Annotated in this window: 65 protein-coding genes and 2 rRNA genes (2 of these 67 cut by a window edge); 4 read left to right on the top strand and 63 right to left on the bottom strand. The window is 33.8% G+C overall.

All coding sequences use genetic code 11. The annotated features are described in order from the left end of the window. The 16 genes from EHE19_RS04080 to EHE19_RS04005 form a co-directional block, all read right to left on the bottom strand. On the bottom strand, nucleotides 1–661 hold the 5' portion of the coding sequence (locus tag EHE19_RS04080; protein ID WP_137698016.1) for a thermonuclease family protein. 281 nt of this gene lie to the left of the window's left edge; only the first 661 of its 942 coding nucleotides appear in the window; its start codon is at nucleotides 659–661; its stop codon lies beyond the left edge, outside the window. A 659-nt stretch (nucleotides 662–1,320) separates the two neighbouring features. Next, nucleotides 1,321–3,033: an ATP-dependent protease LonB gene (lonB, locus tag EHE19_RS04075; RefSeq protein WP_425314298.1), complete on the bottom strand. Its 1,713-nt coding sequence runs from the start codon at nucleotides 3,031–3,033 to the stop codon at nucleotides 1,321–1,323. Between the two features lie 613 nt (nucleotides 3,034–3,646). Beyond that, nucleotides 3,647–4,942, bottom strand: coding sequence for an ATP-dependent Clp protease ATP-binding subunit ClpX (gene clpX / locus EHE19_RS04070; RefSeq protein WP_137698015.1), 1,296 nt, complete (start codon nucleotides 4,940–4,942; stop codon nucleotides 3,647–3,649). A gap of 13 nt (nucleotides 4,943–4,955) precedes the next feature. Further along, nucleotides 4,956–5,540: an ATP-dependent Clp endopeptidase proteolytic subunit ClpP gene (gene clpP, locus EHE19_RS04065; RefSeq protein ID WP_137698014.1), complete on the bottom strand. Its 585-nt coding sequence runs from the start codon at nucleotides 5,538–5,540 to the stop codon at nucleotides 4,956–4,958. Nucleotides 5,541–5,653: 113 nt separating this feature from the next. After that, the gene (gene tig, locus EHE19_RS04060; protein ID WP_137698013.1) at nucleotides 5,654–6,940 is read right to left on the bottom strand and encodes a trigger factor; all 1,287 of its coding nucleotides are present in this window, start codon (nucleotides 6,938–6,940) and stop codon (nucleotides 5,654–5,656) included. A 301-nt stretch (nucleotides 6,941–7,241) separates the two neighbouring features. Further along, the gene (locus tag EHE19_RS04055; protein ID WP_137698012.1) at nucleotides 7,242–7,949 is read right to left on the bottom strand and encodes a metallophosphoesterase; all 708 of its coding nucleotides are present in this window, start codon (nucleotides 7,947–7,949) and stop codon (nucleotides 7,242–7,244) included. A gap of 28 nt (nucleotides 7,950–7,977) precedes the next feature. Further along, nucleotides 7,978–9,825, bottom strand: coding sequence for an excinuclease ABC subunit UvrC (gene uvrC / locus EHE19_RS04050; protein WP_137698011.1), 1,848 nt, complete (start codon nucleotides 9,823–9,825; stop codon nucleotides 7,978–7,980). A gap of 143 nt (nucleotides 9,826–9,968) precedes the next feature. Continuing rightward, nucleotides 9,969–10,226, bottom strand: coding sequence for an HPr family phosphocarrier protein (locus EHE19_RS04045; RefSeq protein ID WP_137698010.1), 258 nt, complete (start codon nucleotides 10,224–10,226; stop codon nucleotides 9,969–9,971). Between the two features lie 408 nt (nucleotides 10,227–10,634). Beyond that, nucleotides 10,635–11,546, bottom strand: coding sequence for a hypothetical protein (locus EHE19_RS04040; protein ID WP_137698009.1), 912 nt, complete (start codon nucleotides 11,544–11,546; stop codon nucleotides 10,635–10,637). Next, nucleotides 11,543–12,106: an anti-sigma factor family protein gene (locus tag EHE19_RS04035; RefSeq protein ID WP_137698008.1), complete on the bottom strand. Its 564-nt coding sequence runs from the start codon at nucleotides 12,104–12,106 to the stop codon at nucleotides 11,543–11,545. The genes EHE19_RS04040 and EHE19_RS04035 overlap by 4 nt, the downstream gene beginning before the upstream one ends. Continuing rightward, nucleotides 12,103–12,657, bottom strand: coding sequence for an RNA polymerase sigma factor (locus EHE19_RS04030; protein WP_137698007.1), 555 nt, complete (start codon nucleotides 12,655–12,657; stop codon nucleotides 12,103–12,105). The genes EHE19_RS04035 and EHE19_RS04030 overlap by 4 nt, the downstream gene beginning before the upstream one ends. A 332-nt stretch (nucleotides 12,658–12,989) precedes the next feature. Beyond that, on the bottom strand, nucleotides 12,990–15,395 hold the full coding sequence (locus tag EHE19_RS04025; RefSeq protein WP_137698006.1) for a Lon protease family protein: 2,406 nt from the start codon (nucleotides 15,393–15,395) through the stop codon (nucleotides 12,990–12,992). A 389-nt stretch (nucleotides 15,396–15,784) separates the two neighbouring features. Next, nucleotides 15,785–16,237 (bottom strand): ribosomal protein S18-alanine N-acetyltransferase, encoded by a 453-nt coding sequence (gene rimI, locus EHE19_RS04020; protein WP_137698005.1) that lies wholly within the window; start codon nucleotides 16,235–16,237, stop codon nucleotides 15,785–15,787. Continuing rightward, nucleotides 16,230–16,949, bottom strand: a complete 720-nt coding sequence (tsaB, locus tag EHE19_RS04015; RefSeq protein ID WP_137698004.1) for a tRNA (adenosine(37)-N6)-threonylcarbamoyltransferase complex dimerization subunit type 1 TsaB — start codon at nucleotides 16,947–16,949, stop codon at nucleotides 16,230–16,232. The genes rimI and tsaB overlap by 8 nt, the downstream gene beginning before the upstream one ends. Nucleotides 16,950–17,125: 176 nt before the next feature. Continuing rightward, complete coding sequence (gene tsaE, locus EHE19_RS04010) at nucleotides 17,126–17,584, bottom strand: tRNA (adenosine(37)-N6)-threonylcarbamoyltransferase complex ATPase subunit type 1 TsaE (RefSeq protein WP_137698003.1); 459 nt, start codon at nucleotides 17,582–17,584, stop codon at nucleotides 17,126–17,128. Nucleotides 17,585–17,789: 205 nt separating this feature from the next. Beyond that, a complete protein-coding gene (locus EHE19_RS04005) occupies nucleotides 17,790–18,974 on the bottom strand; it encodes an amidohydrolase (RefSeq protein WP_137698002.1) in 1,185 nt (394 codons plus the stop codon). A gap of 543 nt (nucleotides 18,975–19,517) precedes the next feature. Here EHE19_RS04005 and EHE19_RS04000 point away from each other — a divergent pair. Further along, nucleotides 19,518–20,000: a metal-dependent transcriptional regulator gene (locus tag EHE19_RS04000; protein WP_137698088.1), complete on the top strand. Its 483-nt coding sequence runs from the start codon at nucleotides 19,518–19,520 to the stop codon at nucleotides 19,998–20,000. 307 nt (nucleotides 20,001–20,307) lie between these two features. Further along, complete coding sequence (locus EHE19_RS03995) at nucleotides 20,308–21,612, top strand: Nramp family divalent metal transporter (RefSeq protein ID WP_137698001.1); 1,305 nt, start codon at nucleotides 20,308–20,310, stop codon at nucleotides 21,610–21,612. A gap of 179 nt (nucleotides 21,613–21,791) precedes the next feature. On the opposite strand, the gene EHE19_RS03990 is transcribed toward EHE19_RS03995, so the two are convergent. Further along, nucleotides 21,792–23,003, bottom strand: coding sequence for a Fic family protein (locus EHE19_RS03990; protein WP_171003595.1), 1,212 nt, complete (start codon nucleotides 23,001–23,003; stop codon nucleotides 21,792–21,794). Nucleotides 23,004–23,401: 398 nt separating this feature from the next. On the opposite strand from EHE19_RS03990, the gene EHE19_RS03985 reads away from it, so the two are divergent. After that, a complete protein-coding gene (locus tag EHE19_RS03985) occupies nucleotides 23,402–24,091 on the top strand; it encodes a 4'-phosphopantetheinyl transferase family protein (RefSeq protein WP_137697999.1) in 690 nt (229 codons plus the stop codon). A gap of 166 nt (nucleotides 24,092–24,257) precedes the next feature. On the opposite strand, the gene EHE19_RS03980 is transcribed toward EHE19_RS03985, so the two are convergent. From EHE19_RS03980 to EHE19_RS03935, 11 genes are all read right to left on the bottom strand, one after another. Next, entirely contained in the window at nucleotides 24,258–24,983 is a 726-nt protein-coding gene (locus EHE19_RS03980) for a thioesterase II family protein (RefSeq protein ID WP_137697998.1), read from the bottom strand. Nucleotides 24,984–25,168: 185 nt separating this feature from the next. Then, nucleotides 25,169–25,633 (bottom strand): transcription elongation factor GreA, encoded by a 465-nt coding sequence (gene greA / locus EHE19_RS03975; RefSeq protein WP_137697997.1) that lies wholly within the window; start codon nucleotides 25,631–25,633, stop codon nucleotides 25,169–25,171. Between the two features lie 335 nt (nucleotides 25,634–25,968). Beyond that, nucleotides 25,969–26,319, bottom strand: a complete 351-nt coding sequence (locus EHE19_RS19545) for a hypothetical protein (protein WP_205314725.1) — start codon at nucleotides 26,317–26,319, stop codon at nucleotides 25,969–25,971. Nucleotides 26,320–26,327: 8 nt separating this feature from the next. Next, nucleotides 26,328–26,480: a hypothetical protein gene (locus EHE19_RS19540; RefSeq protein ID WP_205314724.1), complete on the bottom strand. Its 153-nt coding sequence runs from the start codon at nucleotides 26,478–26,480 to the stop codon at nucleotides 26,328–26,330. A gap of 12 nt (nucleotides 26,481–26,492) precedes the next feature. Then, complete coding sequence (locus EHE19_RS03965; RefSeq protein ID WP_137697996.1) at nucleotides 26,493–27,164, bottom strand: AAA family ATPase; 672 nt, start codon at nucleotides 27,162–27,164, stop codon at nucleotides 26,493–26,495. Nucleotides 27,165–27,399: 235 nt separating this feature from the next. Further along, entirely contained in the window at nucleotides 27,400–30,201 is a 2,802-nt protein-coding gene (locus EHE19_RS03960; protein ID WP_137697995.1) for a WG repeat-containing protein, read from the bottom strand. Nucleotides 30,202–30,578: 377 nt separating this feature from the next. Beyond that, nucleotides 30,579–30,971: a 30S ribosomal protein S9 gene (gene rpsI, locus EHE19_RS03955; protein ID WP_137697994.1), complete on the bottom strand. Its 393-nt coding sequence runs from the start codon at nucleotides 30,969–30,971 to the stop codon at nucleotides 30,579–30,581. A gap of 17 nt (nucleotides 30,972–30,988) precedes the next feature. Beyond that, the gene (rplM, locus tag EHE19_RS03950; RefSeq protein WP_137697993.1) at nucleotides 30,989–31,423 is read right to left on the bottom strand and encodes a 50S ribosomal protein L13; all 435 of its coding nucleotides are present in this window, start codon (nucleotides 31,421–31,423) and stop codon (nucleotides 30,989–30,991) included. Nucleotides 31,424–32,215: 792 nt separating this feature from the next. Further along, nucleotides 32,216–32,953 carry a tRNA pseudouridine(38-40) synthase TruA gene (gene truA, locus EHE19_RS03945; protein ID WP_137697992.1) on the bottom strand — a complete coding sequence of 246 codons (738 nt, stop codon included), beginning with the start codon at nucleotides 32,951–32,953 and terminating at the stop codon, nucleotides 32,216–32,218. 385 nt (nucleotides 32,954–33,338) lie between these two features. Then, a complete protein-coding gene (locus EHE19_RS03940) occupies nucleotides 33,339–34,139 on the bottom strand; it encodes an energy-coupling factor transporter transmembrane component T family protein (protein ID WP_137697991.1) in 801 nt (266 codons plus the stop codon). 157 nt (nucleotides 34,140–34,296) lie between these two features. After that, complete coding sequence (locus EHE19_RS03935) at nucleotides 34,297–35,142, bottom strand: energy-coupling factor transporter ATPase (RefSeq protein ID WP_137697990.1); 846 nt, start codon at nucleotides 35,140–35,142, stop codon at nucleotides 34,297–34,299. An 820-nt stretch (nucleotides 35,143–35,962) separates the two neighbouring features. Here EHE19_RS03935 and EHE19_RS03930 point away from each other — a divergent pair. Then, nucleotides 35,963–36,562: a class I SAM-dependent methyltransferase gene (locus EHE19_RS03930; RefSeq protein ID WP_137697989.1), complete on the top strand. Its 600-nt coding sequence runs from the start codon at nucleotides 35,963–35,965 to the stop codon at nucleotides 36,560–36,562. A 57-nt stretch (nucleotides 36,563–36,619) separates the two neighbouring features. Here EHE19_RS03930 and EHE19_RS03925 read toward each other — a convergent pair whose 3' ends face one another. The 35 genes from EHE19_RS03925 to EHE19_RS03755 form a co-directional block, all read right to left on the bottom strand. Continuing rightward, nucleotides 36,620–37,480, bottom strand: coding sequence for an energy-coupling factor transporter ATPase (locus EHE19_RS03925; protein WP_137697988.1), 861 nt, complete (start codon nucleotides 37,478–37,480; stop codon nucleotides 36,620–36,622). A 331-nt stretch (nucleotides 37,481–37,811) separates the two neighbouring features. Continuing rightward, the gene (locus tag EHE19_RS03920) at nucleotides 37,812–38,336 is read right to left on the bottom strand and encodes a bL17 family ribosomal protein (RefSeq protein WP_137697987.1); all 525 of its coding nucleotides are present in this window, start codon (nucleotides 38,334–38,336) and stop codon (nucleotides 37,812–37,814) included. A 100-nt stretch (nucleotides 38,337–38,436) separates the two neighbouring features. Beyond that, nucleotides 38,437–39,384, bottom strand: a complete 948-nt coding sequence (locus tag EHE19_RS03915) for a DNA-directed RNA polymerase subunit alpha (protein WP_137697986.1) — start codon at nucleotides 39,382–39,384, stop codon at nucleotides 38,437–38,439. A gap of 128 nt (nucleotides 39,385–39,512) precedes the next feature. Further along, complete coding sequence (gene rpsD / locus EHE19_RS03910; protein ID WP_137697985.1) at nucleotides 39,513–40,142, bottom strand: 30S ribosomal protein S4; 630 nt, start codon at nucleotides 40,140–40,142, stop codon at nucleotides 39,513–39,515. A 30-nt stretch (nucleotides 40,143–40,172) separates the two neighbouring features. Then, nucleotides 40,173–40,577: a 30S ribosomal protein S11 gene (gene rpsK, locus EHE19_RS03905; protein ID WP_004620814.1), complete on the bottom strand. Its 405-nt coding sequence runs from the start codon at nucleotides 40,575–40,577 to the stop codon at nucleotides 40,173–40,175. Nucleotides 40,578–40,598: 21 nt separating this feature from the next. Then, on the bottom strand, nucleotides 40,599–40,967 hold the full coding sequence (gene rpsM, locus EHE19_RS03900; protein ID WP_137697984.1) for a 30S ribosomal protein S13: 369 nt from the start codon (nucleotides 40,965–40,967) through the stop codon (nucleotides 40,599–40,601). 405 nt (nucleotides 40,968–41,372) lie between these two features. Beyond that, nucleotides 41,373–41,486: a 50S ribosomal protein L36 gene (gene rpmJ, locus EHE19_RS03895; protein WP_110463203.1), complete on the bottom strand. Its 114-nt coding sequence runs from the start codon at nucleotides 41,484–41,486 to the stop codon at nucleotides 41,373–41,375. 110 nt (nucleotides 41,487–41,596) lie between these two features. After that, entirely contained in the window at nucleotides 41,597–41,815 is a 219-nt protein-coding gene (infA, locus tag EHE19_RS03890) for a translation initiation factor IF-1 (RefSeq protein WP_110463202.1), read from the bottom strand. 59 nt (nucleotides 41,816–41,874) lie between these two features. Next, nucleotides 41,875–42,156, bottom strand: a complete 282-nt coding sequence (locus EHE19_RS03885; protein WP_137697983.1) for a KOW domain-containing RNA-binding protein — start codon at nucleotides 42,154–42,156, stop codon at nucleotides 41,875–41,877. Nucleotides 42,157–42,250: 94 nt separating this feature from the next. Continuing rightward, nucleotides 42,251–43,018, bottom strand: a complete 768-nt coding sequence (gene map, locus EHE19_RS03880) for a type I methionyl aminopeptidase (protein WP_137697982.1) — start codon at nucleotides 43,016–43,018, stop codon at nucleotides 42,251–42,253. Between the two features lie 3 nt (nucleotides 43,019–43,021). After that, nucleotides 43,022–43,666 (bottom strand): adenylate kinase, encoded by a 645-nt coding sequence (locus tag EHE19_RS03875; protein WP_137697981.1) that lies wholly within the window; start codon nucleotides 43,664–43,666, stop codon nucleotides 43,022–43,024. 195 nt (nucleotides 43,667–43,861) lie between these two features. Beyond that, a complete protein-coding gene (gene secY, locus EHE19_RS03870) occupies nucleotides 43,862–45,154 on the bottom strand; it encodes a preprotein translocase subunit SecY (protein WP_137697980.1) in 1,293 nt (430 codons plus the stop codon). 1 nt (nucleotide 45,155) lies between these two features. Continuing rightward, nucleotides 45,156–45,599 (bottom strand): 50S ribosomal protein L15, encoded by a 444-nt coding sequence (gene rplO / locus EHE19_RS03865; RefSeq protein ID WP_137697979.1) that lies wholly within the window; start codon nucleotides 45,597–45,599, stop codon nucleotides 45,156–45,158. A 14-nt stretch (nucleotides 45,600–45,613) separates the two neighbouring features. Further along, nucleotides 45,614–45,793, bottom strand: a complete 180-nt coding sequence (gene rpmD / locus EHE19_RS03860; protein WP_137697978.1) for a 50S ribosomal protein L30 — start codon at nucleotides 45,791–45,793, stop codon at nucleotides 45,614–45,616. A gap of 11 nt (nucleotides 45,794–45,804) precedes the next feature. Further along, complete coding sequence (rpsE, locus tag EHE19_RS03855) at nucleotides 45,805–46,308, bottom strand: 30S ribosomal protein S5 (RefSeq protein WP_137697977.1); 504 nt, start codon at nucleotides 46,306–46,308, stop codon at nucleotides 45,805–45,807. A gap of 18 nt (nucleotides 46,309–46,326) precedes the next feature. Beyond that, a complete protein-coding gene (gene rplR / locus EHE19_RS03850) occupies nucleotides 46,327–46,695 on the bottom strand; it encodes a 50S ribosomal protein L18 (protein WP_137697976.1) in 369 nt (122 codons plus the stop codon). A 17-nt stretch (nucleotides 46,696–46,712) separates the two neighbouring features. Next, the gene (gene rplF, locus EHE19_RS03845; RefSeq protein WP_137697975.1) at nucleotides 46,713–47,264 is read right to left on the bottom strand and encodes a 50S ribosomal protein L6; all 552 of its coding nucleotides are present in this window, start codon (nucleotides 47,262–47,264) and stop codon (nucleotides 46,713–46,715) included. Nucleotides 47,265–47,422: 158 nt separating this feature from the next. Next, a complete protein-coding gene (gene rpsH / locus EHE19_RS03840) occupies nucleotides 47,423–47,821 on the bottom strand; it encodes a 30S ribosomal protein S8 (RefSeq protein WP_137697974.1) in 399 nt (132 codons plus the stop codon). A gap of 25 nt (nucleotides 47,822–47,846) precedes the next feature. After that, the gene (locus EHE19_RS03835; RefSeq protein ID WP_137697973.1) at nucleotides 47,847–48,032 is read right to left on the bottom strand and encodes a type Z 30S ribosomal protein S14; all 186 of its coding nucleotides are present in this window, start codon (nucleotides 48,030–48,032) and stop codon (nucleotides 47,847–47,849) included. 15 nt (nucleotides 48,033–48,047) lie between these two features. Further along, on the bottom strand, nucleotides 48,048–48,590 hold the full coding sequence (rplE, locus tag EHE19_RS03830; RefSeq protein WP_137697972.1) for a 50S ribosomal protein L5: 543 nt from the start codon (nucleotides 48,588–48,590) through the stop codon (nucleotides 48,048–48,050). Nucleotides 48,591–48,617: 27 nt separating this feature from the next. Next, entirely contained in the window at nucleotides 48,618–48,965 is a 348-nt protein-coding gene (gene rplX, locus EHE19_RS03825; RefSeq protein ID WP_137697971.1) for a 50S ribosomal protein L24, read from the bottom strand. 17 nt (nucleotides 48,966–48,982) lie between these two features. Further along, nucleotides 48,983–49,351 (bottom strand): 50S ribosomal protein L14, encoded by a 369-nt coding sequence (gene rplN / locus EHE19_RS03820; protein ID WP_137697970.1) that lies wholly within the window; start codon nucleotides 49,349–49,351, stop codon nucleotides 48,983–48,985. Nucleotides 49,352–49,397: 46 nt separating this feature from the next. Beyond that, complete coding sequence (gene rpsQ / locus EHE19_RS03815; protein ID WP_137697969.1) at nucleotides 49,398–49,655, bottom strand: 30S ribosomal protein S17; 258 nt, start codon at nucleotides 49,653–49,655, stop codon at nucleotides 49,398–49,400. 79 nt (nucleotides 49,656–49,734) lie between these two features. Further along, complete coding sequence (gene rpmC / locus EHE19_RS03810) at nucleotides 49,735–49,938, bottom strand: 50S ribosomal protein L29 (RefSeq protein ID WP_137697968.1); 204 nt, start codon at nucleotides 49,936–49,938, stop codon at nucleotides 49,735–49,737. Next, complete coding sequence (gene rplP, locus EHE19_RS03805) at nucleotides 49,928–50,365, bottom strand: 50S ribosomal protein L16 (RefSeq protein ID WP_137697967.1); 438 nt, start codon at nucleotides 50,363–50,365, stop codon at nucleotides 49,928–49,930. The genes rpmC and rplP overlap by 11 nt, the downstream gene beginning before the upstream one ends. Further along, complete coding sequence (gene rpsC, locus EHE19_RS03800; RefSeq protein ID WP_137697966.1) at nucleotides 50,365–51,033, bottom strand: 30S ribosomal protein S3; 669 nt, start codon at nucleotides 51,031–51,033, stop codon at nucleotides 50,365–50,367. The genes rplP and rpsC overlap by 1 nt, the downstream gene beginning before the upstream one ends. A 19-nt stretch (nucleotides 51,034–51,052) precedes the next feature. Further along, entirely contained in the window at nucleotides 51,053–51,397 is a 345-nt protein-coding gene (gene rplV / locus EHE19_RS03795; RefSeq protein WP_483313998.1) for a 50S ribosomal protein L22, read from the bottom strand. Between the two features lie 198 nt (nucleotides 51,398–51,595). After that, a complete protein-coding gene (rpsS, locus tag EHE19_RS03790; protein ID WP_137697964.1) occupies nucleotides 51,596–51,877 on the bottom strand; it encodes a 30S ribosomal protein S19 in 282 nt (93 codons plus the stop codon). A 92-nt stretch (nucleotides 51,878–51,969) separates the two neighbouring features. Further along, complete coding sequence (gene rplB, locus EHE19_RS03785) at nucleotides 51,970–52,803, bottom strand: 50S ribosomal protein L2 (RefSeq protein ID WP_137697963.1); 834 nt, start codon at nucleotides 52,801–52,803, stop codon at nucleotides 51,970–51,972. 30 nt (nucleotides 52,804–52,833) lie between these two features. Next, entirely contained in the window at nucleotides 52,834–53,187 is a 354-nt protein-coding gene (gene rplW / locus EHE19_RS03780) for a 50S ribosomal protein L23 (protein ID WP_137697962.1), read from the bottom strand. Then, nucleotides 53,187–53,810, bottom strand: a complete 624-nt coding sequence (gene rplD, locus EHE19_RS03775; protein ID WP_137697961.1) for a 50S ribosomal protein L4 — start codon at nucleotides 53,808–53,810, stop codon at nucleotides 53,187–53,189. The genes rplW and rplD overlap by 1 nt, the downstream gene beginning before the upstream one ends. Before the next feature lie 25 nt (nucleotides 53,811–53,835). Further along, entirely contained in the window at nucleotides 53,836–54,474 is a 639-nt protein-coding gene (rplC, locus tag EHE19_RS03770) for a 50S ribosomal protein L3 (protein WP_137697960.1), read from the bottom strand. A gap of 98 nt (nucleotides 54,475–54,572) precedes the next feature. Further along, nucleotides 54,573–54,884: a 30S ribosomal protein S10 gene (gene rpsJ / locus EHE19_RS03765; RefSeq protein ID WP_080065600.1), complete on the bottom strand. Its 312-nt coding sequence runs from the start codon at nucleotides 54,882–54,884 to the stop codon at nucleotides 54,573–54,575. A 404-nt stretch (nucleotides 54,885–55,288) separates the two neighbouring features. Further along, nucleotides 55,289–55,405: ribosomal RNA gene (rrf, locus tag EHE19_RS03760) — 5S ribosomal RNA — on the bottom strand. Nucleotides 55,406–55,642: 237 nt separating this feature from the next. Next, nucleotides 55,643–57,671 (bottom strand): 23S ribosomal RNA (locus EHE19_RS03755); it runs 1,017 nt beyond the window's last position.

The following is a 57,671-nucleotide window of genomic DNA, read 5'->3' as shown; positions in this document are numbered from 1 at the left end:
AAACTAGTTTTATGTTTTGACCTGTTAAGTTATTTTTTGTTAACTCGCTAGCTTCTAATGAATAGGGCTGGGCTTCAACCCCTGATTTTATAGATTCAGGAGTGTCTATATCAAGCATTCTAACCTTGTAATCTTTATCACCATATTTTATGTGAAATGTATCTCCATCAACCACCTTTTTAACATATGCATTAATATAGCCAAAGGAATGTATACCTTCCTTTTGAATTTTAATAGTTGACTCCGGAAATTTCGTTTTTTCTAACTTTTCAAATTTATTTGCAGGGTCACTTTGTTTTTCATCACTTTTAGCCTTTGACTCTTTTGCAGAAATACCTTTTGAGTCTGTGACCTGTCCATCTTTATCTGGATTATTCTGTGATTTTGTGCTCTGTGCGCCCTTAACAGAACCATCCTGCAACTCTGCACTTTGTGTATCCTCAATAGAAGTATTTTGCGAATCTGTACTATTTGCGTCCTCAAAAGAACTACTATTAGGTTCCGTGTTCTGCTTGTTTTCCTTCAATGAACTGCTCTGGCTTTGTGTATTCTGTGAAACATTATCAAACTGTATCACATCGGTTTTATAGATATAACTGCCTATTAGAACTACTACTGCAGTAACTAGCGATGCTACTGCTTTTATATTCTTTTTCTTCATTTTATTACACCCTTTTATTTTTACTTGATACTTAAAAATTTATTTTCCCAAAAGATTGCAGGAGTTCATACTTGTCAATGATAGAGTTTTAGGATTTTACACATCAGTATAATTTGTAGGCTCAACTACCATCTATTATATTAACTGCCTCAGTATTTCTAATTTCATACTTTCTTATTATATCATATTTATTATTTATAGATTGTAACATGTATTTACATAGCGAAGATGAATATACATAACACAATTTCTAAAAAAAGACTCTCTAAATTGGGATTTAGAATAACTAATAAAATTACTGATTGCTCATCAAACTTCACAGTTAAATATACTTCTTAAACCTAATAAAATTAGGTGCGACTGCACTATCAAATGAAAAGAAATTTCATAATATAACCTAATTTACTGCATAACAAGCCATTGGTAATCTAAATCATTTCACTGGAGTACTATTTAAGCTGTTTACTGTTGATTATATTATTTCTTGTTTTACAGCATTATTATTTTGCAGCAGCATAACTTAATTGTGAATTACTGTGGTGTATACGAATGTTTTGTATACTAGCTGCAAAATAAAATACCACGCTTATTTTGATCTAAGTCGTGGTATTTATTCATTAAGTGTATTGGCCGATATCACTTAAGATTGTTATTTAAGTTTAAGTTGTCCCTTGAGCAGTTAGTATTGATATTGGAACGGTATTATTAATAACTGCGTCATCTTTTCTTTCATCAATAGAAGCATTGAATACTAATTTCATTACTTCTGCTATGGTTTCTACAGGTATTACTTCTATATCCATATCATCAAATAGTTCTTGATAATTATCTTTTGGAATAAATACTTTTTTTATACCTGCAGCTTTAGCAGCATCAACTTTTGCTACCACTCCACCTACAGGCTTTATATTTCCTTTAATAGATATTTCACCTGTCATAGCTATCTCTCCACTTAGTGGTATGTTTTTAATTGCAGAATATACAGCTGTAGCAATAGCAATACCAGCTGATGGTCCATCAATAGGAATACCTCCCGGAAAATTCAAGTGGATTTCATAGTCTTTAAAATCTATGTTCAAATATCGTTTAAGCACTGTTAAAACATTTTCTACAGAAGCCTTAGCTGAACTGCTTCTCTTTAGCTTATGACCTCTATTATCCATTTCTTCTTCTTCAACTATACCAGTTATCTTAATTCCACCATTCCCATGTCCAACTGGTATTGCTGAAACCTCTATATCAAGCACCATACCTGTACTATTCCCAAATACAGCCAATCCATTTATGCAGCCAATCTGCTGTTTTGCTGTTACTTTCTTTTCAATTCTTGGACTATAGTGCCCAAACTCAATTACCCATTCTATATCCTTTATTTCGATTTTACATCTATTTTCAACAGCTGCTACTCCTCCAGCTATTTGAATGATATTTACAGCATCTCTTCCATTTTGAGCATATCTAGCTACTACATCACTACATCCTTCTGCTAAATCATATCCACCCTTTTTAGCTGCATTCTCGCATATCTTGCTAATCTCATCAGCCCTTAGCGGTCTAAAATAAATTTCAACACATCTGGATCTAATTGCTGCTGGAATTTCATCCGGAGTTCTGGTAGTGGCTCCTACTAATCTAAAATCAGCTGGTAAACCCTTCTGAAATATATCATGTATATGAATTGGAATATTGGTATCTTCTGAACTATAATAGGCACTTTCTAGAAATACTTTTCTATCTTCAAGTACCTTCAAAAGCTTGTTCATTTGGATAGGATGAAGTTCTCCTATTTCATCGATAAACAATATACCACCATGAGCTTTTGTTACTGCTCCCTGCTTGGGTTGAGGCACACCAGCCATGCCATATGCACCAGCGCCCTGATAAATGGGATCATGAACTGAACCAATCAAAGGATCTGCAATGCCTCTTTCGTCAAACCTTAATGTTGTTGCATCAATTTCTATAAATTTCGCTTCTTTTTTAAATGGAGAACATGCATTGTTCTTTGCCTCTTCAAGAATAACTCTTGCTGCAGCAGTTTTTCCAACCCCTGGAGGCCCATAAATTAATACATGCTGTGGATTTGTGCCGCAAAGTGATGCCCTAAGCGCTTTAATTCCCTGTTCCTGTCCTACTATGTCCTTTAGAGTAGCAGGACGTGTCTTCTCTGATAATGGCTCAGATAAATGTATATCCCTTAATTTTCTCAATTTCTCAAGCTCTTTTTTAGATTCTTTCTCGATAGCATATTTATTGCCTTGTTGGTTCTTAAGTAATGAAAAAAAGTAAATACCGATAACAATAGAGAAAAAAAACTGTATAATCAACATTATAGTTGTCAAAATCTTAAACCTCCCTAGATTTTCATTCATACACAGCACTAATAAATACCTGTTCTTTTTTCGATGTATATGTTTGCAGTTTTCACTTAAAATATTATTTCTTCACTAAAATATTAAAGTACATATTTTAAGCAAAAATTAGTATAAACATATGCCAAAGTTCTCTGCGCTCTAGATAATTGGGTTCTACTCAGCCTTAGTTTTAACTATTTTGATTGAGATAACTAATAGCCTAAGAACTTGTTTTTACGTGTATAGTAATATTATTGGCAATGTTTAATATTTTATCCAATAAGTATAGACTTTATTATATTTTTTTCTCTATGAAAAATAATTTAAGAAATAAATAAAAAAATAATTTAGTATCTCGTTACTAATCAGTTACTAAATTAGATTATTAATTAAGTTGGTTGGTGTTCATACTATAAATGATATACCTTGCAAACTAACAAAGAGCCAATCGCCTGTTAAGCAATTGACTCTTCGAAATTTAATTTGCTGCACTCCATCATCTATTGCATAAAACCTTAAAAATTCTCTCGCTATTCTACCTCAACTATTGACATAAAAACAAAAAATAAAAACTGCTCCAACGAAAAATTCTTTCAAATTTAACATCAAAACAGTTTATTATTTTAAAAAATTATGAAACTGATTCCCTTTTGGATTTTGGCTTTTTAACGCCAGTTTTTTTTAAAGACTTGCGATTTTCATTAAAAATCAATTCAGGCTCTGCACCATTTTCCACTACATCCTTACTAATAATACACTTTTCTACATTATTCATAGATGGAATATCGTACATTACACCTAACATTAATTCTTCAAGTATTGCTCTTAAGCCTCTTGCACCAGTATTTCTAGATATAGCCTTCTGAGCAATTCCCAATAAAGCCTCTTGCTGTACTTCTAATATAACATCATCCATTTCAAATATCTTTTGATATTGTTTTATCAAAGCATTCTTTGGTTCTGTTAATATTTGCACAAGAGCATTTTGGTCTAAAGACTGGAGAGTAACTACAATCGGAAGTCTTCCAACAAATTCAGGTATTAATCCGAATTTTAATAAATCCTGTGGAAGTAAATCTTTAAGTAGTTCGCCTACATCCTTATCTTTATTACTTTCTATCTTAGCCCCAAATCCAAGAGATTTCTTGCCAATTCTATTTTGAATTATCTTTTCAATACCATCAAAAGCACCACCACATATAAATAATATGTTGGTAGTATCTATCTGGATAAATTCTTGGTGTGGATGCTTCCTTCCTCCCTGCGGCGGAACAGAAGCTAATGTACCTTCAAGAATCTTTAATAGAGCTTGTTGTACACCCTCACCACTAACGTCTCTAGTTATAGATGGATTTTCTGACTTACGGGCTATTTTATCAATTTCATCAATATAGATAATACCTTTTTCGGCTTTTTCAATATCGTAATCTGCAGCTTGAATCAGTCTGAGGAGTATATTTTCTACATCCTCTCCTACATAGCCTGCTTCAGTGAGAGAAGTAGCATCAGCAATAGCAAAAGGAACGTTCAGTATTTTTGCAAGTGTCTGTGCTAAAAAAGTCTTACCGCTACCAGTAGGTCCAAGTAAAAGTATATTACTCTTTTGAAGTTCTACTTCTGATGATTTAAAATCACTATTTATTCTCTTATAATGATTATAAACAGCTACAGAAAGAGACTTTTTAGCATACTCTTGACCTACTACATACTCATCAAGAATATCCTTTATCTCTCTTGGTTTCGGTATCTCGTTAACTTCTGCATCAATTTTTGTATCTTCAAATTCTTCTTCGATAATCTCTGAGCAAAGTTCAATACACTCATCGCAAATGTACACTCCGGGTCCTGCAACTAGCCTTTTTACCTGTTCTTGAGATTTACCGCAAAAAGAACACTTTAACTGCTTCTTCTCATCATATCTGGTCATAATTGCACCTCAACTATTTTCTTCTATCCATAATGTCATCAACTAATCCGTATGCCTTAGCTTCCTGTGCAGACATAAAGAAATCTCTATCTGTATCTTTTTCAATTTTTTCAAGAGGTTGCCCAGTTCTTTCACTTAAAATCTTATTTAATTTATCCTTAGTTTTTAGGATATTCTCTGCATGAATTTTTATATCAGTTGCCTGACCTTTCGCACCACCAAGAGGTTGATGTATCATAATTTCACTGTTTGGCAATGCAAATCTTTTTCCTTTTGCACCTGCCGCTAATAGGAAAGCACCCATGCTCGCAGCCATTCCCATACATATTGTTGATACATCACACTTAACATACTGCATAGTATCATATATTGCAAATCCTGAGTGTACTGCTCCTCCTGGACTGTTTATATAAAACTGTATGTCTTTGTCAGGATCCTGTGCTTCCAAATAAAGCATCTGCGCTACCACTAGGCTTGCAGTAACATCATTAACCTCATCACTTAATACAATGATCCTATCATTTAATAGTCTGGAAAAAATATCATAAGACCTCTCACCACGATTTGTCTGTTCAACAACCATAGGTACTAAACTCATGAACATACCTCCCTTATTAATATATGTTTGATTTTAATTCATGAACCACTTTGTGGTAAATAAAACCACATTAATATAATATTACCTATTTCCCCTTGATATATAATATTAAGTTATATAAACTTAGCATTATCAACCAATAATTTTATTGTTTTTCTGAAAGCTATATCCTTTTTAATATAATCCATATCTTCAGGTCTTAATGTTTTCTTGAGGTCTTCAGCTGATTGCTTATAAGCTTCAGCCATCTTTTGAATTTCTGCATCAGCATCTTCATCAGTAGCTTTAACATCTTCTACTTGGCATATTTTTTCAACAACTAATTGTACCTTAACTTCATTCTCAGCTCTTTGTGCAAATTGTCCTCTGAAGCCTTCATAATCCATGCCCATTATTTCCAAGTATTTTCTTAATTCTAAGCCCTGATAACGAAGTCTCATGTCAAAATCTTTAACCATAGCATCAATCTGATTTTGTACCATAACCTCTGGTATATCAACAGTTGCATTATCTGTAATCTGTTTTATAACATTATTCTCATCTTCGTGTTCAGCTTTATGTTTTGCATTTTCTTCTAATTTATTTCTCAAATCAGCTTTATATTCATCAAGAGTGTCAAACTCGCTTATATCCTTAACAAATTCATCATCTACAGTAGGCAATTCTTTGAATTTTATTTCCTTAATAGTTACCTTAAACAATGCAGGTTTACCACTAAGTTCTTCCTTGCCATAATCTTCTGGGAAACTAACATTGACATCAACTTCTTCGCCAACATTTTTTCCAATTAATTGGTCTTCAAATCCTGGAATAAAAGTTCCTGAGCCAATTACCAAATTATAATCTGTACCTTTTCCACCTTCAAAAGGAACACCATCAATAAAGCCTTCAAAATCAATTATTGCAGTATCTCCGTTTTGTACTGGTCTATCAGAAACAGAAATTAATCTAGAATTCTTCTCTACAACCTTTTGTAACTCTTTTTCAACATCTTCATCAGTTACAACAGCTTCTGCCTTCTTTACTTCTATTCCCATGTATGCACCTAGTTCAACCTCAGGTTTAACTGTTACTTTAGCAGTAAATATCAAGTTTTGTTTATTGCCTATTTGTATTATGTCTATTTCCGGTCTATCCACTGGATGTATATTTTTTTCATCAACGGCTTGGTCATATGCCTCGGAACATACTATGTTAATAGCATCATCGTACAATACCTGTTCCCCATAATAACGTTCAACAATATGTCTTGGAGCTTTACCTTTTCTAAAGCCAGGAACATTAAATTTTGAAGCATTTTTAGCAAAAGATTTTTGCATACCTTCTTCAAATTTAGCTGCATCAACTTCTATCTCAAGCTGAACAACATTCTTTTCGATATCTTCCATTTTTACGTTCATTTTGTAAACTTCCTCCCAGTATTTAGTTTTATTTATTAATTTTATCTCAGCAATATATATAACTCTAAATCGCTAGTTTCTAGCTGAATTTAATTTTTCTAACTATAAAATCAGAAAATATTATCAATTATAAAAAATTAACCATTCAATTATACCATATAAAAATGATATTTCAAGCCATTATATACTCTTATTATCGACAAAATAAATAGTTTGCATAACCTCTTTTTGCCATATATGCTAAACTCAATTACCATAATGTTATAATCAGTATTGCATTTATTATACATTATATATATTATTACTTTTCGTATATCATAACAGGCATAAAATCGAGATGATCCGCCGATACAAGCTTCAGTTTAATCCCATCATAATCACCCTCAATTGCTCCTTTTATTCCTTCGCCATGCAAGTGACCATAAAAGCAATCTGTGATACCATGTTGTTTCATTATATCAATAAAGCCCGAGGTTTGACTTTTTGTAGTCACTGGCGGATAATGCATAAAAACAAACTTTTTCTTATGATTAATTGCTTGAGCTGATTTTATTGACAATTCTAGCCTTGCAACCTCTCTTTTATATATTTTTTCATCATCTTTTTTAAAATCATCCTCGCCCGGGCATTTCCAGCCTCTAGTACCACATATAGCAATATCTTCAATACTAAATGCATTGTTATGCATAAAAGAAATAGTCATAAATTTGTTTTCTTCTAAATATTTGTTTAATTTTGAAGCTGTTGTCCACCAGTAATCGTGATTACCTTTGGAAATAATCTTCTTTCCAGGTAAAGTTTCAATATATTCAAAGTCTTCATAGGCATTTTCAATATAAGTAGCCCAAGAAATATCCCCCGGAATTATTACACTGTCCTCGTCCCTAACAACACTTATCCAGTTTTTTCTAAGCTTCTCCATATAATTTGACCATCTGCCGCCAAAAATGTCCATTGGTTTATCTATTCCCAATGCTAAGTGTAAGTCTGCTATTGCGAAAATTGACATAAAGTTTACGCACCTATTCCTTAACAAGTCATTTGTTTCTAAAATAATTATATATTTTTATTGCAACCTTTTCATTTATTCCCTGAACTTCCATAAGCTGAGCAATATCCGCTTTTTTTATTGCCGCCAAAGACTTAAAGTGCTTTAGTAGTGCCTTTTTTCTGGTTTCTCCTACCCCCTCTATTTCATCCAGTTCAGAATGAGTGTATCTTTTAGCCCTTAGCGTCCTATTATAATCAACAGCTACTCTGTGAGTTTCATCTTGTATTTCTGTAATTAATCTAAGCAAAGGCATATATGCTGACAATTCATACTCCTTACCGTTGTATACAAGGGATTTTGTGCGATGCCTGCTATCCTTTGCCATACCTGCTATTACAAGTCTATATTCAAACTCATCTGCTATTTGTTGAGCAGCACTGACATGTCCAAAGCCTCCATCTACTAAAATTAAGTCAGGTAAGTCAGAAAATTTAGGCTTTTCTATGTTTTCTTCCTTTTCTTTTTTAGCACGTGATAACCTTCTATATAATGTTTCCTGCATGCTGGCATAATCATTTTGCTGCTCAACTGATTTCATTTTGAACTTTCTGTACTCCTGTCTAGCTGGCTTTCCATCAATAAAAACAACCATTGAAGCAACTATTTCGGAAGAACCTGTATTTGATATGTCATATGCTTCAATTCTCCTTGGCCTCTGCTCTAATTCAAGAAGCTTCATTAATTGATTAATACCCTCTTCATTGACATTATCCACTCTTTTTAGTCTATCTTTAAAAAGCTTTAAGGAAACTTCCGCATTCTGTGATACCATTTTAACCAGTCTGACTAACTCTCCTCTTACAGGAACTCTTATGCTTACCTTGTGTCCCCTTTTTTCAGTAAGCCACTGTGATATTGTCTCACTATCTTCAATTTCATTTTGAATTACTATTTCTGATGGTATAAACTGAACATTATTATAAAACTGTTTTATAAAGGTTGAAAGGGAGTATCCTATTTCTTCATCACCTTCACCTTCAAAAATATAATGTTCCCTACCAATAACTCGTCCATTCCTTACAAAAAAAACCTGAATACATAAATCAGTAGCATCTCTTGAAAAACCAATTACATCTCTATCCTGCCCATCTGTAGAAAGAACTTTTTGTTTTTCTGACAGCTGAGTCATACTTGATATTTTATTTCTAATTTGCGCTGCCTTTTCAAACTCAAGCTGTTCAGCAGCCTCCTCCATTTGAGCTTTTAAATCATTGAGTATTTCATCATATTGACCACTCAAAAAGGAGCAAATCTTTCTCATCATTTCATGGTATTCATTTTTGTTAACTTCACCCTGACATGGCCCAAGACATTTTTTCAAGTGATAATTCAAACAGGGACGAAACTTACCAATGTCATTGGGCAATTTTCTATTACAGGTTTTTATCGGAAATAATTTTTTCAAAGTGTCTATTGCATCATTTACTGCAAAGCCACTTGAATATGGTCCAAAGTATTTAGCCCCATCCTTTTCAACTCGTCTTGTTTTAAGTATCCGAGGATATTCTTCGTTCATAGTAACTTTTATATAAGGATAATGCTTATCATCTTTTAATAAAATATTATATTTTGGTTTATACTTTTTTATTAAGTTACATTCAAGCATTAAAGCTTCAACTTCAGAGTCTGTAATAATATATTCAAATTCGCTAATTTTTGCTACCATTGCTTGAACCTTAGGAGGATGATTTGCAGATTGATGGAAATATTGCCTTACCCTGTTTTTTAGTACTACTGCCTTTCCAACATATATAACAATACCATTAGCATCCTTCATTATATATACGCCAGGCTTATCTGGTAATTTTTTTAGTTCTTCTTGGATATCAAACAAACAATTCACCTCATAAATTCAATAAAAGCTTTATTACTAGTCTAACTACAGCTTTACATTAAAAATCAGCCTATTTTAAAAGCGCTGTGATTTATAATAAACCACAGCTAATTTTAAGCCTATAATATAATTAATCTATTGGATTAGAAACCTGCCAAAAAATATTCTTCAATTTCTTTTGAGGCTTTTTCTTCATCTTCACCATCAACTATTATATTTATTGTTGCTTGTCTCTCAACCCCCAGTGAAAGTAATCCTAACAAGCTCTTTGCATTTGCTCTTCTTTCTCCCTTTTCCAACCAGATATTTGAACTAAACTTAGATACCTTTTGTACAAGCAAAGCCGCTGCTTTAGAATTCAATCCTGATGGACAGTTAATAACAACTTTATTTGAAATCATTTCTATGTTCCCCCAATTTCTATACTTGAGAATATATATTTTCTATTATACCAAAAATAGTCCATATAAATCAAATCCTGTGAATATTATAACACCTAGAGTCAAAATTTAACTCTTCATTAAATCTTCATTAACTCTTCAATCAAAGAAAAGCTTTATTACATGGACGGTGTAAATGAGGCAGGAAATATTCTCACTGCCGGTAAAATCAAATTGTTCTCAATACTTGTGTAAGTGAGGGACTCTTTTTCTCTTGTAATAATACCTAGATTCATAATAAGATTTTTAGATCACAGAAAATTTTATTACACCAGCGGTATGTATGCGAGGCAAGGAATTCCTCACCAACTAGAAGCCAAAGCGGTATACCTCGTTTATCTCAAGTATTGAACCTATCATCTCTAAATATTATTTGCTTTTTTGTACTGTCTTAATATTTTTACCGAAACCAGTATCTATTATTGTTCCTATTCCAAAAGACGCCATTACAAATTCAATTACTAACAATGCTATTCCATATATCATCAATGCAAAATATGAACCTTCGGGCAATAAAATCAGAGGTACTATTTTAAAAATGCTAGCTATAATGTGTCCTACAAAAAACTCTATAAATATTGTTGATTTTTCATTATTATTCTTAAATATTAATCTTCCAATATATATACCTACTACAATTTCAGCAAATATAACAAGTAAAACATAAGTTATTGGAACAATAATCAAAAATATTAGGAACACTAAGACTATAGTAGCACTAATAAAAAATAACAAACCCAATACTAATCTTCTAGCATTTCCGGATTTCATAGAGTACGCCATACTTCTATATCTTTTAGTAAATATACTAATTAAAATAAGCCCTATAGCTAACGAGAATAGTGCAAGCAAAATAAATGTATTAATAATAATACCATTTGATTTGAATAACGAAATAATATCAAAATCAATTGACAATTTTGTTCCTAATACTGAAATCAAATCACTTGCTTTCAGCTTACCTATTGAGACTAAATTACCCTTTATTATGGTATTGTCCAGAACATCCAATTCACCAAATAAAGAAATAACATCACCGCTGACATTTCCATTAATAGTTGCCTTTCCAAAAACAACTATTATACTTCCACTGACATTTGTGCGAATATCAGCATTGCCACTCACTACAGTCACATTTCCACTACTTATATTGTCTACTATCCTATCTTCAAATATGACAAGATTACCTGTAGTTATATCACTTTGTTTAGCTGAGACTATAAATGGTACAGATAACAAAAGAATGAGAGTAATTATTATAGCCTTTGATATTTTCCTCATTGTGACCCTCCATTACTCCGTCTAACCATTTTAAAAAACAATCCTTGCGTTATGAGTAATAGAAAACCTAGTGCAATGTATTCGAAAAAATAAGTCTTATATATTGATGCTGCAACACTCAATATAGCAATTACAATACCTCTAAACATACTTATAGCAGATAAAATTAAATCTTTAGAAGAATCAACAAATCTGTTCATGATTTGTATTAAATTAATAGGAGTTTTTAAAACCTCCCAAAGTGCTCCAGCAAAAAATATAACAAAAATCAGTGATACTGTAACTAATAGGATATTATACACAAATAGATTATTATCCATCGTCTTTTTGTAAATTTTCTCTTCTTTTGTTATACGGCTCATAACTTGAAATTCAAAATCTTCAGGAGGTTCAATGCCAGAATCTTGCTCAACTATATCAAATATTTCTTTTAAACTATTAAATTCTTCAGAACAATTCTTACAATTCTTTAGATGTTGTTTTAGTTGTGCCTCTTCAATATCATTTAGTTCTTTATCAAAAAATTTCATAATAAAATTTTGAGAATCAACGCATTTCATAATACCTCCTCCTTTCTTGCACTATCAAGTTTTCCCTTAAGCATAAGCCTTGCTCTATAAAGTCTGTTCTTTATTATTGACATTGGCTCATTAAGTACCTTTGTCATTTCTTCATACGACAAACCATTACTATGAAATAGTGTTATTAAAATTTTATATTTTTGTGGCAATTCATCAATTGCATTTTTTATTAGCTGCGTTCTTTGATCTTTTATCAACGCCTCTTCGGGTGTATCTATACTGCTTGAAACTCCAATAGCATCGTCTAGAGAAACGGTATCCTGCTTTTTCTTTCTAAGAGTATCTAAGCAAAGGTTAGTAGTTATTTTTACAATCCATGTTGACATTTTGTATTCTGGATTATATTTATCAAGAGATCTATAAATTCTGATAAAAACCTCTTGAGATACGTCATTCACTTCTTCTCTATCAGGTATCATTTTGTAAACTACACTGTATACTAACTTTTTATACCTACTGACAATTTCTTCAAAAGCACTAGTATCGCCATTCAAACATAGAGACACCAGTTCTTCATCTGTCTTGGTCAATGCTCGATACACCCCCTAACTCATAAACTGCTATTAGTTTAATTCTGCACAAGTATAATCAAGTTTAATTTCATAATGAGCAGAATACGCAAATTTTATAACAACTGGATATAACAAAATTCGCAGTTGTAGAAAAATTTTATTACATTATCGGTATTTCATCGAGGCAGGAAATATTCTCACCATCTGAAAACCAGAGCGGTTCCCTACACTTATAGAAGTAGGGGATCATTTTCTTGCCTCGTTATATATTTAAGTACGCTATAATTTATTATTTGTCTGATTAATAAATAACAATTAGCAGTTAGTAGTTTGAGTAGTGATAAAATATATTATTTTTTGTGGTTTCCAGAATTAAGTACTGCTAATGCAAATCGCTCCAATTTTTTGCTAACCAAATAATTTATTGTTCCTTCTTTATATTTGCCATCAGCGCCCTTAACTCCAGCCTCCATATCTGTCAGCAGTTCAATTCCTTCATCTATTGTTTTTACTGGATAAATATGAAACTGCTTTTTGCGAACAGCATTTACAACATCGTCATTTAATACAAGATTTTTAATATTTTGATATGGTATTATAACCCCCTGTTTACCATTTAACCCTCTAAGCTTGCACAGTTCAAAAAAGCCTTCGATTTTATGTGTTACTCCACCTACAGGCTGAATTTCTCCCTTTTGATTAACCGAACCTGTAACGGCGATATATTGTTTTAGTGGTACCTCTGAAAGACTTGATAATATAGCATATAACTCTGCACTTGAGGCACTATCTCCGTCAATACCCCCATATAATTGTTCAAAACACAGGCTTGCTGATAATGACAGCGGAAAATCCTGTGCATATTTTTGACCAATATAGCCATTTAATATCAAAACGCCCTTACTGTGAGATGTTCCGCTTAGTTCAACTTCTCTTTCGATATTCACAATTCCACTTTCTCCAATATAAGTAGAAGCTGTGATTCTAGCTGGTTTACCAAAAGAATAGTCTCCCATATCCATAACAGTCAAACCATTAATCTGTCCAACCTCTCTGCCATCCGTGTCAATCATTAGGGTACCTTCGTTTAACATATCTAACAGCTTTTTATCCAGCCTGTCATTTCTATAATTTTTTTCTTTAATTGCCTGCTTTACATGCTTAGCCTTTACATACTTTGCATTATCACATTCAGCCCACATACATGCTTCACATAATATTTCACAAATGTCATTAAACCTTGTTGACATTTTCCTTTGATCTTCAACAAGCCATGAAGCATACTCAACAACACTTGCAACACCTGATTTATCAAAATGAAGAGTATTTTCCTTTTTGCAAAAGCCACCTATAAAAGAGGCAAGCTTTAATATATTTTCATTACTTTTTTCCATTTCCTCATCAAAATCTGCCTTTACCTTAAACAGCTTTCTGAATTCCTCTTCATATTCATAAAGCAGATGGTAGATTGAAGAACTTCCAACTAAGATAACCTTAATATCTACAGGGATTGACTGTGGCTTAATGGCAGATACAGTCACCACACCTGTCTGATCCTTCATATTTTCTATGGTTATTTTCTTAGTCTTAAGTACTCTAGTAATTGCTTCGTATGCCTGTGGATTACTCAATACATCTTTTGCTTGAAGTATCATATATCCACCATTAGCTAAATGAAATAATCCAGGCTTTATTTTTGTATAGTCAGTTGAAACTGATCCAAATTCATTTTCGTACTCTATTTTACCAATTAAATTGGAATATGACGGGTTAAAATCAACAATTACTGGTGCACCTTTTAAATTGCTATTATCAACTAAAACATTTACTTTATATTTGTGCAAAGGTGTTTCTTCCTTTTGCATCCATGGGATAATAAGTTGAGGTTGTTCCTCACTAATTTCTTCTTCTTTAAATTCATCCAGATTGTTGAGTATATCCTGTTGAATATTTTCCAGATAGTCAACGATGTCAGAATATTTACTATACTTTTCCTTCAGATCATTAACCTGAACTCCTATTGCCAGTAATGCTATCCTGCTTTCCCACTCAGCAACTTTCTTTTTAGTCTCTTTTTCATTATTTTTTAGTTTTCGGATTATTTCCAATGTGTCCTGTTGTAGAATATTTGTCTTTTCATCTATTTGGTCTTTTATGTCATCATCTAAATTCTCAAATTCCTCTTCACTTAATGTTTTACCTTCTATTATTGGTAAAAAGTAAATGCCTGAACTTCCTGTATTAACCTTAAATCCTTGTGCTTCAGCATCCTGACTTAGCTTTGCAAGCAGTTCATCCCTTGTAGACTCATATTCATCTAAAATTTCTTCTTTCTCTTTTTCATACTTCTCATTATCAAAGGCATTTACAATCTCTTGCTTTATTGTTTTTACAAATTCTTCCATATCCTTTTGAAATACTTTTCCCATTCCAGCTGGAAGATTTATTGCCATAGGTTGATTTGGTTTATTGAAATTATAAATATAGCACCAATCATCAGGTACTTTTTGATTTATTGCAATTTCATTCACCAGTTGTCTTGCAAAGCTGGTTTTTCCAGTTCCTGTAGGACCTGCCATATAGATATTGTAGCCTCTTGTTTTCATTTTTAAGCCAAATTTCATAGCTTTAGCAGCTCTTTCCTGCCCAATTATTCCTTCATATGTACCTAGCTTTGAGGTATTGCTGAAAGGAAAGGAAGCTGTATCACATTTATTTTCTAATTCCTGATAAGTTAGTTCCCTTGGTATAGACATATATGCCCTCCGGTAATGTTATTTATTAGTTGCTAACTAACGCAGGTAAAAATTGTAGGTGTAAGAAACTTATAAATGGAAAGTTTGGTTAGAAATAATTGCATAAATTAAATAGCAAAAAAGCCGTGCTGTATGAATACAAGTATTTAGTATTAAGATAGTATTCGTGTACCTTTGCAATTGTTAAGTAAGTTCTAAGCTTCTATGCCGCAAAGCGACAAGATTGTCGGGTTTGCACACCATAAGCAATGAATGGTGAAAGTGTACGACGGCTTATACGCTGAGCAGAACAATTGCTAGTACTAGCAATTACCAATTTAATAAATTATTTCGGCAACAAACCATTGATAAGCCTCACGCACCGATAGTTCTTATGTGCGAAAGTTTATTTAGTTATTATGTCTCCACATAATTAATGCGTCCTCATTATTATCTGAATAGTATCTTTTCCGGATACCTTCAGCTTTAAAGCCATACTTTTCATACAATTTTTGTGCTGCAATATTGCTTTTGCGTACCTCAAGAGTAAGACTCTTTATCTCATTTTCATTGCACATATAAAGAATTCTTTCCATTATTGCAGAAGCTGCTCCGCAACGTCTGAACTCTGGATGCACGGCAATATTTGTTATATGCCCTTCATCAAATATCTTCCATACACCACCATACCCTATAACCCTGCCTCCTGAAACTGCTGCAAAGTAAAAGGCAAGCTTATTATCAACTAGTTCTTCTATAAATGAACTTCTTGACCAAGGTATCTTAAAGCTCAGGCTTTCTATTATCATTACATCATCTAGATGCTCCAATCCCATTTCAACTACTTCAATTTTGTCAATCATTTTGAGTTATCCTTTTTTCATTTATTTCTCGTTCACGTTCTGCCTGAGACTTTCTAAGATAAAAAGGTACCATATCAAAACAACTTTCTGCTTTTCCTTCTAAATGCAAATCTCGTGCCAGCAATGCTACTGAAGAAGCACTTGCCTGTGCAAAATTAGGAGGTGCTATACTTATTCTCTCACCTAACTCTGCAGTAAAATAATCTTTATGCAAACCGCTAGCATCTCCCAAAAAAATAACCTCGCCTTCCATTGGGCGAATAATCTCCACTAATTCATTTATATGTATCCCCAAATAATCTGTGAGTCTTTTAAGCTTTCCATCAACAAATCTATATATTGCAGTAAAAACCTGACTATTCCTTGCATCAATAATTGGACATAGCAGTGCCTTTGACATTTGCACATTATAAGCTAGAGCATCTAGCGTATAAACACTTATTACTGGTTTTTCGGCTGCAAACGCCATAGCCTTAATTGTTGTTACACCAATCCTAAGACCTGTAAATGAACCTGGTCCAATAGATGCCGCAAATACATCCATGTCCGCAGCACTAAGATTCACTTTTTCCAACAAACACTGAATCATTGGCATAAGCTTCTGTGAATGTGTTTTCCCCTTGTTGCAAGTATATTCCCCTATTATTATATCATCTTCTAATATTGCGACAGAAGCAACATTAGTGGATGTATCTACTGCAAGTATTCGCATACTAACCTCCCACGCCTACTTTCGGCGAAATTATAATGAACCTATCGGTAGAGAACATAAGATTTTCATAGGTATCCTCCTTTTTGACAACCTACTCTACCAACGCTGGCAAAAGCCACTTGTATTTATTGTAGTACGATATGGCACCATGTTTTAACAAAGCTATTTTTGAGTTTTTACAGCTTACTCTCATATCCAGAGTATCTGTCCCCAATAAATTCAATAGCTATTTCTCTCACATCAATACCTTTATTAAGATTTTTAGTAATTTTTATTCTAATTAATTCTCTTGGGAGTATATCTTCTATCTGCTCTCCCCACTCAACTATTGTAACACCCTGACCATTAATGTATTCTTCAAACCCTATATCAAACATTTCGTCAGAATCGGCTATTCTATAAACATCAAAATGATATAGCGGAAGCCTTCCTTCATATTCATTAACAAGTGTAAAGGTTGGGCTTGTTATATATGAAGTTATCCCAAGTGACTTGGCTATTCCATTTGTAAGCGCTGTTTTTCCTGTTCCCAAATCACCTGATAAGCATATTATATCACCACTATTCAATAGATATCCTAATTTTTTGCCAAAATCAACTGTTTCCTCAAAGGAATGTGTTTCAATTTTAATCATTATAAACTAACCTCCATGCCGACTCTAACTTAAAAAAGCGTTTGTTCGACAAACTTTATATTCAAGCAGCTTAAAATATATTTGCACACACGTAAATCTGTGCAAAAAGACATTTATAGCTTTATAGCATTATAATACTCTGCACTGGCGCAAACCTCTTGTGGTTTATTGATACTCTAATATGCACTATGTTAGCGTATACTTATTATTCAAGATTTTCGTATATAATATTTCCATTTATTATTGTTTTCTGTACCTTTGTCTTTAACTCAAAAGGATGTCCATCAAATATTACTATGTCTGCATCCTTCCCTATTTCAATAGAGCCAACCCTGTCATTTATTCCTATAATCTCAGCTGCATTTATTGTTATTGCCTTCATAGCTTCCTTCTCATCCATACCCTCTCTGGCAGCAATAGCCGCACAAAGACATAAATATTGCGCTGGCACACAAGGATGATCTGTCATAATAGCAACCTTAATGCCTAACTTTGATAAAATTCCTGGTGTCTCTAAATTTTGGTTTTTGAGTTCTATTTTTGATCTATCTGTAATAAGTGGCCCAATAATCACAGGCAAGCCTGTTTCCGCCAGTACCTCTTTAATCAAATAGCCTTCTGTACAATGATCTAAAGTGATATTGACATCAAACTCCTTTGCTATTCTAACAGCTGTCATTATGTCATCAGCTCTATGAACATGTGCCTTAAGCGGTATTTCTTTATTAAGCACCTGTACAAGTGAATCCTTCTTAAAATCAAAATCTGGCTTCTCATATTCATCAGGATTACTCATAAAGCTTTTCAAACGCTCTTTGTATTCCTTAGCCTCAAATAAGCTTTCTCTAAGAATAGCCGCTGTCGCCATTCTTGTCATTGGAGCCTGATGTTTTTCATTATATATAGTCTTAGGATTTTCTCCAAATGCAACCTTCATTGCTACAGGATGTTTAATAATCATTTCATCCACATAGCGTCCATAAGTTTTTAGAGCTGCAAACTGTCCACCAATTACATTTGCACTACCGGGACCTGTTACCACAGTTGTAACCCCATTTTCATATGCCTCAACAAAAGCTCTGTCAGCATGATAAATAGCATCAATTGCTCTTAAATGAGGCATTACAGGGTCTGTAGACTCATTCCCGTCATCTCCCTCAAACCCTACTGCATCTTCCCACATTCCTATGTGACAATGTGCATCAATCAAACCTGGAAGAACATATCCTCCCTTAGCATCTATCTGCAATACATCACGCTGAAGCATATTTTCAACTTCTTTTATATCCTGACCAATAGCAATTATTTTGCCATTATCTATTAGTATATATCCATTTTCAAAGTCTATATCAGTCATTGTTATTATTCTTCCATTGTAAATTAGCAGCATCAATATTTCCTCCACATAACACATTTAAGAATCAAAGCATTGTTATTCTAATCCTTTAAAGCCAGTCCATTTTTATTAAACGCCTAGATTCAAAATGAAATTTATCGTTTATTGAAAAAATCTCACTAGGATTCAGAGGCGTGTAAGCAGAGCAGAAAAAATTCTTACCGCCTGAAAGCCAAAGCGGTACCCGCCACTTATAGAAGTGTGGGACATTTTCTTGCCTAGTTATGATGCCTAGATTCAAAATGAAATTTTTCGATTGTGGAAAAATTTCATTACATTCAGCGGCATTTCATCGAAGCAAGAGATATTCTCACTGCCTGAAAACCATAGTGGTATCCACAACTCATAGAAGTGGATGACATTTAATTGCCTCGTTATATTATATCAATAAAAGCAGTAAAAATAAAAGCAAAAGAATATATGTAAAAAATAATTAGCATAGCGTTAATTTTAATATAAAAATGGTACTATTAAAAACCTGTTTAAGAATATACTTTTTATAGAGTCATCAAAAAAATTTTAAAGGTAGTGATTTACATAGAAGAAATATCAAAGTTTCACACTGTTCGTGGTTACCAACTACTATCTCAAAATAAAAATCTTCTAACCTCCGGAATGGAAGACTACCTTGAAATGATATACAGAAATAGTCTTACTGATGGCTATATGCGTATAAACACTATTTCTGAACTTCTTAATGTTTCCGCTCCATCAGCTACAAAAATGGTTCAAAAGCTTACTAAACTAGGTTTGCTTGATTATAAAAAATATGGAATTATTTTTTTAACTGAAAATGGACGTGAAATAGGTAAATTTTTATTAGAACGTCATAACTTAATAGAAGCATTTTTAAAGAATTTAGGTGTTACAGATAATATACTTGTTGAAACCGAACTAATTGAACATTATATTTCGGCTAACACTCTGTCAAAAATTTCGCTTTTTAATAGTTTTCTTAGTCAAAACCCTGAAATAGTTAAAAAGTACAACGAATTTTCAAATTCAAACAATAGCGATTAATATTCTATGTTATCAAATGAATTAAGGTTGCAGATAATCTGCTTATACCTTTTATGCTTTTACTTACGTACAACTTATATAAATGGGATTAACATTTACCTATACTCTGCATAATGTTTTCCTATAATGGCTCACCGCATTTCATATCCTTATATTACTGTTTTAGCATCCATAAAATAATAAATTAAAATTAAATAATATTGAGTTGTAACACATTATAATAACATCACATATTTTAGATTAGGTAAATCAATTTAGGCTAAGCTAAAGTTGTTAGCGGAGTATAAAACTGCTGAGGTGTTATCAATTGTTGGAAAAAAACTATATAACAAGTGCAGATGCACAAGAACCCTCCTTGTCTGCTGTAAAAAATATAAATAATCCCAAAGTAAAATTTAATAAGTTTAGAAATGCTCTTCGTTTTTTAGGGCCTGCCTTTATAGTAAGTGTCGCTTACATAGACCCGGGTAACTTTGCAACAAATATCAGCGGAGGTTCCAAGTTTAACTATAATCTGATTTGGGTAATTCTATGGAGTAATCTAATGGCAATCTTTTTGCAATTTCTTTCAGCAAAGCTGGGTATTGCAACTGGGTATAATTTACCGCAAATGTGCGGAAAAGTTTTTTCACGGAAAACTAATTGGTGTTTTTGGATTGTTGCTGAACTAGCAGCAATGGCTACAAATCTTGCAGAATTTCTTGGATGCACTCTTGGACTTTATCTACTTTTTCATATACCTATGCCTATCGCTGGAATAATTACTGCAAGTGTTACTTTTCTAATAATATACTTGGGCAAATATGGTCAGAGAGTGCTAGAAGCACTAATTTCACTATTAGTTGCAGTAATCTGTATAGCCTATACCTTAGAGGTTTTCTTGGCAAAGCCTGACTGGGCGTCTGCAGGACTGCACGCCTTGATTCCATCACTTCCTAATGGCGAAGCTGTAATGATTGCTGTTGGTATGCTAGGTGCTACCGTAATGCCACATGTTATTTTTTTACACTCACAGCTGGTTCAAGAAAGAAATACTCACACTTCAGATGTAGCAAAAAAACAGCACCTGAAAATGGAAAGGCTTGACATAACCATTGCAATGAATATAGCTTTTATCATTAATGCTTCTATGGTTATTGTATCTGCTGCCGTATTCTATCGAAATGGCTTAGTGGTTGAAACTATAGAGCAAGCTCACCAATCACTGTCACCACTTTTAGGAGCCGCTTCAAGTGGAGCTTTTGGGTTAGCATTAATTGCTTCCGGACTATCCTCTTCAATTGTAGGAACTATGGCAGGAACTACTATAATGCAAGGCTTTGTTGGATTAAAGGTAAGCGATAATGTAACAAGAATTGTTACCATGCTGCCAGCAATGATTATTATTCTAATTGGTATAAATCCTATGCAGGCTCTGATAATTAGCCAAGTCATATTAAGCTTTATCCTTCCTGTTGCAATAATTCCTATGTTAATTATCACAAAACGTAAGGATTTGATGGGTGCTTTAGTCAATAAACCTTTGACAAATGTTGTAGGGGCTATTATCACAAGCATAATTATTGCTGCAAATGCTATATTGCTGTTTCTTACATTTACTGGGGGCGTATAAGTCCATAAAATAAAATGATTTCAGCTTTATAATCGTCTATAATAAGTTTTAAATGATATTTTTATTAAATGTGAAAAGAATTTTTTATCTATAATAATTAAATTCTTCCTTCTGGTTACTGGTTAAGAATTAAATCACTAACCAGAAGAAATTTTTATTGTGCCTTACCACAAACTTATTTAAGAAATTTCATTACCTAGCAATTCAAATCGCTCTAAATCTATACTATATAATAGTTTTTTCCCACTTCTTGTTATTACGATTGGGATACCTTTTTGCTGAAGTTCTTTTATATTCTGTCTAATCAATGTATTACCTTTTTCAGTCTCTTTTGTTAGTTCATCTATGTCCATACCCTCATCTGCAAACAAAGCATTTTGTATAAGAATATATATAATTCTTTTATGCAATATGTTAAATAAACTAAATATTTCATCTCTAAGCATACTATCATAAAAGCACAGTTTTTCTAATGCTTCAGATAACTTTTCTATTAAACTTATTAGTGAATTTTCTATAACATTTAAAAACATTAATATAAATGGCGTAATATCTCCCTTATTCTTTTTATTATTACAATCATCAAATGCCTTGTAATAAGAACTTTTATTATTTTTTATTGTATAAGATATTCTTAAAGCAACTAGTATATTTAAATGATTATTTAATAAGTAACTACTGATATACCTGCTAACTCTACCATTCCCGTCATAAAACGGATGCGCATAGCCAAATAGATAATGAAATATACATATCCTAATTAAAAAGGCAATATTATTATCTTTTAAGACTTCTAGCGACTTAGTCATAAAATCTATTAAACTGTTCTCAGGATATATACCTTTATGCTTTTCTTTATCAGTTGCAGAATAAACCGAAACTTCACTTTTTCTAAATATGGCCCCATCTGGTAAATCATTTTTATCAATTTCATCTAATGCAATATCATCGTATAATTTTCTTATATCTTCACAATTATTTAAAGATAAAACATCATTAGAAATTAATTTCTCATATTTTTTGACAATCCCTATAAATCTAGCATGTTTATTGCTAGTATTATTATTTAATGCATCTGTTATTTCCTTTCTTGTACTATAAATACCCTCAATATCATTAGTAAGCATGATTTCATCTACTAAATTTTTTAAGATATATTTATTCATAGCTACACCTGGAAGCTGCTTACAAACATTCTCTAATTGCATGTTTTTTAAATAGATGCTTTCTATTTTTGTGCACAACTCATTGGTAACTATAAAAAAAGCTTTATAGTCATTTAAATTAATAGGCAATTTATAGCTAGCTTCACTATTAAATCTCTGCTGATATATTTTATCGTACTGTTCACGATTTTTATAATAAATTGATGATAATAGTTCGTAGTTCATCATACCGCCTCATTTTTTATATATTATAATATCTTATCTATAAGATAATACATTTCCTTATCATTTGTCAACAATTTTGATAAGAATATCAACGATATTCTATATTCCATGTCACTATTTCTTGAAATAATATTATTCCATTTCATCTGTTATTGATTGTCTTATTTACAAATTATCAATATTTGACAATTGAAATCAAAAATCTTTAAGCATTATCTCCATAAGTATTTGAACTAAAAAATCAAAAGCACAATACAATATGCTTACTATAAATCATTCAAAAAGCCAAAGGCACTAATAAGGTATTGCATTTAAATTCTATTTATTCTATGATTTAATAAGTCTAAGCATGAAACTATTTAAAGTACAGTAGATAAATATGTTTAGGAGGACTTACTTTGCTTGAAATATATATGGTTAATCTTGAAAATAATTTAGATAAAGAAGCTTTTGATACTCTGCTCTGCTATGTGTCTGAAGATAAAAAAGCCCAAATACATAGATTTTATCATTTTGAAGATTCACAAAGAGCACTTATCGGCAATGTATTATCAAGATACGCAATCTGTAAAGGCTTAAATATAAAAAATTCCGATATTACTTTTGATAAAAATGAATATGGAAAGCCATTTCTATCAAGTCAGAATAATTTTCATTTTAACATCTCTCATTCTGGAAAATGGGTAGCTTGTGCAGTAAGTGATTATCCCGTCGGTATCGATGTGGAGGTAATTAAAAATATAGGATTTGACATAGCTAAAAGATTTTTTTCGAAAAATGAATATGATGAACTTCAAAAACAGCCTGATGATCAAAAACGAGCATATTTCTATAAGCTGTGGACATTGAAGGAAAGCTATATAAAAGCAGTAGGCAAAGGACTTTCAATTCCTCTCGACTCCTTTACAATAAGCGTTGAAAAAAGTGCTATCGTCAATTCAAATGAAGCCCTTATAGATTATTCTCTGCTTCATTTCTCCCTTGACGAAAGCACCTTTTTTGCAGTTTGCGCCAAAAATATTGATTCTTATAAAAAAATTGTTTTTGATGTAAAAGAATTCTATAACGAAGCATGCAAAACTCTGTGAATAAGTGTATAAGGCTATCTATTTAGCATTAATAAATATCACTCAACCATAAAACTTCTGGTCATTTTATGCTTTTGGAATAATACAATATCACAAGTCCTGCTATATTCCGTTAATTGGCTTTAGTAAAAATCGCTTTTCACATAAATATTATGTAAAGCCTATATCAATAAGTACTTTTTGATATTATACAATCTATCGTACTGTTAATAATTTCTGCAATTTCTGGAATTTTATCATTTATAAAAAAGTGATCTCCTTCAAATTCATATATTGGGCATTGTAGCAAGGTGTGTTTCTCCCATTCCTTCACTTCATTATAGAAAACTTCAGGATCTGCCTTACCATTAAAAACTGTAATTCCATAATTAAACTTTTTGTCACAGTCTATGTATTTATATTCTTCAATAATCCTATAGTCAGCTTTTAAAATTGGAACAAATATGTCGCATAATTCTTTATTTTTAATGAGTTCATCACTTGTTCCTCCTAGTTTGCAAATTTCCTCTAAAAACATATTATCAGGTAATCTGCTTAGATATCTTTCTGCTCTCTTAATGCTTGGAGGATATCTGCCTGAAACAAATAAATGTAAGGGCTGTCTTTCATTTGTATCCATAATTTTGCGACATAACTCAAAAGCTATTATAGTTCCCATGCTATGGCCATAGAACGCATAATCGCAGTCCCTAATTATTGGTTTTATAGTATTATACATACCATCAACTGCACTGAGTATACTTTCATAAAAGCTTTCACTAATGCGTCGGCCTCTGCCAGCTAATTCTAATGGAGTTACCTCTATATTGCTATCTATATATTTCTTCCATTTATAATATATTGCTGCCGAACCACCCGCATGTGGTAAGCAAAATAATTTAATTTTACTCACTTTTAGCTAACATTCCTTTCGTTTTATTCAACAAAAAGTAATGAAACAACTATAGGAAATGTTTTACTCCTAAGTGCTTCCTCAAATATATATAACCCATCTTCATAAACTTAATAAATCTGTACCACAATAACCTATTTTGTAATATTATAAAAAACGTGAAATTTATAATCCCAAAAATAATATTATAAAATTTCTAATACTTCAACAAAATATTTACCGCTAGGAGCATTAACTTCAACCAAATCTCCAACTTTTTTACCGTATAAAGCCTTACCCAAGTCTGCTTCTATACTTATGTGCATTTTCTTTACATCTGCATCCATAGTAGTAACCAACGTTATAATATCTTCTTCATTATCTTCAATAAATTTTATTCTAGCCTTTGTATTTATTCCAAGCTTAGTCTTATCTGTATTTTTATCATCTATCACTGTAGCTGTTGAAATAATGGTCATTAGCTGCTGAATTCTATCATCGTTTGCATTAAATCTTTCACAGGCTTCTTTGTATTCTGCATTTTCTGATCTATCTCCATGTTCAGCGGCAATCAACTTTTCTCTAGCTATCTCATTCCTTTTAACATTCATCCTATAATCCAGTTCTTCTCTCAATTTTTGAATATTTTCTTCTGTAAGAATATGGCTCATAAATTCTTGTAACCTCCCAAATAATCTATACCTATATAAATATACGGCTATATACTTCTATAGTGAATAATATTCTCTTATGCAATATTACTACCATTAAAATAATCAATCTTTATGGTTGTCCATCTTAATAACAACTAGCCTCTTTCTCTAATTGAATTATAATCAAAAATACTCTGAACGTTTATTCATTATTACCTTTATGTACCTTAAATTGGACAATCAATTTTATTATCAAAGTTATCTTAATACATTTTATGCTTTCGATAAGCAAAATTCAATGAATTCTTCCATATTAGTATCCTTAACTAATCTTAAATTTTCACAAAATCTTTTTAACTCTGCTTATTCACGTATAGTATATTTGCTACTTGTTGGAAAAATTTTAATATATTCTTTTTTACGATCATCCCCTTTTTTTCAAAAGGAATTTTAGCTTTTACCAATACATTTTCTAAATCAGGATTATTATATATAGGTACTATGTAGTCATATGCCCAATGTCCTTTAAACATTGACTTATTTATATAATCTTCTTTCTCTTTTTCTGTACAATCATCTGTATCCATAATCGTGAAAATCTTAAAATCTGGAGACAATCTTCTTTTCTTTTTTTCAAAGACAATCTCCACATCCTCAAAATATTTTAATAACGCATCAAGCGATTTAAATCTCGAATCATTCAAAATATTCATTAAACTTGTAATCTGTATTGATTTTTCGCCCTTTTATCACTTATCACCTCCATTTTTAACCTTAAATTAGACTTAATATAGTCACATATCTGTTTCTCACTCTTTCCATGTACAATAACAATTGCTTTTAAATAGCAGGGTTCACGTTTCATAATTCGTTCCCCCTATTCCATCATTTCTAATAGCTCATCAAAATCAAGATCTCTAGCAATTGGAATTCCTCCATACATACCTTTTAAATATCTGTTACGATAGTTCAAATTTGGATGTGTTCTATCTTCAAAACTTGTAATTGGTATTAATTCTTTATTGGCATCCTTATCTACAACAAATGTATAAATACATTCCGCATTTATATCCGATTCTAAAAGCATAGTATTGTGTGTTGTAATTATTAATTGTCCTTTAATTGAATCAGTAATATTGCATAAAATATTATTGATTAGCAAGTCGTGAATACCTGTATCTAATTCATCAATAATAACCGTTTCTCCTTCAACACTCATAAATAAAAAAGGAATTATTTGTAGCAGGTATTGCGTTCCTGTAGATTCCAATTCAAAATCAACATCAACTACTTTTCCATATATCAATTTTTTAAAAAACGAACTATATCTTATATTTCCATCAATAGCCTCTCTTTTATAGTAAGCTTCTTTTATATCAGAATATGCTAGAGTAAAAAACTCATTTACCATTCTTTCTGCGCTCTCTAATTCTCGTTCATCTTCAATAGAAATTATTCCCTTACTAAGATCACTTAATATTTTATGGCTAAGTCCCATATTTCCTCTTTCAGAACCATATCCTAACTTTACGCGAATTGACATTGTCATAAATGCGGCCAAAACCTCGTAAAGACGTTCATTGATTCTTTGTTTAACATATCCCTCAGCCTTATCTCCAATTTCAAAGATATGCTTACCTTGTATCAGACAAAAACTGTCAACTATGAGAGGAGCATATCATAGCAATTGGCTCTGTAAATATTACCTGTTTACTATTTTGCCTTAACTATAACATAGAACATTGTAAAAAAATTTTATTTTACTATACTCAAAATAACTTCCCCTACTTTGCTGGAATAAATTTTACCTTTCCGTGTTCGGGTGCTGACCCAGTATGAGACCAAACTATAACCTTCGTACCATTAGCATTCTTTTCACCGCTTGCATTAACAAGCAATTTTTGATTGCCATAATCTCTAATTGTACAGAAGGAAGTATACTTATTGATTCTCCACGTATGTGAAAGAGCAGCTGATTGCAACTGAGCCCCGTTCTTTGATGATGGTTGCCCTATAGCTCTTCCGTCATAATGAATTGTGTACGCAGGTCCACGGTCTTCAATGTAATTTACCAGTTTTACACTAAACGGCTTTTCAGGTTTTTTGTCCGAAAGTTCCAACCACAAAGTACCATTCGCATTTACCGGATAAATGTACTTACCTAAGATTTGTATATAATATTCGCCAGTCTTCAAAATGTCACCAGCTTCTTTTGGTAAAACATTAATGTCAAATGTATCAACTTTTTTACCGTCATACTGAACTTCGACTGTCTTTATTCCACCAGTTGTAAACGCTCTGCCCTGTGTTAATTCCACCGTACGTGACGTGATAAATTTAAGCTTTGAATTGTCAACAATACTGCGAACTCCATTTTCATCTTGATAATGTACAATAAGACCCTTTACATCAAAGCCATCGCCTATTAAATACATTCTATTTTCTGGATACGCAACTAAGTAGCATCTAGGATTTATGGGCTCAGGCTTAGGTTTCTCATAAGTTGAAGTAGGTAGTTTTCCACCTATTTTTAGTCTTGATACGTTAATGGAACCAACCTTCCCATCCTTCACCACTAGTGTGTAATTTATTGTATCTTCTGCTCTATTAAATACAATTCGTCCATCTGGTCCAAATATATCATTATAGGTGTTATAAAACAATCCTCGGCTTGATGTTTTCATAACTAAATATGTGGAAGTGACTTGTTTTCCAGTATCCATGTCAAATAGAGCGTTCAAGCTATTTCCTACATTAATTGAAACTGTACCACCAATACCTCCCCACCCATCTTCTAAAAATTCCTTGTTGTTAATGGCTCCTGGTAAACTGCAGGGAGTTGTAATTTTGGAGGTGTTGAAGTTAAATATGCCATACTTCCCAGTGGCATAATCCTGAATATTGTAATAGCCATCCTCACCCCATGAAATAGATTTATAATTACACGCTAAAATTACTTTACCAGTTGCGTCAACCATACCCCATTTCCCACTTTTCTTTACAAGTGCATAGGGTTTTGTTTTTTCTTCCCAAGAGTAGGTATCAATATCCTCATACTCAAATGGAAGAATTGTTTTTCCATTTACATTGATAAGCCCCCACTTGTTGTTCTTTTTCACCCACAGAGTATCACTAACACTTACCGTAGTACAGACTGAACCCTTTATACTTTCTATAGAATAGGTTTTACCAGTCTTTAATGACAATAGCTTCTTAGGAGAAAATACAAGCTTACCAGTATCATCTCCTTTTTCTCCAAGTATAGTATACCCATTCACAATAAGATAGTTTGAGCGCTTTTCTGTTCCAGATATCTTGGTTCCATTGGGTTTTAATATAGCTTTGCCCATTTCTGTAACAAACACCTTGCTATCAGAATCATAGTCTAAATGCTCAGTACTTCCAAAAGGGATAATAATTTTGTTGCTGAAATCAATAACTCCAAATCGAGCGGCAGATTCTTTGATACCTTCGTATCCACATTTATATGTTAGAGCCAATGACAGTTCAGGGATTACCTTCATTTGGGCACCAGGAGCGTACCATCCTACTGCAGAGTTACCCCAAATGCCTCCGTGATATTGGGCGGTTACAATAATGCCTTTCGGTCCCACAATACCCGACTCAAGGTGGGATTTAAATATTACCTCTCCACCAGTATCCATTTTCATACGAATTCTTTTTGTGGAGAGTTGGTCATAAACCATATAGGCTCCTGTTTGTGGGTAGTCTCTAATAGAAGCTGGATTTATATTAAAAGGGTATGGTCCGCCTTTTAGTACTTCTTTACCGTTTTTATCAATAATTTGAGCATATACTAATGTTCTTTCACGAGAATCTCTGTTGTTTGTACACTCTTCAGTAACATTAACCACTTTTGCTGTTGGTACTAAAGCATATCCCCCATAGAAATCAAATACTACAGCAATCCTGTTTTCACCAATATCAGGCATAATGAATCCATATATAGTGCCTCCTTCAGCATCTCCTAAATCTTCATACCCTTTAGGAAGAACATACTTATTTGGTGCAACAATTTCCTTTCCTAATGCCAGGTTCCAATAGCCTATGTATGTCTTTCCGTTTGTTTTTTTAGATATACGGCATATGCCCTCCGATGGCAGTCCTACCGCATCATAATTACATGGAATGACTTCTTTGCCTTTACTGTCAAGCAATCCCATTTTTCCATTTCGAGTTGCCTGAACATACCCGTCAACGAAAATGGTTTCATTTTTCTTATTTTGGTTGGTTGATTTTGTTTCGCTACGTTCTTTGTGTAAGTAATACGCCTCTATACTATCATAGATTGGTTGAACAACGAAGACTCCGTTCTTGTCAACTAGTCCGTATTTGTTGTTCAACTCTACCTTACGCAATCCTGAATCAAAGAAAACATTGAGGGTCTTTTGATAGTCGGATGTGGTGCCAAGCCATGTGACATCACTGTCATAGTAGTTTTGATTCTCAGCTGTATTAGTGGACTCAGCAGTTGATGTATTACTGTCTGCCGCTATTGCCGAATAAGGCAGCAGGGTCATTACCATACACAGAATTAGCATAATACTCATAAGTCGTTTCATCATATATTGTTCCTCCTATTCAAGCATTGTTGTTTAAGGCGTAGAAAGTCTATTACCCAAATTAAGTCTATCATAATTTTTATCGACAAAACTTTCATTTCATAAACAATAATTTTTTTGACATGAATCATTATTCTTTTACATAAATATGGTGAGAGTATTCCAATTTTATGCTGAAATTAGCTTGGATGCTAAAGTATGGGTGGAAATTTAATGCTTTAGATTGGGTATGTTAAAATAATAATGAGTTTTTTAAGAATTGTAATATAAGTATATTCGCCCTCATTATATGTTGGGGTAGAATAAAGGTTTCTAAGGCAAATAAAAACCCCAGAAACCATATGATTTCTGAGGTCTTTGAATTCTTCTTTTGAAGAATATTATCTCTTTGAGAACTGTGATGCTTTTCTTGCTTTCTTGAGACCGTATTTCTTTCTTTCCTTCATTCTTGGGTCTCTTGTTAAGAAGCCTGCTTTTTTGAGAGCTGGTCTGAGTTCTTCATCAGCCTTTAAAAGTGCTCTTGAGATACCATGTCTAATTGCACCAGCTTGACCTGTGAAACCACCACCAACTACTGTGCATATAACATCAAACTTAGAAAGTGTATCAGTAAGAGTTAATGGCTGCTTAACTATAACTTTCATTGTTTCTAATCCGAAATAATCATCTAAAGTTCTGTCATTTATTAATATCTTGCCCTCACCAGGAACAAGTCTAACTCTCGCTATTGATTTCTTTCTACGTCCTGTACCGTAGTAATATACCTTTGCCATTTTAAATTCTCCCTCCCTTAAATATCTAAATCAAGTACTTCAGGTTTCTGTGCTTGGTTAACATGCTCTGAACCAGCATATACCTTAAGTTTTCTAAACATTTGTCTGCCAAGACTATTCTTTGGAAGCATTCCTTTTACAGCTAATTCAATAGCTCTCTCAGGATACTTTTCTAACAAATGTCTGTACTTGATCTCCTTGAATCCACCTGGATGCTGAGAGTGAGTTTTGTGAGTTTTTTGTTCAAGCTTCTTACCAGTTAAAACTACTTTTGCTGCGTTTAGTACAATTACATGATCACCAGTATCACAATGTGGTGTATAAATTGGCTTATTTTTACCTCTTAAAATACTAGCAATTTGACTTGCTAATCTTCCAAGTGGCTTACCTTCTGCATCAACAATGTACCATTTTCTTTCAACTTGTTCAGCCTTTGCCATGAAAGTCTTCATTCTTTAATACAACCTCCTCTAAAATCTATAACCTTTTTATGTTAACAGTTAATTTCCATATTTATAAAAGTAACCGTTTAGGACACTTACATATTTTAATATAGACAAATCACCCTGTCAAGTATAAATTGCAGATAATTTAATTTACCTCTCATTCTCTCTCTATTTATCTCAATATATCTCTCATTCTCTTGTATAATCATTTTTCATTTCACTTTTTTATTTAAATTCTAAAAACCCCTTAAACGGCTGAAATATATAGGTGTGGAAGACTTTTAGAAATAGTTGAAACATGAAATAAGTATATTAAATGTTATTAAATCAGTATTCATCTATGATTAAAGTTGGTCAGCAACCTCTAAGTATTTTTGCAAAATAGGCACTTCAAAACAGCATTATCTGTATATGGATATTTTATTTCAAGAAATAGTACTAAGCAGCAATATATATCTAATTGCGAAGTTCGGTTAGAAATTGATGCTAGAAATAATAAGTGAAGAACAATTTGTAGCCGACATAGCCGAAGTCATTAGCTGTGAATATTGACCCAAGACAAGATGCCTTGGTAATATTGTCGGCGAAAGTGCTTGTTCTTCACCCCATAAAATTGAAATAGCAGCAACTAAATCTGATAACCAAATATTATCAATGGAGCAATTATGCAATTAAGTAATGAACCAGTAGCAATTGAAGCTGCGAAAAGTGTTTTTTTCAGCGTCATTTTCGTGATCGATCTATAGATATATATTATACGGTAGTACTTTTTAAAATACTCTATGTACAAACACAGAATTAATAAAATATCTCCATCAAATATAGCCCCTCAGCAGGTGCGGTTTTACCGGCTCTGGTTCTATCTAAGCTATCAATTATCAATGGTATTTCATCTGCGTCTATCCTTCCCATTCCTACATATACTAAGGTTCCTGCAATTATCCTTACCATATTGTACAAAAAACCATTGCCTGTAACTTCTATGCTGATTATATTGTCTTCCTTTTTTTCAATCTCCAAACTGAATATTTCTCTCACAGTGCTTAAAACCTGTCCACCTGTTGACTGAAAAGCAGCAAAATCATGTTCTCCAATAAAGTACTTAGCCGCTCTTTTCATTTTTTCAATATCAAGCTTTGGTCTTACATGATATGATCTGTTTTTCATAATTGCAGAAGCATGTGCATCATTATATACTAAATATCTGTATCTTTTACCTTTAGCAGAATATCTTGAATGAAAATCTTCTGAAACCTCTTCAGATTGCTTAATAACGATATCACTTGGTAGCAGATTATTTATTGCATAAGAAAACTTATCTCCTGGAATTTTTGAATCTGTAACAAAGTGGGCAATTTGACCATATGCATGTACTCCAACATCCGTTCTGCTGCAACCAATAATCCCCACTTGATTTCCCAATAGCTTTGAAATGGCCTTTTCAATAGTTTCCTGTACGGTAATTACATTTTTCTGTATCTGCCATCCATGATAGTTCGTACCGTCATACTCAATTTTTAACTTTATTTTTCTCATTTTCCACCTATGAATATTTATTAAAAATTAATTATAACTAATCTACATTTCGATTAATATAATTTTCAAAAAAATTATAAAAACATATCGTATTTACACTATTATATTATGCATTGTAAGTTTAACAAGTTGTCCTAATTCTTTTATTTCAGAAAAAAAATATAATTTTAGTAAAGTGGTACACTCGTACCTGTATAAGAAATAAGTTATTTACCTAAAAACTCAGTTCAAAATAAATTAGTAAACAAATTAGTAAATTAAGTTTATTTAATTAGTTACTACCCATCTAATTATGCTGTTTACGATAAGCAGGCTTATATTTAGAACTTATATCGCTTACTACCTATTGTCCACTGCTTATTCTAAGTCTTATAACCTGCTCTTATTAAGAAATGTATTGAAAAACCAACACCCACACCATAAATGAAATGGTAATTGCTGCTACAATGGCATCATTCTCGGTAAAATTAAGCTGCTTCAATCTCGTTCTTCCTTCACTGCCTCTATAACACCTTGCTTCCATTGCGGTTGCCAGTTCATCTGCTCTCCTGAAAGCACTGATAAATAGTGGAATTAATACTGGAATAAAGCTTTTTGCTCGTGCAATTAAATTGCCATTATCAAAGTCTGCACCTCTAGAGGATTGCGCCTTGATTATTTTATCTGTCTCCTCAAGAAGTGTAGGAATAAATCTTAACGCTATCGTCATCATCATAGATATTTCATGAACTGGCACATTAATTCGTTTAAGAGGCCCTAAAAGCTTTTCAATTCCATCTGTAAGAGATATGGGCGTAGTTGTATAGGTTAATAAGCTGGCAATGATTATTAGCAAAAATAGCCTAATAGCCATCTTAATAGCAACATTTACACCTTCATATGTAGGTTTAAGAAAGCCAAGTTCAAAAATAGGAGTGCCACTTATTGTAAACGTATTAATAATTGCTGCAAAAATAACTATAAATAAAATAGGCTTTACACCCTTTAATACAAATTTAACAGGTATCTTTGACCCAATGATAGTTATTGCAGTAAAAATGGCAAGGGACAAATATCCCCAATAAGTCTCTATCATAAAAATGAATATCATCATTATAAACGTAAGTGTAATTTTCGTTCTAGGGTCAGCCTTATGTAAAAGCGAATCCCCTGGTATATACTGTCCAATTGTTATATCTCTAATCATACTTTCTCCAAAAAGCGCTGCCTTTTGATAGTTCTCCCTTCTAAAATCATTATGTCCATAAGTTACAAGCAAAGTTTTAGTAATAGTTTATTCTTTGCTTTCCTTCTTAATTGATATAGCTTATGCTTGGAAATAGAAGTTTACAAACGCGTAGCTACTATTTTCTAATCAAATACTTAGCTAATTCCTTAGAAGCTTCTTCAACGGTAAAAACATTCTCATTAATATTTGGAAATGATTTTTTAAGTCTTTTCATTAAATAAGTAATTTGAGGAGCTGATAACCCTATTTTCTCTAAAGCTTCAGGCTCAGCATATACCTCCCTCGATGGTTTGTCCATAAATACAGAGCCTTGATTCATAACAATTACTCTATCTGTTAGTCTTGCTACATCTTCCATGCTGTGAGAAACGAGAATGATTGTCATATTGAAATCCTTATGCAGCTTTTTAATATATCCAAATATCTCATCTCTTCCTATTGGGTCTAAGCCTGCTGTAGGCTCATCTAAAACCAATATTTTAGGCATCATTGCAATGACTCCGGCAATCGCTACTCTTCTCTTCTGACCACCAGATAACTCAAATGGAGATTTATCAAGAATAGATTCATTAAGTCCAACTGATTCCAAGGATTGAATAACTCTCTTATCTATTTCCTCTTGGCTTAAGCCCTGCTTAATTAATCCAAATGCAATGTCTTTCTTTACAGTTTCCTCAAAAAGCTGATGCTCAGGATACTGAAACACAATCCCAACCTGGCTTCTTAATTCTTTCAAATTTTTTTGCTGCGTGTTTATATTATTGATAATTACATATCCCTTAGTTGGCTTCAAAATACCATTTAAATGCTGAATCAATGTAGACTTTCCAGAACCTGTATGGCCTATAATTCCTACGAACTCTCCATCATTTATCTCAATATTTATATCTTGCAGAGCAGTTTTCTCAAAAGGCCCTCCATCCATATAAGTATAATACAAATTTTCTATTTTAATTGACATACTTATTGTTACTCCTAAAAAATATTTACTTAACCCCTTTTAATAACAGGTAGCATTAATATCAAACATGCATTTTGCACGAAATCCATCTAAGGCTTAAGTCCTTAATAGAAACTTCTATATTTATTATTTACAGTAATATCGCTTGTACTACTATATTTTAAATATAGAATGAATATTATCAGTATAATATTACAATTCTAATTTAATGCCTGTCAATCTATCATACCATAATAATGTTGTATTATCGAAAAATTATTTCACAAAACTGTGCATAATTTAAGTTTTATAATTTCGAACTATGTGCAATGAGTTAAGATGCATGACATAAATAGTTCTTTTAAATATAATTTTTCTATACTTAAATATGAAATAGTATTTACAAATAAACACTGATTTAATATTGATTATATAGTATCAATTATATATTATTATATTAAACTAATAAGAAATTCAAACTTCACAGTTAAAAACTACTAAGTTGAATCATTACTAATTCTAGCAATTATTTTGTCAACAAACCATTGATAAGTTTGAACACTCATATACTAACCTAGTTTAATAGGCTGAAGATTAACGAATATCCTGTTTAAAGCCTACTATTTAAGATATGGTAGCAAGGTCAGATGATATATCAAATAATTTCAAGAAATATGAGACTCGAAAGTGCACCATGCAAGCACATACTATACTATCGAGTTAACTTGTCAACAAACCATTGATGATTCTACCACACAATCAGATTTTATATGTGCAAGTTTGAGTAATATCATTATGCTCAGAGTAATTTTAAATAAAACCTTGGAGGCAAATAACATATATGAATCAACACTATTATACAGAAAATCCAGATTCGGAAATAAAAGAAAAAACCTTTATTGAAAATTTATCTGGTATACAAATGAAATTTACGTCAGTAAGTGGAGTATTTTCATTTGGCACTAAAATTGATAAAGCTTCCTCTAATTTAATTAAAAACTTTAACCCCACTGGAAAAAATGTACTTGATATAGGCTGTGGTTACGGAGCTATCGGGCTATACATTAAAGCTATCTTTCCTGAACAAAAGGTAACTATGATTGACATAAATAACAGAGCTTTAGACTATGCAAAAAGTAATGCAAAAACAAACAATCTTGAAGTTGAAATTTTAAACAGCAATTTATTTTCATCATTATCTAATAGGGTATTTGATGATATAGTTTCAAATCCCCCTATTGCTGCTGGAAAAGAACTAAACACCCATTTAATTGAAGAAGCTTATCACCATATATCAGAAAATGGCTCATTATGGCTAGTAGCTTTTCATAATAAGGGAGGTTCCACACTTAAAAACATAATGATGAATGTCTTTGGAAATGTCTTAGATATAGATAAAAGCGGCGGAATTAGAGTATACAAAAGTATAAAAAACACTTAACTAACACTAATATTAGCAGCTTTTACTATTTACTATATTTATACTTCAGCAAAAATGCTAAGAAAGATGCTGATATATATCATTAATTAAGTCAAACGCTTCATCCACTGTTAGCGGCAAATTATCAACCTTTAAGCCTTGTTTCATTAGAGAGTACATCAGTTCTGTTACTTGAGGCACATCTAATCCAAGGCTTTTTATCCTATCCACCTCACTAAATACTTCTTTGGGTGTTCCATCTAATACAATACTTCCATTGTCAATAATTATAAGTCTTTTAGCTAATGCAGCTTCATCCATATGGTGTGTGATGTGTACTACTGTTATATTTTCTTCTTTATTCAGTTTTCTTAATATATTTATAACTTCTTTACGTCCTACTGGGTCTAGCATAGAAGTGGCTTCGTCTAAAATAATGCACTGTGGCTTCATTGCAAGAATTCCAGCAATTGCAACGCGTTGCTTCTGACCTCCAGATAAAAGATGTGGTGCATTCTCTTTTAAGTGGCTAATACCAACTGTTGCTAACGCATCGTCTACCCTTGTTCTTATCTCACTAGGGTCAACCCCTAAATTTTCAGGGCCAAATGCAACATCTTCCTCAACTGTAGTAGCAATTATTTGATTGTCAGGATTTTGAAACACCATTCCTGCTGTACTTCTAATATCCCAAACATTATTTTCATCTGCTGTATCCATTCCCATTACTAACACTCTACCCTTTTTAGGTATTAGTAATGCATTTAAAAGCCTTGCCATTGTTGATTTCCCAGAACCGTTTCTTCCTAGAACAACAACAAACTCGCCACTTTGAATATTGATACTAATGTCTTTAACTGCTTGAATATCATTACCGATATCATCATATACGGTATATGAATAATTAACATTATTTACTTCAAAAATATTCTTTTTCACTAACTACCTCCAAAAAAGCTTAAATGTACGATTTATAACTAAGCAAAAGAGAATTTGCTACCCATCCATATCTATTTTTATTTTAGTAAAAGTTCCTTTTAGTATTTATTTCCTACATCACTATAATATTATACTAAAGCAGAAACTAATTATATATGTACTTAAAGATTCTTATATATCTTCATAAATAATCTTTATATCATAAACAAAGCTTGGCTACTTTAAATAAATATAGGGACTAAGCACTCCTTAGTGCCTAATCCCCAATTTTTGTTTTGATCACTAAATAACCAAAGTTGACAATCAACAGTGCTAATGTTTAAAACGTCTCTTAAACAAGCTCTAAGATTACCATTTCAGCAGCATCGCCTCTTCTTGGTCCTATTTTGTAAATTCTAGTGTATCCACCATTTTTACCTTTATACTTAGGAGCAATCTCATCAAAAAGCTTATCTGTGATATTAATGTTCTTACCATCAGCTGTCTTTGGTCTGTATACCCAATTCATCATAAGTCTTCTTGCATGAAGTCTTGAAGGATTATCAACAGACACCATATCAGTCTTTACTTCTCTATCTATAACATAGTATTTATTACCATTTTTTGAAGTCTTAGCATCAGTAAGCTTATTACCTTTACTATCAACTTTAGCACAACTTACCTTAACAGACTTTGAAGTAAAGTTATCAGCTTCTTTAATTGCTAGTGTTATAAGTTTTTCTGCAATATTTTTAACTTCTTTAGCTCTCGCCTCAGTAGTTTGAATTCTACCACTTACAAATAAGGCTGTTGTCAGATTCTTTAATATTGCTTTTCTTTGGTCTGACGGACGACCTAACTTTCTATAACCTGGCATTACTATATCCCTCCTTGCTCAATATTTTAACGAATACAATTTAATATTTATAAAACAACTAAACAATATTGAAATATCAATTTAGATGAACATTCAGAAATTACTCTTCACTTGGAGTTAAGACAAGACCAAGTGCTTGTAGCTTTTGAAGAACCTCTTCAAGAGATTTTCTTCCGAGATTTCTTACCTTCATCATATCCTCTTCGGTCTTGTTAGTAAGATCCTCTACAGTATTTATTCCAGCTCTCTTTAAGCAGTTGTATGATCTAACGGATAAATCAAGCTCTTCAATAGTCATCTCGAGAACTTTTTCTTTCTTAGTCTCTTCTTTTTCAACCATAATTTCTGTATGCTTTGCTTGATCAGACAAATCAACAAATAAATTCAAATGTTCACTTAGAATCTTTGCACCAAGGCTTATAGCCTCATCTGGATTTATACTTCCATTAGTCCAAACTTCTAAAGTAAGCTTATCATAGTCTGTAATCTGCCCAACACGAGTATTTTCTACAGTATAGTTGACCTTTTTAACTGGAGTATAAATAGAGTCAACAGGAATCACGCCTATTGGTTGTCCTGGTTGCTTATTTTTCTCAGCAGATACATAACCTCTACCTGTACTGATTACTAACTCCATATAAAATCTGTGGTCACCATTTAGTGTTGCAATATGAAGGTCTGGATTTAAAATTTCAACATCCTGATCTGTGATAATATCACCAGCCGTGATTGGTCCTTCACCATTTGCATCAATGTAAATAACTTTAGATCCTTCTGTATGCATTTTTAATGAAAGAGACTTTATATTAAGTATAATCTCTGTAACATCTTCAACTACACCGGGAACTGTAGAAAATTCATGTAATACTCCATCAATCTTGATTGAATTAACAGCAGCACCCGGTAATGAAGATAACAGTATTCTTCTTAACGAATTACCAAGAGTAATGCCATAGCCTCTTTCTAAAGGTTCAACTATAAACCTGCCATAAGTGTTATCATCACTATTAGATACACATTCTATTCTAGGTTTTTCTATTTCTATCACCAAGAACCCTCCCTTAACAACATTTTTATTTTTTGAGGGCAACTGATTCTAACAAACAATCCTCATAGAGAATTATTAATAAAATAATCCTTTCAGTTGCTTCCAAGTCAATTACCATTTTACAATTATTACTTGGAGTACAACTCTACGATTAAGTGTTCCTTGATTGGTAAGTCAATATCTTCTCTTTCAGGAAGAGCGGCAACTTTTCCTACTAAGTTTTCAGCATCAAATTCAAGCCATTTTGGTATTACTTTTCCACCAGCTATATCGCTAATTGCTTTAATTTTTGGAGAACTCTTAGTTTTATCTGCAACTGATATAACATCTCCAACCTTTAATAAGTATGATGGAATGTTAACACGCTTACCATTTACTTTAAAGTGACCATGACTAACTAACTGTCTTGCTTCTGGTCTTGATGTTGCCAAACCTAATCTATAAACAGCGTTATCAAGTCTTGTTTCAAGAATTTGTAACAGGTTTTCACCTGTGATTCCTGTACGTCTTCTTGAAGCCATTTCAAAATACTTGCTAAATTGGCTTTCTATTACGCCATAGAATCTTCTAACTTTTTGCTTCTCACGAAGCTGTATACCATATTCAGACAATTTCTTTCTTGCCTGTCCATGTTGTCCAGGAGCATACGCTCTTTTTGATATAGAACATTTATCAGTATAGCATCTCTCGCCTTTTAAGAATAACTTTTCGCCTTCTCTACGACAGAGTCTGCAAACTGCCTCTGTATATCTTGCCATTTAATTTTACACCTCCATTTTAATAAACAATTATACTCTTCTACGCTTAGGTGGTCTGCAGCCATTATGAGGAATTGGAGTTACATCCTTTATAAGGCTTACTTCTAATCCTGCAGCCTGCAAAGCTCTTATAGCTGCTTCTCTACCTGCTCCAGGTCCCTTTACGTAAACTTCAACAGTCTTAAGTCCATGTTCCATCGCAGCCTTTGCAGCAGTTTCAGCTGCCATCTGAGCAGCAAATGGAGTGCTCTTTCTTGAGCCTCTGAAACCAAGTCCACCTGCACTCGCCCATGATAGAGCGTTTCCTGCAGTATCTGTTAAGGTAACAATTGTATTATTAAAAGATGAACGTATATGAGCAGCTCCACGTTCAATATTCTTACGCTCTCTTCTCTTTCTGGTAGTCCTTTTAGCACCAGCAGTTTTTGTTGCCATGTGTTCGCAAACCTCCTTTAACTATTTCTTTTTACCGCTAATAGGCTTTGAAGGCCCTTTTCTAGTCCTCGCATTAGTCTTTGTACGCTGACCTCTTACTGGAAGACCCATTCTATGTCTTCTTCCTCTATAGCATCCAATTTCGATAAGACGCTTAATATTCAAAGCAATCTCTCTTCTTAGGTCACCTTCAACCTTAAACTCTTTGTCAATAATTTCTCTAAGTTTATTTACTTCTTCATCAGTCAAATCTCTAACTCTAGTATCTGGATTAACGCCAGTCTTTGTAAGTATTTCATTAGACTTTGCTTTTCCAATTCCAAAGATATAAGTGAGACCAATTTCTACCCTTTTTTCTCTGGGCAAATCCACTCCGGCAATACGTGCCATCTTATCTTACACCTCCAATAAAATTCTCCTGTAACATAATTCTCTTTTTAAGCCTTTGGCTTTTGTAATGCGAATAACTTTCATTTTAGAAATATATTTTTCGCATTATTCTTACTAACCTTCACACTGATTTTCAGCATAAAAATCAGCAGAGTAACGTGGTGGTACGAAAGATTATTATCTTATACCCTCCAAGTTATTACAAGCTAATTCTCCACCGCGTGGTCAATGATGTAGTTTAAACGCCATTCCCATAGGCATCATGCCCAAGCGATATCGTCAAATATTTAAAATATCAGCAAGAAAAACAATGAATTGGGATATTTCAAATAAATTGAAAATTCATTGTTCAGCCGCTTCTTGATGAGATTTTACGAAGTTAATAAATTCATAGTGGGTCTATAATTAACCCTGTTTCTGCTTATGTTTTGGATTTTCGCAGATAACCATAACTCTGCCTTTTCTCTTTATAATCTTACACTTTTCACATATAGGCTTAACTGATGGTTTAACTTTCATTACATTACCCTCCTTATGGTAAGAAAAAAAAATTTACATATATCATTTAACTCTTATATATTAATAATACCTTTTCCTCTAGTCAACGACCATATCAACAAAGGTATGTATTATTTAGCTCTCCAAGTAATTCTTCCCCTTGTGAGATCGTATGGTGATAATTCAAGAGTAACCTTATCTCCAGGAAGAATTCTTATAAAGTTCATCCTTAGTTTACCTGAAATGTGAGCAAGTACCTTATGTCCATTCTCCAATTCTACTTGAAACATTGCATTAGGTAATGACTCAACAACAGTTCCTTCAACCTCTATAACATCATCTTTTGCCAAACTAACACCTCCTCCAAAGGGTCGAAATATCTATATAAATTAAATATTAAAGCAGGTAATTATTCATCTGATTGAGATGAATTTTGTATATCTGCAATTGCCTTTCTAATATCGGCATTTGTAATTCTAATATCAGATGATATCTTCTGAACTATCGTTTCAATGACATCTTCCGTAATAACTAAGTGTTTGATTTTTTTCTTCTTTGGATTTTCAACTCTTCTAAGATCACCATCGCTAATATAAACATAATTCGCATCTATGATCTCTGTTACTATAAATACCTTTCCAACGTCTCGCCCTGCTTTCGAAATTACAACCTGTCCCAGGACTACATTCAAACTTAGTCACCTCAATAATCTAGATTTACAATCAAACCAATTATAAATTATACAACAAAATAAAAATAATAACAATAGCTTATTAAAAAACTTTTTAGAACTTTGTCAATATTAAAGGTCCATTATCAGTTATTGCTACTGTGTTTTCATAATGTGCTGATAGTGAACCGTCTATCGTAACAACTGTCCAGTTATTATCTAAAACTTTAACACCATAATCTCCAGCATTTATCATTGGTTCAACAGCAATTGTCATTCCTTTTTCTAATTTTATACCTCTGCGTTTTGTAACATAGTTTGGTATTTCAGGTGGTTCATGCATTTTTGCTCCGATACCATGGCCTACAAAATCTCTAACAACTGAAAACCCAGCATTTTCAGCACATTTTTGAATTTCTGCTGATATATCTCTGATGTGATTTCCAATTACCATTTGTTTTAGACCTTCATAAAAGCATTGCTTTGTCACATCAATTAATTTCTTAGCATCTTCAGATATATTTCCTACTGCAAAAGTCCGGGCAGCATCAGCATGATATCCATTATAATATACACCAACATCTATGCTAATAATATCGCCATCTTTTAGCATATTTAAACCTGGTATACCATGAACCACTTCTTCATTTACTGATGCACATATACTAGCAGGAAATGGTGGCACACCTGGTATCCCTACATCGTATCCCTTGAAAGATGGAATAGCATTTTTTTTAAGTATATGTTCTTCAGCAATTCTATTTAATTCCCTTGTTGTAACTCCAGGAACTGTGTTCTTCTTTATAATTTGAAGAGTTTCATATAGAATCTCTCCTGATTTTCTCATCTTATCAATTTCTGCCTGTGACTTTATAGTAAACATCGCTTAAATCCCCAATGCTTTCAAAACTCTTTCAGTAGTATCTTTAACTTCCTCTGCACCTTCAGCTACCACTAGCTTATTTGTCTTTTTATAATAGTCAATCAATGGCTGCGTTTGCTTATGATATGTTTCCAATCTATTTAAAACTGTTTCAGCCGAATCGTCTGCTCTTTGAATAACCTCTGAATTACAAGAATCGCAAATACCTTCAACCTTTGTTGGATTAAAAACTATATTGTATGTAGCACCGCAATTTGTACATACACGCCTTCCTGACATTCTAGTAATGATATCCTCATCCTTAACATCTATTAAGAGTGCTAAATCAATAGAAGTATTCATTTCACTTAAAACTTTATCCAAATATTCTGCCTGAGGAATTGTTCTTGGAAAACCATCCAATATATATCCTTTAGCACAATCATCATTTCCTAATCTGTCCTTTACAATCTCTACAGTAAGTTCATCAGGAACAAGTTCACCATTATCTAAATATTCTTTTACTTTCATACCCAATGGTGTATTTCCTTTTATATTTGCTCTAAAAATATCGCCAGTAGATATATGTGGTATTTCCAATTTCTCAGATATTATTTTTGCTTGTGTTCCCTTGCCTGCACCAGGCGCTCCTAATAGTATTATTTTCATATTTATGTCCACACCCCTTATTGGTAAAAAAGTACTAGCGTGGACTTGTTCCCCCCTTTGTTACTAAATTTTCTACTTTTATTCTAAAACTTTCTATCATCAATATTAAAATACCTAATACTAAGTTTAGGGTCTATGACGTATCATAAACCCCAAACAAATATAAATATAAACTTAAATTAACTACATTTTTAATTATTCTAAGAATCCCTTATAATGTCTAGTAAGCATTTGTGACTCAATCTGTCTAACAGTATCAAGTGCAACACCAACCAAAATCAATACGCTTGTTCCTGCAAACCATACACCTTGTATACCTGTAATAGCACCAATTATATATGGGAACAATGTAATTACTGCGAGGAAAAGTGCACCAAACCAAGTTATTCTATTTAGAACCTTTGCAATATAATCAGATGTTGGCTTACCAGGTCTGATACCAGGAATAAACCCACCGTTTTTCTTCATATTATTTGCCAGTTCAATTGGATTAAACTGAACATATGTGTAGAAGAAAGTAAATGCAACGATAAGTATGCCGTAGAAAATTGCATATGACCAATGTGATGGCCAATCTTTCATAAATACAAGAAATGCATTTGTTGAATTTGAACCAAAAAATCCAACTAAAGTAGATGGTAGCATCATAATAGACATAGCAAATATTATTGGAATAACACCAGCCCAGTTTACTTTAATAGGCAAATGAGTACTCTGGCCTCCGTATACCTTTCTGCCAACAACTCTTTTTGCATACTGTACTGGAATACGTCTCTCAGCTTGGTTAACCCAAACAACACAAGCGATTACAAGAACAAATACTAGAAGAATTGCAATAATACTAATTATTCCAATGAATCCAGTACCAAGATTTCCAATTTGGTAATTGTTGATGAGATATAAAACACCTGTTGGAGCAGATGAAACTATACCTGCGAAAATTAACATTGAAATACCATTACCAATACCATATTCTGTAATTTGCTCACCTAGCCACATTAAAAATGCAGTACCAGCAGTAAGTGTAAATGTAACTGTAATGAAGGATATAACGCTTAGTCCTGAAACAAGTGAAGATTTCAAACCAACTGTAATAGCTGTTGCCTGAAAAAATGCTAATATAACTGTCACATATCTAATCCATTGGCCAATCTTTTTCCTACCTTCTTCGCCTTCCTTTGACAATTGCTCAAGTTTTGGTATAGCAATAGTCAAAAGCTGCATTATAATAGAAGCATTAATGTATGGTGTAATACTCATTGCAAATATTGTTGCATTTTTAAAAGCACCACCACCGATAACATTAAGAAAATTAAATAGTTGACCTCCGCTGTTAATAAGGCTCTCAAATGCTGATGAATCAAGATATGGAACAGGAAGTCTTGAACCTAACCTAAAAATAATAAGCAAACCTATTGTAATAAGTAGTTTCTTTCTCAAATCAGGAATTTTCCAGGAATTCTTAAGTGTTTCCAACATACCACTCACGTTATACCACCTCGACCTTTCCTCCTACAGCTTCTATCTTTGCAATAGCTGTCTTCGTAAATTTAGCAGCCTGAACTGTTAATTTCTTATTTAACTCACCATTTCCTAATATAACTACTCCATCTATAATCTTCTTAGCAAGGCCTGATGATTTTAAAAGTTCTTCATTTACAACAGTACCATCTTCAAATATATTCAATTGAGAAATATTTACTTCAGTATACTTAGATGTAAACTCATAGTTATTAAATCCTCTTTTTGGTAATCTCATATATAGAGGCATTTGACCACCTTCAAAACCTGGTCTTACACCGCCACCAGCACGTGCATTTTGTCCTTTATGACCCTTGCCGCCTGTTTTACCATTACCACTGCCTATACCTCTACCTTTTCTATTAGGTAGCTTTTTTGATCCAGGAGCAGGCTGTAATTCAAATAATTTCATTGACTACACCTCCCTTATATTTCTTCTACACTTATAAGATGTGAAACTTTTTTTATCATACCTCTTATTTGAGGGTTATCATTTTGCTCAACAGAAGTATTGATTTTACCTAAACCAAGCGCTTTTACGGTTGCTTTTTGACTTGCAACAGCTTTATTTGTGCTTCGTTTTAAAGTTATCTTTAACTTAGCCATTAATGTTCCCCCTATCCTAGTATTTCTTCTGGATTTTTTCCGCGAAGTCTAGCAACCTCTTCAACAGTCTTTAACTGAGAAAGACCTTTGATAGTAGCATTAACCATATTGATAGGATTATTTGATCCCAATGACTTCGTTCTGATATCACGTATTCCTGCAAGTTCGAGTACCGCTCTAACAGGACCGCCAGCAATAACTCCTGTACCTTCTCCAGCTGGCTTTATCAATACTTTTCCTGCTCCAAATACTCCAATAGCTTCATGTGGTATTGTAGTATCAACTAATGGTACTTTGATAAGATTCTTTTTAGCATCTTCGATACCTTTACGGATAGCTTCAGGAATTTCTGCTGCTTTTCCCATACCGCTACCAACATATCCGTTTTCATCTCCAACAACAACAAGAGCGCTGAATCTGAAATTTCTACCACCTTTAACAACTTTTGTTACACGTCCTATATTTACAACTTTTTCTTTAAGTTCTCCTAAAGCGTTAGCATCAATTCGTTGCAATGTATTCCCCTCCTTCTCTTAGAAATCCAAACCTGCTTCACGAGCAGCATCTGCAAGTTCTTTAACTCTTCCATGATAGATATAACCGCCTCTATCAAACACTACCTTCTTTATACCCTTTTCAATAGCCTTAGAAGCTATTAATTTTCCAACCTCTTTAGCTGCTTCCTTGTTTCCACCGTTAGCAACTTTTCCTTTAATAGCTGAATCAAGGGTTGAAGCGGATACAAGAGTATTTCCAATTGTATCATCAATAATTTGAACATAGATATTGTTTAAACTTCTAAAAACGTTCATTCTTGGACGTTCTTGAGTTCCAGTGATCTTTTTGCGTACTCTAACGTGCTTTCTTTTTCTGATATCGTTCCTATTTGGTTTATTTATCATTTACTCTCATCTCCTTTCTACTTTTTACCCTTGCCGCCTGACTTACCTTCCTTACGTCTGATAACTTCAGTATCATATTTAATACCTTTACCCTTATATGGTTCAGGCAATCTCTTTCCACGAATCTTTGCTGCCCATTCACCGACAGCTTGCTTGTCAATACCTCTAACAACTATTTTGTTAGGTGCAGGTACTTCAGTTGTAATTCCATCTGGATCATCCATTTCAACTGGATGAGAGTATCCTAATGTTAATACTAGCTTCTTACCTTGCTTTTGAGCTCTGTAACCAACACCGTTTATTTCAAGATTCTTTTCGTATCCTTTAGTTACACCTTCTACCATATTGTTAACTAGAGTTCTAGTTAATCCATGAAGTGCCTTATGCATTTTTATATCTGAAGGTCTCTCAACTATTATTTGGTCACCTTCAATTTTAATAATCATATCTTTGTGGAACCCTTTTACTAATGTTCCTTTTGCTCCTTTTACAGTCAATACATTGTTACCATCTAGCTTAACATCTACACCCTTAGGAATAGCTACTGGTAACTTTCCTATTCTTGACATTTCAATTACCTCCAGTTCTTAAAATTATGAGCAAATAATTGCCCTTTTCAGACCTTTTTCATCGGGCTACTATAAATAAAATAGCCTGTGACTGGCAAACAGCCAGGAAAAACACAAAGTGTTTTTCCCGACGAATTTTACGAAGTAAAATTCGTCTTTTACCAAACGAATGCTAGTACCTCTCCGCCTACGCCTTCAACTCTAGCTTTCTTGTCAGTCATTATTCCCTTTGAAGTTGAAATTATAGCTATTCCGAGACCACCTAATACCTTAGGTAATTCTTCCTTACCAGCATATACTCTCAAACCAGGTTTGCTTATTCTCTTTATTCCAGTAATAACATTTTGTTTGTTATTTGTATACTTTAAGTTAACTCTAATAATACCTTGCTTACCATCATTAACTTCTTCAAAATTCTTTATATAACCTTCTTCCAGCAATATAGTTGCTATTGACCTTTTAAGGTTGGAAGCGGGTATATCAACTGATTCATGTTTAGCAGAACCTGCATTTCTAATTCTGGTTAACATATCAGCGATTGCATCAGTGATTTGCATATGTTTAACCTCCTTCCAAAGACTATTACCAGCTTGCCTTCTTAACGCCAGGTATTTGACCCTTGTACGCCAACTCTCTAAAGCACAAACGGCAAATTCCAAATTTTCTAATGTATGCATGTGGTCTTCCACATAATTTACATCTATTGTAACCTCTAGTACTAAACTTAGGTGTACGCTGTTGCTTTACTATCATAGACTTCTTTGCCATGCCTTAAATCCCTCCTTAATTCTGGCTGAATGGCATACCAAGTAATTTTAAAAGCTCTCTTGCTTCTTCATCACTCTTTGCCGTCGTTACAAAAACTATATCCATTCCTCTAACTTTATCAACCTTATCATATTCAATTTCAGGGAATATAAGCTGTTCTTTAATTCCTAATGAGTAATTACCTCTTCCATCAAATGAATTATTTGAAACACCTCTAAAGTCTCTTACTCTAGGTATAGCAACATTGAAGAGTTTATCCACAAACTCATACATTCTTTCTCCTCTTAATGTTACCTTGCAACCAATATTCATTCCTTGTCTTAACTTAAACGCTGCAACTGACTTCTTAGCCTTAGTTACAACTGGCTTTTGTCCTGCAATTAGCGTCATATCATTAACAGCTGAATCCATAGCTTTAGGATTATCCTTAACTTCACCAACGCCCATGTTAAGAACTACTTTTTCAAGCTTTGGTATCTGCATGCAACTACTATATTTAAACTTTGTCTGCAAAGCTGGAACCACTTCAGATTTATATTTATCTTTTAACCTTGCCACTCACGTTACCTCCTTCCAGTAGAACTATTATACTTCCTTTTTATTTAAAACTACTTCAATTATTTCATTACATTTCTTACAAGTTCTTGCCTTCTCACCATTATCAAGAATTGTCTTAGCAACCTTTGTAGGCTTACCACATTTATTACAAATCAACATTAGATTTGAGCTATGAACAGGCGCTTCCTGATGAACAATTCCACCTTGTTGATATCTTCCTCTAGGCTTTTTATGTTTTGTTGCCATGTTAACGCCTTCAACAATAACTTGATTAGTAGAAGGATTTACGCTTAATACTTTGCCCTTTTTACCTCTATCCTTACCTGAAAGAACAAGTACTGTATCTTCACTTTTTATATGAACTTTGTTAGCCAATTAAGCCGCCTCCTTCCTTACAATACTTCTGGTGCTAGAGAAACAATCTTCATAAATTCTTTATCTCTTAATTCTCTCGCAACAGGTCCAAATATACGCGTTCCTCTTGGGGTTTTATCATCTTTAATTATTACTGCAGCGTTTTCATCAAACTTGATGTATGAGCCATCTGCTCTTCTAACACCTCTTTTTGAACGCACAATAACACACTTAACTACGTCACCCTTCTTTACAACACCGCCGGGTGTTGCATTTTTAACTGAAGCAACTATTACATCACCGATATTAGCATACTTTCTCCAAGAACCACCAAGAACTTTAATACACATAAGTTCTTTAGCTCCAGTATTATCAGCTACTTTCATTCTAGACTGAACTTGAATCATGATGGTACCTCCTTCCAATATTTCTGCTCATGCAGACACAAAAATCTTATTGTGCCTTTTCAACGATTTCAACAAGTCTCCATCTCTTCTCTTTACTTAATGGTCTTGTTTCCATAACTTTAACTTTATCGCCTATATTACATGCATTTTCTTCATCATGTGCTTTTAGCTTATAAGTTCTCTTAATTATCTTTCCGTATAACGGATGCTTTACACTAGTTTCAACAGCAACAACAATAGTCTTATCCATTTTATTGCTGACTACTTTTCCAACCCTAGTCTTTCTTAGCGCTCTTTCTACCAAGTGGAATTACCTCCTTCCGAATACTTACATACTTCTATGGTTAAGGTTTTTCAATAGTTCTTAGCAATCTGATTAAAAATTACTTTTCGGCACCACTAAGCTCTTTTTCCCTTATAATTGTCTTAACTTTAGCTATGGATTTTTTTACATCCTTTAGCTTCATTGGGTTTTCAAGCTGATTTGTAGCAAGCTGAAATCTAAGCTTGAAGAGTTCAGACTTTAAATCTAACAATTCTTTATTTAACTCTAACATATTTTTTTCTCTGATTTCACTAGCTTTCATTTGCTTCACCACCCATTTCTACCTCACGGGTTACAAATTTACATTTTACCGGAAGTTTATGCATAGCAAGTCTTAATGCTTCTCTTGCAGTATCTTCTGGTACTCCCGCGATTTCAAATAATACTCTACCTGGTTTAACTACTGCTACCCAGTACTCAGGTGAACCTTTACCGCTACCCATACGAGTCTCAGCAGGTTTTTTTGTTACTGGCTTATCTGGGAATATCTTAATCCAAACCTTACCACCACGCTTAATATAACGAGTCATCGCTATTCTGGCAGCCTCAATTTGATTACTTGTAATCCAAGCAGGTTCTGTAGCTTGAATGCCGTATTCACCATTTGATACAACATTACCTCTGGTTGCTTTACCAGTCATTTTGCCTCTGTGAACCCTTCTACGTTTTACTCTTTTGGGCATTAACATTATTTAACTCCTCCTTCCGCTTTTGTCTCTTTCTTAACAGCTGGAAGAACTTCTCCTTTATATATCCATACCTTTACGCCAATTTTTCCATATGTTGTATTTGCTTCTGCAAAACCATAGTCTATATCAGCACGAAGTGTTTGAAGTGGAATAGTTCCTTCATGATAATGCTCAGTTCTTGCAATTTCAGCACCACCAAGTCTACCAGCGCATGAAGTTTTTATACCTTTAGCACCAGCTTTCATTGTTCTTGACATACATTGCTTCATAGCTCTTCTAAATGAAATACGTTTTTCAAGCTGTGATGCAATATTTTCTGCAACAAGCTGAGCATCGCTATCAGGAGATTTAATCTCTGTAATATTTATTAGAACGCTTTTGCCTGTTAACTTTTCTACATCTTTTCTTAAATCTTCAATGCCTTGTCCACCCTTACCAATTACAAGACCTGGTTTTGCTGTATTAACATTTATTTTAACTTTATTAGCAGCACGATCAATTTCAATTCTTGATATACCTGATGCATAAAGTTTCTTCTTTATAAAATCTCTGATTGCAACATCTTCAACGAGATAACTACTAAATGTTTTCTTATTTGCATACCATTTAGTATCCCAATCTTTAATTACCCCGATTCTGAATCCATGTGGATTTACTTTCTGGCCCATTATCTAACCTCCTTTTCACTTATTGTCTTTCTTTTACAACTAGTGTAATGTGACTTGTTCTTTTCAGAATTTTAAATGCTCTACCTTGAGCACGTGGCTGGATTCTCTTTAATGTAGGTCCTTGTGTTGCGTATGCTTCTGCAACAAATAAATCATCATAATTTAAATTATTATTGTTTACTGCATTAGCCTCTGCTGATTTAAGAACCTTATATAAAACCTCCGCAGCAGCTTTTGGAGTAAATCTAAGAATTGCATATGCCTCATCAAGACCTTTATTTTTTATTAAATCCAATACTATTTTTACTTTTCTAGATGATATACGTGCATATTTTAATACTGCTCTACCTTCATTCTTACCAATACCAAGTACTTTTCTTTCTTTCTTTGTAAGAAGTGCAGGCTTATTTGACTTTCTGTGTTTAGCATTTTGTTCAGCTAATATTTGCTCTTTATTTTTTAATAGCTCCTCTTTGGACAAAACCTTTTTCTCCAACTGAATAGCCTCCTTTCAGTTCTAATCTTAGACTTATAATCTCGGTGTTGGAATAACTAACTTCAATTATCTTAGTGAAGTTGACTTTTCATTACCACCGTGTCCCTTATATGTTCTAGTCGGTGCGAATTCACCAAGCTTGTGACCAACCATTTCTTCTGTCAAAAACACTGGTACATGCTTCTTTCCATCATGAACAGCAATTGTATGTCCGACCATTTGAGGGAATATAGTTGAAGCTCTTGACCAAGTCTTAATAACTTTCTTTTCATTAGCCTTATTCATTTCTTCAATCTTTTTCATCAATGAATCTAACACGTAAGGTCCTTTTTTTACTGATCTACTCATATTCTTAATCCTCCCTTCGCCAGCATCTCTAGGATTTGGCGGAGCGGCTATACCGCTCTCACTTCATAGCTACTAATGCCCATCCCTTTATATTACTTTTGATTTCTCTTCTTAATAATAAACTTATCTGAACTGTTCTTCTTCTTTCTTGTCTTGTAGCCAAGAGTTGGTTTACCCCAAGGTGTAACTGGACTTGGTCTACCGATAGGTGATTTACCTTCACCACCACCATGAGGGTGATCACATGGGTTCATAACAACACCACGTACAGTAGGTCTTATTCCCATCCATCTCTTTCTACCAGCTTTACCAACCTTTATATTTTCATGTTCAATATTTCCAACCTGTCCGATAGTCGCTTTACAATTAATTCTAATCATACGAACTTCGCCAGATGGTAGTCTTACTTGAGCATAATCTCCTTCTTTAGCCATAAGCTGTGCAGAGTTACCTGCTGATCTTACTAGCTGTCCGCCTTTTCCTGGTTTAAGTTCAATGTTATGAATCAATGAACCAACAGGAATATTTGATAATGGAAGTGCATTACCAGGCTTGATATCAGCTGATTCGCCTGATTCTATTATATCGCCTATACTTAATCCTACTGGTGCAAGGATATATCTCTTTTCACCATCTATATAGTTAAGAAGTGCAATATTTGCAGTCCTATTAGGATCATATTCTATTGTTGCAACTTTTGCCTTGATACCATCTTTATCTCTTTTAAAATCTATAACTCTATATTTTTGTCTATTACCGCCGCCTTGGTGACGAACAGTAATCCTACCAAATGAGTTTCTTCCCCCGTTTTTACTTTTAGGCTGTAATAATGATTTTTCAGGTTCAACTTTTGAAAGTTCTGAATAATCAAGTGATGTCATAAACCTTCTCGCTGGGGTTGTAGGACTATACTTTTTTACTGCCATCTCTTCTCACTCCTTTATAACTTAAATCTTTTACTGAGCAACGCCAAATTCTTCTATGCTAGTCTTATATTTCTTAGCATTTGATACTGTCTTTCCACCCTTAGTTAAGTATTCTACTGGCTTTGGATTAGTATCTATTTTAACGATGGCTTTTTTCCAAGCTGGACGTGGTCCTACATGAACACCTGTGCGCTTGATTTTACCATCCATATTAATTGTATTTACTTGAATTACTTTAACATTAAAAAGTGCTTCAACCGCTTTTCTGATTTCGGTCTTTGTTGACTTAACATCAACTATAAAAGTGTACTTTCCAGAAGCGATTTCCATATTACTCTTTTCTGTAATATATGGCTTAAGAATAATGTCCTGTGGTAATCTCATTATGCGTACACCTCCTCAACCTTTTCAACAACATCCTTTGTTATAATGAATTTGTCATACTTCAATATATCAAATACATTGATAGTATTTACAAATGCTGTCTTAACTCCAGGAATATTTCTTGCAGACTTAATAACATTTTCATTGCCTGAATCAATTACAATTAACGCAGTTGAATCAACTTTTAGGTTATTAAGAACGCCTACCATTGATTTTGTCTTGATTGCATCTAATGCTAAGGAATCAAGTACAAATATTTCATTTTCTACCACCTTAGATGTCAATGCTGATTTTAATGCAATACGCTTTAATTTCTTAGGAAGAGTATATTTGTAGCTGCGTGGCTTAGGTCCTAATACTATACCACCTTTAATCCACTGAGCTGAACGGATACTTCCTTGTCTTGCACGACCAGTTCCCTTTTGTCTCCACGGCTTTTTACCGCCACCTCTAACTTCACTCTTGGTTTTAGTAGACTGAGTTCCCTGTCTTCTATTTGCTAACTGATTAACTACTACAGTGTGAAGTGCTAAATCATTTATTTCTACGCCAAAAACATTATCACTAAGTTGATAATCTCCAACTACTTCACCCTTCATGTTATATAAATCAACCTTTGGCATGTGTTACGTCCTCCCTTCAACGTTATTATTTACCGGACTTAACCGTATTTTTAATAACAAGCAAACCACCTTTTGGTCCTGGAACAGCTCCCTTAATTAACATAAGGTTTCTCTCTGCATCAACTCTAACAACTTCAAGATTTTGAACTGTTATTTTATCCATACCCATATGTCCTGGCATTCTCTTACCTCTAATAACTCTACCTGGTGTTGTACCAGAACCCAATGAACCAGTTCTTCTGTGATACATAGAACCGTGAGTTTCTGGACCTCTGCTTTGTCCAAATCTTTTAATAACACCTGCAAATCCTTTACCTTTAGAGATACCAGTTACGTCTATTTTATCTCCAGACTGGAACATATCTTCAACTTTAATTTCCTGTCCAACCTCGTAACCTGAAACATCTTCAAATTTAAACTCTTTAAGATATTTCATTGGAGCAAGTTTGAACTTTGTAAATTGACCTAATTTTGGTTTACTTAGCTTCTTTTCCTGAACTTTTAAATATCCAACCTTTATTGCATCATACCCATCAGTCTCAACTGTTTTCTTTTGAACAACAGTTATTGGTCCTGCTTCGATAACTGTTACTGGTATAACCAATCCTTTTTCGTCAAATATCTGAGTCATTCCTATTTTCTTACCAATAATTGCTTTTTTCATATAAATTACCTCCTATGGTTATTGGTTCATATATCTGCGTGTAATGTATTCACGCTATGAACATGACCTTTTGCTCTAGCAAAATAGAATTATAGAGTTTATAACTTAATCTCTATATCTACGCCAGCTGGAAGATCCAGTCTCATTAATGCGTCAACAGTTTTTGGCGTTGGAAGAAGGATATCAATCAATCTCTTATGAGTTCTCATTTCGAACTGTTCTCTAGAGTCCTTATATTTGTGTGGAGCTCTTAAGATTGTTATTATTTCTTTTTCAGTAGGAAGTGGAACTGGTCCTGAAACTCTAGCTCCTGTCCTTTTAGCAGTTTCAACAATCTTTTCAGCCGACTGATCTAACACCTGATGATCGAACGCTTTTAATCTGATACGTATTTTCTGTTTGTTTGACATACATATACCTCCTCGTACGTTGTATTTGGTTACGTACAACAAGTATTGCTCTGTACACTACGCCGGGTGTTTCATAACGTTTTATATAAAAACCCAGGATCGTTCTTATCCTAATGGACAAACTTAACCTGGGCATTTAAAGCGATTATATTACACAGCATGATATAACGCAAAATGTACAGTGACTTGTCGCCCGGTTTCTTGAATCGGACATTCTCAGCAGAAGTTACCTATTTCTATGAATAGCAATCTCCTACGTCATCGTATGCCTTCGCCACAACATTCAATATTTTACTACATTTTTTATTCTTTTGCAAGCCTTATTTTTATTTTATTTAAAATAAAGTAAGTCTTTTATAAATAAAAACAGAGTTTCAAGCTATGAACTTGAAACTCTGATATAATTCTGGCAGAGACTTACTTTCCCAGGCCGTCGCCAGCCAAGTATTATCAGCACTGAGATGCTTAACTTCCGTGTTCGGTATGGGAACGGGTGTGTCCATCTCGTCATATCCACCAGAAACTTTATCTCTTCTTAAAGTTTTACTCCTCGAAGAGTTTTTGACTTAATTTTTTACTGCTATTCATTAAATGTACCTTTACTGCTTTTGTATGTTAATACATTTCATATACTCTGTCAAGCATATTTTGTACATTCAGAACTAAATAATGTTATCGATTGAAGATGTACTTTCCTCATTTCTAGATTAAAACGACCTACTCTTGAATACCTGTTGGAAACTTTTGTTCCTCTTCTTTGGGTCAAACCCTCGACCTATTAGTATCAATCAGCTAAATACATTACTGTACTTACACTCTTGACCTATCAACCATGTAGTCTACATGGGGTCTTACCTATTGCTAGTGGGATATCTCATCTTGAGGTGGGTTTCACGCTTAGATGCCTTCAGCGTTTATCCCTTCCGAACTTGGCTACCCAGCTGTGCCATTGGTATGACAACTGGTGCACTAGAGGTTCGTCCATCCCGGTCCTCTCGTACTAAGGACAGATCCTCTCAAATATCCTGCGCCCGCGGCAGATAGGGACCGAACTGTCTCACGACGTTCTGAACCCAGCTCGCGTACCGCTTTAATTGGCGAACAGCCAAACCCTTGGAACCTGCTACAGCTCCAGGATGCGATGAGCCGACATCGAGGTGCCAAACCTCCCCGTCGATGTGGACTCTTGGGGGAGATAAGCCTGTTATCCCCAGGGTAGCTTTTATCCGTTGAGCGATGGCAATTCCACTTTCATACCACCGGATCACTAAGTCCTACTTTCGTATCTGCTCGAGTTGTAGCTCTCGCAGTCAGGCTACCTTATGCCTTTGCACTCGATGCGCGATTTCCAACCGCGCTGAGGTAACCTTTGAACGCCTCCGTTACTCTTTAGGAGGCGACCGCCCCAGTCAAACTGCCCACCTGACAGTGTCCCAGTACCAGTTTATGGTACCTGGTTAGAGTTCCAGTACTTTTAGAGTGGTATCCCAACGTCGACTCCATAATGGCTGGCGCCACTACTTCTCAGTCTCCCACCTATCCTGTACAAAAAATACCGAAACCCAATATCAAGCTACAGTGAAGCTCCATGGGGTCTTTCCGTCTAGCCGCGGGTAACTTGCATCTTCACAAGTACTACAATTTCGCCGGGTACGTTGTTGAGACAGTGCCCAAGTCATTACGCCATTCGTGCGGGTCAGAACTTACCTGACAAGGAATTTCGCTACCTTAGGACCGTTATAGTTACGGCCGCCGTTTACTGGGGCTTAAGTTCATGCCTTCGCTTGCGCTAAGCAATTCCCGTAACCTTCCAGCACCGGGCAGGCGTCAGCCCCTATACTTCATCTTTCGATTTAGCAGAGACCTGTGTTTTTGATAAACAGTTGCTTGGGCCTATTCTCTGCGACCACTATCTCTAGTGGCACCCCTTATCGCTAACTTACGGGGTCAATTTGCCGAGTTCCTTAACAACGCTTCTCCCGCTCGTCTTAGGATTCTCTCCTCACCTACCTGTGTCGGTTTGCGGTACTGGTACCTTTATTCTGGATAGTGGATTTTCTCGTCAGTGTGGAATCGGTCACTTCGGTACTTATTTTCCCTCCGCATCACGCCTTCGAAACATCTAGCGGATTTGCCTACTAGACTATCTACCTCGCTTGCGCATACTTTTCCAGCTGTATGCTTGACTTATCCTCCTGCGTCCCCACCTCTCTCATAACGAATAACGGTAGTACAGGAATTTCAACCTGTTGTCCATCACTTACGCCTTTCGGCCTCAGCTTAGGTCCAGACTTACCCTGGGCGGACGAACCTTCCCCAGGAAACCTTAGGCTTTCGACGGTAAAGATTCTCACTTTACTCTCGCTACTTATTCCGGCATTCTCACTACTGCTTCGTCCACACGTCCTTCCGGTCGTGCTTCAACCTACAACAGTAAGCTCCCCTACCACCCTCGTGTGCTCCATGCTATACCCGGTATACACTTTAGCCTTAAAACCATTTTACGAAAACCTCTGAATTATTCTTAATGGTCGGTTTTCGTGAAATGTTTTTAATCCATTTCTTCTGGGTATACCATGGAACACACGCTGATCCATAGCTTCGGTATACAGTTTAGCCCCGGACATTTTCGGCGCAGGCTCACTCGACTAGTGAGCTATTACGCACTCTTTGAATGAGTGGCTGCTTCTAAGCCAACATCCTAGTTGTCTTAGCAAACCCACATCCTTTTCCACTTAACTGTAATTTGGGGACCTTAGCTGATGGTCTGGGCTGTTTCCCTTTTGA

Origin of the sequence: Ruminiclostridium herbifermentans (assembly GCF_005473905.2) — a bacterium.
Lineage (GTDB): Bacteria > Bacillota > Clostridia > Acetivibrionales > DSM-1351 > Ruminiclostridium > Ruminiclostridium herbifermentans.
This window is presented reverse-complemented; position numbering and strand designations above follow the sequence as displayed.

Excerpts from the sequence above, each read along its gene's own strand:
- rplN (WP_137697970.1), bottom strand. The coding sequence starts at position 49,351 with ATGATTCAAGTTCAGTCTAGAATGAAAGTAGCTGATAATACTGGAGCT.
- EHE19_RS04025 (WP_137698006.1), bottom strand. The coding sequence starts at position 15,395 with ATGTCTATACCAAGGGAACTAACTTATCAGGAATTAGAAAATAAATGT.
- EHE19_RS04005 (WP_137698002.1), bottom strand. The coding sequence starts at position 18,974 with ATGCTGCTAATTTACAATGGAAGAATAATAACAATGACTGATATAGAC.
- lonB (WP_425314298.1), bottom strand. The coding sequence starts at position 3,033 with ATGAATGAAAATCTAGGGAGGTTTAAGATTTTGACAACTATAATGTTG.
- tig (WP_137698013.1), bottom strand. The coding sequence starts at position 6,940 with ATGAACGTAAAAATGGAAGATATCGAAAAGAATGTTGTTCAGCTTGAG.
- rpmD (WP_137697978.1), bottom strand. The coding sequence starts at position 45,793 with ATGGCTAAGTTAAAGATAACTTTAAAACGAAGCACAAATAAAGCTGTT.
- map (WP_137697982.1), bottom strand. The coding sequence starts at position 43,018 with ATGTTTACTATAAAGTCACAGGCAGAAATTGATAAGATGAGAAAATCA.
- EHE19_RS04055 (WP_137698012.1), bottom strand. The coding sequence starts at position 7,949 with ATGTCAATTTTCGCAATAGCAGACTTACACTTAGCATTGGGAATAGAT.
- rpsS (WP_137697964.1), bottom strand. The coding sequence starts at position 51,877 with ATGAGTAGATCAGTAAAAAAAGGACCTTACGTGTTAGATTCATTGATG.
- rpmC (WP_137697968.1), bottom strand. The coding sequence starts at position 49,938 with ATGAAAGCTAGTGAAATCAGAGAAAAAAATATGTTAGAGTTAAATAAA.
- rpsC (WP_137697966.1), bottom strand. The coding sequence starts at position 51,033 with ATGGGCCAGAAAGTAAATCCACATGGATTCAGAATCGGGGTAATTAAA.
- EHE19_RS04040 (WP_137698009.1), bottom strand. The coding sequence starts at position 11,546 with ATGAGGAAAATATCAAAGGCTATAATAATTACTCTCATTCTTTTGTTA.
- EHE19_RS03835 (WP_137697973.1), bottom strand. The coding sequence starts at position 48,032 with ATGGCAAAGAAGTCTATGATAGTAAAGCAACAGCGTACACCTAAGTTT.
- rplM (WP_137697993.1), bottom strand. The coding sequence starts at position 31,423 with ATGAAGACTTTCATGGCAAAGGCTGAACAAGTTGAAAGAAAATGGTAC.
- EHE19_RS03935 (WP_137697990.1), bottom strand. The coding sequence starts at position 35,142 with ATGTCAATTAAAATAGAAAATTTGTATTATACTTATATGGATGGAGGG.
- tsaB (WP_137698004.1), bottom strand. The coding sequence starts at position 16,949 with ATGCGAATACTTGCAGTAGATACATCCACTAATGTTGCTTCTGTCGCA.
- rpmJ (WP_110463203.1), bottom strand. The coding sequence starts at position 41,486 with ATGAAAGTTAAACCATCAGTTAAGCCTATATGTGAAAAGTGTAAGATT.
- rplB (WP_137697963.1), bottom strand. The coding sequence starts at position 52,803 with ATGGCAGTAAAAAAGTATAGTCCTACAACCCCAGCGAGAAGGTTTATG.
- EHE19_RS03920 (WP_137697987.1), bottom strand. The coding sequence starts at position 38,336 with ATGCCAGGTTATAGAAAGTTAGGTCGTCCGTCAGACCAAAGAAAAGCA.
- EHE19_RS04045 (WP_137698010.1), bottom strand. The coding sequence starts at position 10,226 with ATGATTTCAAATAAAGTTGTTATTAACTGTCCATCAGGATTGAATTCT.
- rplP (WP_137697967.1), bottom strand. The coding sequence starts at position 50,365 with ATGTTAATGCCCAAAAGAGTAAAACGTAGAAGGGTTCACAGAGGCAAA.
- truA (WP_137697992.1), bottom strand. The coding sequence starts at position 32,953 with ATGAGAAAAATAAAGTTAAAAATTGAGTATGACGGTACGAACTATCAT.
- clpX (WP_137698015.1), bottom strand. The coding sequence starts at position 4,942 with ATGACCAGATATGATGAGAAGAAGCAGTTAAAGTGTTCTTTTTGCGGT.
- rpsM (WP_137697984.1), bottom strand. The coding sequence starts at position 40,967 with ATGGCACGTATTGCCGGAGTGGATTTGCCCAGAGAAAAAAGGGTAGAA.
- clpP (WP_137698014.1), bottom strand. The coding sequence starts at position 5,540 with ATGAGTTTAGTACCTATGGTTGTTGAACAGACAAATCGTGGTGAGAGG.
- rpsK (WP_004620814.1), bottom strand. The coding sequence starts at position 40,577 with ATGGCAACAAAAACTGCTGGTGCTAAAAGGACTACCAGAAAGAGAAGA.
- EHE19_RS03875 (WP_137697981.1), bottom strand. The coding sequence starts at position 43,666 with ATGAAAATAATACTATTAGGAGCGCCTGGTGCAGGCAAGGGAACACAA.
- rpsD (WP_137697985.1), bottom strand. The coding sequence starts at position 40,142 with ATGGCAAGATATACAGAGGCAGTTTGCAGACTCTGTCGTAGAGAAGGC.
- tsaE (WP_137698003.1), bottom strand. The coding sequence starts at position 17,584 with ATGATTAAAATTGAAACACATTCCTTTGAGGAAACAGTTGATTTTGGC.
- EHE19_RS19540 (WP_205314724.1), bottom strand. The coding sequence starts at position 26,480 with ATGAAACGTGAACCCTGCTATTTAAAAGCAATTGTTATTGTACATGGA.
- rpsI (WP_137697994.1), bottom strand. The coding sequence starts at position 30,971 with ATGGCAAAGGTATATTACTACGGTACAGGACGTAGAAAGAAATCAATA.
- rpsJ (WP_080065600.1), bottom strand. The coding sequence starts at position 54,884 with ATGTCAAACAAACAGAAAATACGTATCAGATTAAAAGCGTTCGATCAT.
- rplD (WP_137697961.1), bottom strand. The coding sequence starts at position 53,810 with ATGCCAAAGGTTGATTTATATAACATGAAGGGTGAAGTAGTTGGAGAT.
- rimI (WP_137698005.1), bottom strand. The coding sequence starts at position 16,237 with ATGATTGACAAAATTGAAGTAGTTGAAATGGGATTGGAGCATCTAGAT.
- EHE19_RS03965 (WP_137697996.1), bottom strand. The coding sequence starts at position 27,164 with ATGACAATGTCAATTCGCGTAAAGTTAGGATATGGTTCTGAAAGAGGA.
- rplC (WP_137697960.1), bottom strand. The coding sequence starts at position 54,474 with ATGAAAAAAGCAATTATTGGTAAGAAAATAGGAATGACTCAGATATTT.
- rplO (WP_137697979.1), bottom strand. The coding sequence starts at position 45,599 with ATGAAATTATTTGAATTACAGCCTGCTCCTGGATCAAAAAAGCTACCT.
- rpsH (WP_137697974.1), bottom strand. The coding sequence starts at position 47,821 with ATGCAAATCACTGATGCAATCGCTGATATGTTAACCAGAATTAGAAAT.
- EHE19_RS04035 (WP_137698008.1), bottom strand. The coding sequence starts at position 12,106 with ATGAAATGCGTTGATTCTCAAAATTTTATTATGAAATTTTTTGATAAA.
- greA (WP_137697997.1), bottom strand. The coding sequence starts at position 25,633 with ATGAGCCATATTCTTACAGAAGAAAATATTCAAAAATTGAGAGAAGAA.
- EHE19_RS03930 (WP_137697989.1), top strand. The coding sequence starts at position 35,963 with ATGAATCAACACTATTATACAGAAAATCCAGATTCGGAAATAAAAGAA.
- EHE19_RS03940 (WP_137697991.1), bottom strand. The coding sequence starts at position 34,139 with ATGATTAGAGATATAACAATTGGACAGTATATACCAGGGGATTCGCTT.
- EHE19_RS03990 (WP_171003595.1), bottom strand. The coding sequence starts at position 23,003 with ATGAACTACGAACTATTATCATCAATTTATTATAAAAATCGTGAACAG.
- rplW (WP_137697962.1), bottom strand. The coding sequence starts at position 53,187 with ATGAGATTACCACAGGACATTATTCTTAAGCCATATATTACAGAAAAG.
- rplF (WP_137697975.1), bottom strand. The coding sequence starts at position 47,264 with ATGTCAAGAATAGGAAAGTTACCAGTAGCTATTCCTAAGGGTGTAGAT.
- rplR (WP_137697976.1), bottom strand. The coding sequence starts at position 46,695 with ATGATAAATAAACCAAATAGGAACGATATCAGAAAAAGAAAGCACGTT.
- EHE19_RS03960 (WP_137697995.1), bottom strand. The coding sequence starts at position 30,201 with ATGATGAAACGACTTATGAGTATTATGCTAATTCTGTGTATGGTAATG.